Here is a 57,229-nt window from a genome sequence, read left to right as displayed (position 1 = left end):
TTTAACGAAGACTATCCGGGCGAGGTCTATTACAACTCGCCGACCGCCATCGGCGCCCTGCGCTTCTGGCAGGATCTGATCTACAAGGACAAGGTGATGCCGTCCGGGGTCTTGAACTCGAAGCAGATCAGCGCCGCGTTCTTCTCCGGCAAGCTCGGGATGGCGATGCTCAGCACCGGCGCGCTGGGCTTTATGCGCGAGAACAGCAAAGACTTTGAGCTTGGGGTAGCGATGCTGCCGGCCAAAGAGCAGCGTGCGGTGCCGATCGGCGGCGCCAGCCTGGTGAGCTTTAAAGGCATCAACGAGGCGCAGAAGAAAGCGGCGTATCAGTTCCTGACCTATCTGGTGAGCCCCGAGGTGAACGGCGCGTGGAGCCGCTTCACCGGCTACTTCTCGCCGCGCAAGGCGTCATACGATACGCCGGAGATGAAGGCCTATCTGCAGCAGGATCCGCGGGCGGCGATCGCCCTTGAGCAGCTGAAGTACGCCCATCCATGGTACTCCACCTGGGAGACCGTGGCGGTGCGTAAGGCGATGGAGAACCAGCTGGCGGCGGTGGTCAATGATGCCAAAGTGACGCCGGAAGCGGCGGTGCAGGCGGCGCAGAAGGAAGCCGACGCGCTGATGAAACCGTATGTGGACAAGACCGCGCTGGAGGAAGTGAAGTGACGCTTTACCCGTCATCGTCATCCTCACCCCGGCCCTCTCCCTGAGGGAGAGGGAACTGTCCGGCGCTGTGGTTAAGCCCTGGGTCCGGTTGAGAAAGGAAAAAAGCAGGCCATACCCGGTATGGCCTGAAAATGTCACAACGATTAGATCCCTGCCGTTTCGCGAATATATTTGCGCGCTTTGACGGCGTATTCGAAAGGATTGGCCAGAGCAGGATCCTGCTCGGCTTCCACTACCATCCAGCCTTTATAGCCAAAGTCGTCCAGCAGCTTGAACACCGGACGGAAATCGATCACCCCGTCGCCCGGGACGGTGAAGGTGCCTTTTTTCACGCCGTCGAGGAACGACAGGCCGTCGCGGCGCACCTGGTCGATCACCGGCGGGCGGACGTCTTTCAGGTGGACGTGGTTGATGCGCGGCAGATACTTTTTGAGGATCGCCAGCATCGGCGCTTCGCCGCCTTCGGAATACCAGGCGTGGCCGGTGTCGAACAGCAGGAAGACGCGCTCGTCCACCAGCGACATAAATTTGTCGATTTCCGCGGTGGTCTGAATGCCGGTGCCCATGTGGTGATGCAGACAGACCTGCATTCCCTTCTCCGCCGCCAGGCGGCCGAGGGTGTTGTAGCCTTCCGCCACCCGCTGCCACTCTTCGTCGCTGAAGCACGGCTTCGCATCGCCGAGGATCGGTTTATCCAGCCCCTGGATGCTGCCGCTCTGCTCGGAGCAGCCAATCACTTTCGCGCCCATCGCATGAAGGAAGTTCATGTGATTGACGAATTCATCAATGGTTTTTTCCCGCTGGCCGTTGGCGAAAAAGGTGCTGAACCAGGCGTTGCAGATCTGAATGCCGCGGATATCCAGCATCGGCTTGAGAACCGCCGGGTCGCGCGGATATTTGCTGCCGACTTCGCTGCCGGTAAAGCCGGCCAGCGCCATTTCGCTGACGATCTGCTGGAAGGTGTTTTCGCTGCCGAGCTCCGGCATATCATCGTTAGTCCAGCCGATTGGGGCGATAGCCAGTTTGACGTTATCTTTGTTCATAGTAGGGCTCCTGCCGCTGCGCCTTAGCGGCGCAGCAATTCACGTTCAATAAGTTCACGGGTTTCCACTGCCTGGTATTTCATTTTTTCCGGGTAGCCAAACAGCGAGGTGGCGACAATCGGCTCCCCGCCGACCTTGAAGGTCTGCTCGGCGAATTTCATTTCGCGCAGGGTGCGGAACAGCGCGTCGAAATCCACATCCCCTTCCCCGACGCCTACGTGCTGGTGCACCACGGCATCCACGCCCGGCGGGTTAACGATATAGCGGCAATGTTTCGTATGGTTGCGGGTATCCGCAATCAGGACATGGGAGAGATCGCTCCCGGCATAGCGCAGCATGCTCGCCACGTCGCCGACGCCTTTGTCGTAGAAAAAGGTGTGCGGCACGCTGTAGACGTACTTCACGTTATCGCTGCGGAACGACTTCACGATATCGACGGTTTCATTGTTCTCTTCGCAGAAATCCCAGGGATGCGCCTGGATCTCCACGCGGATGCCTTCCCGCTCAAAAATCGGCAACAGCTCTTCCATTGAGCGATAGAACATTTCATCGCAGATCTCAGGCTGATTCGGATCGCCGGAGAACTCGGTGTTGATCACCTGAACGCCCATCTCTACCGCAATTTCCACCAGCCGTTTCCAGTTTTTCACCGCCGCCTGACGGCGCAGTTCGTCCGGACCGGACCAGCGGTAGACGCAGATAAACGACGACAGCTCAAGGCCGGTATCGCGCAGCGCCTGCTTGTACTCCGCCATGATCTCCCGGCTGGCGCGCGGGTGCTTGTAGAACGGGTTAATCTGCGGGTGCGGCGACTGTTCAATGTACTTGTAGCCCCACTCCGCTACCTGATGGACCATGCGGGTGATCCCGAGGTCCTTAATGACATCCACATCAAAGGCAATTTTCATCGTCGTTACCTGTGCAAAGAAGTTCCGTCAGCAAAACGCGCTTAACGTTTGTAGAATGCCGGGCACTCAGGCAGCGTCACCTCAACCGGCTCGCTGGTTCCCTGCGCTTTAATGCAGGCGTCCGCCGCCACCGACGCCGCGTAGCCGTCCCAGGCCGACGGGCCGTGCAGCTGGCCGGCTTTGACGTCGTTGATAAAGGCCTGCAGCTCGACGTCGTAGGCTTTGATAAAGCGGTCTTTCCAGTCGGTGAGAATGGCGGTCGACAGGCTGGCGGACTTGCGCATCTGGACGGCAGACGGCTCCGGCAGACGGGCAATCCCGGTTTCGCCGACCACTTCGCACTGGATGTCATACCCGTACTGGCAGTTCACGAACACTTCGACGTCGATCAGAGTGCCTTTTTTGGTTTCAAAGGAGACGATCTGCGGATCTTTCAGGCGCGCATGGGTGTGCGAGGTGGAGCGCGGGAAGCGCACCTGCACGGAACGGTAGTCATCGTTCAGCAGCCAGCGCAGCACGTCCAGCTCGTGGATCAGGGTGTTGGTGATCGCCATATCGGTGGTGTAGTTCTCGCCGACCGACTGGTTGCGGTGGGCGCAGCGCAGCATCAGCGGTGCGCCGATATCGCCATCGTCGATCACTTTTTTCAGCGCCAGATAGCCTTCGTCGTACGGGCGCATAAAGCCAACCTGCACCAGACGACGGCCGGCCTTCATTTCGGCATCGACGATGCGGCGGCAGCCTTCCGCAGACATCGCCAGCGGTTTTTCGCAGAATACCGGCTTACCGGCGGCGATGGCGGCCAGGGTGTACTCTTCGTGGGTCGGGTCCCAGGAGGTGACCAGGATGGCATCGACATCGCTGGCGTTAATCACGTCGTGACCGTCGGCGTAGACTTCCGCCTGCACGCCCGGCAGCGCGACCGCCGCGCGGGCGTTGTCGGCATTGATATCAGACACCGCCACAACGGTGGCGCCCTGCAGAACCTGGGTGCAGCGACGGATGTGTTCTTTACCGATAGCGCCAGCGCCGATGACACCTAATTTGAGCGACATAATGGTTTTCTCCGTAAGTCTGTAGGATTCAGAGTGGATGTTCGTTTTAGTAATCACGCGCCTGGGCGCGCTTTTCATTAATCATTTGCGCCACCTTGCGGATCCGTTCAGAGAGCGCCGTCTGGGCGACCCCAACGTTCCACCAGCTGCCGTATTTGTGCACCATGGTCTTCGGCAGCACTTTAATATCAATCAGAGTGCTGACCGTTTCGCGACGGGCGGCGTCCAGCGCGTGGCGCAGTTCGTCCAGGGTTGTGACGCGCCAGGTTTTGCAGCCGTAGCCGGCGGCGATGGTGGCGAAGTCCACCGGCACCAGGCCGCCCTGCAGCTGGCCGGTTTCCGGCTGACGGTAGCGGAACTCGGTGCCGAAGCTGTCCATCCCGTGCTCCATCTGCAGGTTGTTGATGCAGCCGTTGGCCATGTTGTCGAACAGCACGACGTTGATCTTCGCCCGCTCCTGCAGGGAGGTGACCAGCTCAGAGTGCAGCATCATGAACGAGCCATCGCCGACCAGGGAGTAGACTTCGCTCTGCGGCTGCGCCAGCTTCACGCCCAGCGCGGCGTTGACTTCATATCCCATGCAGGAGTAGCCGTACTCCACGTGGTAGGTGTTTTCCGCGCGGTTGCGCCAGACGCGCTGCAGATCGCCTGGCAGGCTGCCCGCCGCCGCGACGATCACCGCCTCGGCCGGCAGCGTTTCATTCAGTACCCCAAGGACGCTGCTCTGGGTCAGGGTGGAGTCGGTGATCTGGCGGAACTCGCGATACACCGATTCACGATCGAGATGATCGTCGATCTCCGGCACAAAGGATTTCTCCTGCCACACCGCCTGGTAGACGCGCTGGGTCTCTTTTAACTGACGGCTCTGCACGCTCTCGATCTGCGCGCCCCAGCCGGCCTGCCAGCCGCTGTCCGCCAGCGCCGCGTCGAGAGCGGTCATCGCTTCCCGGGCGTCCGCCAGCATGGCAATGCCGTCCAGCTTCCAGGCGTCGAAGTTGCTGACGTTAATATTCAGGAAACGCACCTCCGGGTGCTGGAAAATCCATTTCGAGGCGGTGGTAAAATCGCTGAAGCGGGTGCCGACGCCGATCACCAGGTCGGCCTCTTTCGCCAGCAGGTTCGCCGCCAGGCAGCCCGTCTCGCCGACGCCGCCGACGTTCAGGGGGTGAGACGAGACCACCGTCCCCTTCCCGGCCTGGGTTTCGGCGAAGGGCACCCCGTAGCGCTCGGCGAAACGGGACAGCGCTTCGCCCGCGCCGGAGTATTTCACCCCGCCGCCGCAGACGATCAGCGGTTTACGGCTGGCTTTGATGGCCGCCACGGCGTCCGCCAGCTGCGCGGCGCTGGCCGGGCGCCGGTCGAGACGGTGCACGCGGCGCGCAAAGAAGGATTCCGGGTAATCCCAGGCTTCGCCCTGCACATCCTGCGGCAGGCACAGCGTCACCGCGCCGGTTTCCGCCGGGTCGGTCAGGACGCGCATGGCGTTGATGCAGGCGCTCATCAGCTGTTCCGGGCGGGTAATGCGGTCCCAGTATTTGCTGACTGCGCGGAAGGCGTCATTGGTGCTGATGCTGAGATCGTAGCTCTGTTCAATCTGCTGGAGCACCGGATCCGGCTGGCGGGTGGCGAAGACATCGCCCGGCAGCAGCAGCAGCGGAATGCGGTTGGCGCTGGCGGTGCCGGCGGCGGTGATCATGTTGGCCGCCCCTGGACCGATGGAGGAGGTGCAGGCGATAATCTGCCGGCGCAGGGCCTGGCGGGCAAAACCGGTGGCCGCGTGGGCCATCCCCTGCTCGTTGCGCCCCTGATAGACGCGCATATCGCCGCTGTCCTGCTCCAGCGCCTGCCCCAGCCCCAGGACGTTGCCATGGCCGAAAATCGCGAAAATGCCTTTCACGAACTTCAGCTCTACGCCATCCACTTCCAGGTACTGGTTATCGAGGAACTTCACCAGCGCCTGCGCCGTTGTCAGTCTCAGTTTGCCCATGATGCACAATCCTTATTGTTCAGTATTTGTGTGTGGCGTCGCGCCGATGCCGCCGGGGCCGTCGTTCACGTCACTGGAATACCTGTGGATTATAGGCAAACATTTTTTTCATTAAATACAAATACAGAAGAAATATTTCATTTTGCGAGAAGGATCAAACTCTCTACCCATTTCATACGTTTCACTTACATTCCAGACACGTTTTCGGGCCCTTTTTTGCCGCACCAGACGGCAATATCCCCTTAAAAATCATAGGTAAATGGATGCCATTTGGCGTTTCATTTTCCCCCGGGTCGACAGAGGGGGCGATCCGCGCTCGCGCGAGGCTCAGTGCGGCAGAGTGGTAGATCCCTCACACTTTTGGTTTTTTAATTTCGAACGAGTTTGCAAATGAAATATTTATTTCTCAAACTAAGGGTAACCAATAACCCTCAGGCTGTTCACGGAGTCGACGTCGGGATCCCGACCCTTCCAGGCAGCAGACACCAAAAAGGAAATCCTAGCTATGAATGCAGCAGTAAAGCGGCTCGACGTCATCTGTATAGGTCGGGTGGCCGTCGACCTCTATGCCCAGCAGATTGGTTCGCGGCTAGAAGACGTTGCCAGTTTCGCGAAATATCTGGGCGGCTCCTCCGGCAACGTGGCCTTTGGCACCGCGATTCAGGGGCTGAAATCGGCCATGCTGGCGCGCGTTGGCGATGAACACAACGGCCGTTTCCTGCGCGAAACGCTCAACCGCGCCGGGGTGGATACCGAGTATCTGATTACCGACAAATCTCGCCTGACCGCGCTGGTGATGCTGGGGATTAAGGATCAGGAGACCTTCCCCCTGATTTTCTACCGCGATAACTGCGCCGATATGGCCTTAACGCCTGACGACATTAGCGAGGAGTATATTGCCTCCTCCCGGGCGCTGGCGGTGACTGGCACCCACCTGTCGCACGCCAACACCCGCGCCGCGGTGCTGAAGGCGCTGGAGTACGCCCGCCGTCACGGCCTGCGTACCGCTCTGGATATCGATTACCGTCCGGTGCTGTGGGGGCTCACCTCGCTCGGCGATGGCGAAACCCGTTTCATTGAGTCCGGACCGGTCACCAGCCAGCTGCAGGAAGTGCTGCATCTGTTCGATTTGGTGGTGGGAACCGAAGAAGAGTTTCATATTGCCGGGGGCAGCACCGATACCCTGACCGCGCTGAAAAATGTGCGCAATGCCACCAAAGCCACTCTCGTCTGCAAGCGCGGGCCGATGGGCTGCGTGGTGCTGGAAGGCGACATCCCGGACAGCTGGGACCAGGTGCCGCTACAGCAGGGCGTGCGCGTGGAGGTTCTCAACGTGCTGGGCGCCGGGGATGCCTTTATGTCGGGTCTGCTGCGCGGCTGGCTCAACGACGAAGGCTGGGAGCAGGCTTGCCGTTACGCCAACGCCTGCGGGGCGCTGGTGGTCTCCCGCCACGGCTGCGCGCCGGCGATGCCGACCAAAGTCGAACTTGATGACTACCTGCAGCGCGCCGAATCGGTGCCGCGCCCGGACGTCGACGAGCGCCTCAACCACCTGCACCGGGTCACCAGCCGCCGTCAACAGTGGCCGGAGCTGTGCATTTTCGCCTTCGACCATCGCAAACAGCTGGCCGACCTGGCGCGGGAGACCGGGCGCGACGAAGCCTGCATTCCGCAGCTCAAACTGCTGTTGTTGGCCGCGGCCGAAGCGGCGGCGCAGGAGGCAGGTCTCGATCAGCGCAGCGGCATTCTGGCCGACGGCACCTACGGCCAGCGTGCGCTCAACGCCATTACCGGCAAGGGCTGGTGGATCGGGCGCCCTATCGAACTGCCCAGCTCGCGACCGCTGCGTCTGGAGCATGGCAACATCGGCTCGCAGCTGATCGACTGGCCGCTGGAGCATGTCGTCAAATGCCTGGTCTTCTATCACCCGGACGACCCGGCGGCGCTGCGTGCAGAGCAGGACGCCCTGCTGCTCGAGGTCTGGCAGGCCTGTAACAAGTCAGGCCATGAACTGCTGCTGGAGGTGATCCTGCCGGAAAATGGCCCGGACAAAGACGAGCGCCATTACCACACTATGCTGGAACACTTTTATCAGCTGGGGATCAAACCGGACTGGTGGAAGCTGCCGCCGCTCTCCAGCGCCAGCTGGCAGCAGATCACCGCCCTTATCGAGCGCGAAGATCCGTGGAGCCGCGGGATCCTGATCCTCGGGCTTGACGCCCCTTCCGACAAACTGCGCGCCGGTTTCGCCGAGGCGGCCGCACACCCGATGATCAAAGGTTTCGCCGTCGGGCGCACCATCTTTGGCCAGCCGTCGCGGCGCTGGATGCAGGGTGAGCTCAGCGATGAGGCCCTGATAGAGGAAGTGAAACGCAACTACCTGACGCTCATTGGCTACTGGCGCGAAGCCCGCCGCTGATCCCCCGACGCCCGTCTCCGTCACCTTGCGGAGCGGGCGTTTTTCTGTTTCTTCGTGAAATGAATCGCGTATTTCGTCGCAATAAATGAAAAATTCGCTTCATTTGGTACACTGGAAGCCATATTCCTTCCATTTTCTCAGAGCGCACTCTATGGCCAATAACCCAACACAGCTGACCATCCTGCAGGATGAAATCAGGCGTCGCTACGATACGTTAAGCAAACGCCTGAAACAGGTCGCCCGCTATATCCTTGATAACAGCAATAGCGTGGCTTTCGATACCGTGGCCTCCATTGCGCAACAGGCGGATGTTCCCCCTTCCACGTTGATTCGTTTTGCCAACGCCTTCGGCTTCAGCGGCTTTAACGAAATGAAACAGATGTTCAAGCAACATTTGATGGAAGAGACCGCCAACTATACCGAGCGCGCCCGTCTGTTCCGCCAGACCACCAGCGATGAGTCCAGCCCGCCGGAAACGCCGACGGAAATCCTCAATATGTTCACGATGGTGAACAACCAGGCGTTGCAGCAGCTGGCGATGCAGACCTCCAGCGATGATCTGGAGCGCGCGGTGGCCCTGCTGGGCGAGGCGGAAAATATTTACGTCATTGGTCTGCGCCGGTCGTTTAGCGTCGCCTCCTATCTGACCTATGCGCTGCGTCACCTCGATCGCAAAGCCTTTCTGATCGACGGCCTCGGCGGCATGTTCACCGAGCAGCTGAGCCTGGTCGGTCCGAAAGACGTGGTAGTGGCGGTGAGCTTCTCGCCGTACGCGCGGGAAGTGGTCGAGCTGGTGGAGCTGGGCGCGCAGCGCAAAGCGCGGCAGATCGCCATTACCGACAGCCAGGTCAGCCCGCTGGCGGCCTTCAGCGATGTCTGCTTTGTGGTGCGTGAAGCGCAGGTGGATGGCTTCCGTTCGCAGGTTGCTTCCCTGTGTCTGGCCCAGACGCTGGCGGTCTCGCTGGCGCTGAACAGCAGCCAGGAGTCCGAGGCCAAGCAGAAGGCGTGAGATAGGCTGCCTGGCGTTTGTTACTCGGCGGCGCAGTATAGGCTTACGGAAGGATGCCGTAGGCCGGATAAGGCGAAGCCGCCATCCGGCACAAAGGCAGGTATGGCGCCGGAGGTGTCCTGCCCGGCGGCGCTGCGCTTGCCGGGCCTGGTGTATAGGGACTTACGGGAGGATCCCGTAGGCCGGATAAGGCGAAGCCGCCATCCGGCACAAAGGCGAGTATGGCACCGGTGGTGCCCTCCCCGGCGGCGCTGCGCTTGCCGGGCCTGGGGTATATGTGCCTGCGGGGTGCCGGAGATAATGTTATTGGTATGCAACTCTATTAATCCGGGTAAAGCGTTTGTCGCATGTGATTTCAGCGCACATTGCGCTCCCGGTTAATCGTCTGCGTTATGCCTGGCATGGCGCAGGGAGCGCACAGGGGGCGGCCAGTCGCCGCCGCCCCCTGTACCCCCGGGCTCCGGCCAGCAAAATCGCCGCTACGCGGTCCCTTCGACTTATCCCTGCAGGCTTCGGGTCGGGCCGAGGCAGCGTCCGTGCAAAACACGGCCCTCAGCCCGCATCCATGCGGGCTGCCCCGGCCTTCCGGGAACGTCTCAGCGATTTTGAGGCCGTCAGCACCGGCAGTTTCAGCAACAATGGTGAATAAATTAACGGCAGGTCGCATGAACCGTATGCCGGGCAAGGCATGAGCCGCCGCCCGGCATAAAAGCAGCACCGTGCCTGCGGTCATCGCCCGGCGGCGCTGCGCTTGCCGGGCCTACGGTATAGGAGCTTACGGGAGGATGCCGTAGGCCGGATAAGCGTAGCGCCATCCGGCACAAAAACGGGTACGGTGTCTGCGGTGTCCTGCCCGGCGGCGCTGCGCTTGCCGGGCCTGGGGTATAGGAGCTTATGGGAGGCTCCCGTAGGCCGGATAAGCGTAGCGCCATCCGGCACAAAGGCGGGTATGGCGCCGGAGGTTCCTTCCCGGCGGCGCTGCGCTTGCCGGGTCGGGAGTGGGATTCCGCGGAGCGTTTCGCGAAAAAACATCTGCCGCCCTCAAACAGGAAGGCCGGTTAGCATCGCTAACCGGCCTTCTTTATCCGCTTCTGCACCGCACGTCAGTCGTGGCGCGGGTACTCCGGCGTGTTGATCCAGGCGTGGTCATCTTCCCAGGTGAACAGCCATTTCCGGTCCGGCCCGGCCATCACGTTCAGATAGTAGCTATCGTAACCGGCAATCGCTGCCACCGGATGGTAACCGCGCGGCACCATCACCACATCGTGGTTGTAGGGCGCCATACAGGCGTCCAGGCTGCGGTCGTCGGTGTAGACCCGCTGGAAGGCAAAGCCCTGCGGCGGATCGAAGCGGTGATAGTAGGTTTCTTCCAGCTGCGTCTCTTTGCCCGGCTGGGCGGTATCATGTTTATGCGACGGCCACGAACTGGTGGCCCCCTCGTCGGTGTAGACTTCCACCACCAGCAGGCAGTCCGCCTCGGCGCTGTCCGGCAGAATATTATGCACCCGACGCTGGTTGCGCCCTTTCCCACGGTGCTCTACCCCGACGTCTTCCGGCCGAATGAGGCGTGCCGGGAAGCTGCCTTTGCCCGGCGCGCTGCATACCGCCAGCTCCAGATCGGAATCGGCAGTCACCTCGACTTTATCCTGCGGCGGGATGTAGACCGACCACGGCGGGGTGCGTTCAAACGGCGACATCCGTTTACCGAGATTCGGGAAATCGGCATGTTGCGTTTTCACCGACGCCAGCCCGGCGACCAGCACCAGGCACAGCTCGCGATCGCCGCTCTCCAGCGTCACGGTCTGCCCTTTTTTCAACATCCAGACATCAAAGCCGATATAGCGCCAACCGGCGCTTTGCGGCGTAATATGCTGGATCTGTCCCTCTTTTCGCGATTTAGCCAGTAACGACATGGCGCTCTCCTTCGCCGATTAACCTAACGTCGGCATGCTGAATTCAGATACGGTCTGCTGCCCTGCCGGCCAGCGTACGGTGGCGGTCTTCATACGCGTGTAGAAGCGCACGCCGTCCGGCCCATGGACGTTCAACGCGCCAAACACCGAGCGCTTCCAGCCGCCGAAGCTGTGGAACGCCATCGGCACCGGGACCGGCACGTTCACCCCGACCATCCCCGCCTGCACGTCGTGGACGAATTCACGCGCGGTGTGGCCGTTGCTGGTGAAAACGGCGCTGCCGTTGCCAAACTCGTGGCTGTTGACCAGCTCAAGGGCGCTGTCATAGTCCGCCGCGCGCACAATCCCCAGCACCGGGCCAAAGATCTCTTCGCGCCAGATGGTCATCTCCGGGGTGACGTGATCGAAAAGGGTGCCGCCGACATAGTAGCCCGCGTCGTAACCCGGCACGCGCAGTTTGCGGCCATCGACCACCAGTTTTGCCCCTTCGCTTTCGCCTTTATCAATATAGCCGAGCACTTTTTTCTGGTGGGTATCAGACACCACCGGTCCCATCTCGTTCTCTTCCTGGCCGCGCATGCAGCCCGGGCCTACTTTCAGCGCTTCCACCAGCGGCTTCAGGCGGGCGATCAGTTTGTCGGCGGTTTCATCTCCCACCGCCACCACCACCGGCAGCGCCATGCAGCGCTCGCCTGCGGAGCCAAAAGCGCCGCCCATAATGGCGTTAACGGTAGCGTCGAGATCGGCATCCGGCATCACAATCGCGTGGTTTTTGGCGGCGCCGAAGGCCTGCACTCGCTTGCCGTGGGCGCTGGCGGTCTTATAGATATACTCCGCCACGCCGGAGGAGCCGACGAAGCTCACCGCCGCAATACGCGGATCAGTGTACAGCTGCTCAGCATCTTCATTGCTGCAGTGCACGACGTTAAACACGCCGTCCGGCAGACCAGCCTCTTTCAACAGCTCTGCCAGACGCACAGCGGCCGTCGGCGCCAGCGCGGGCGGCTTGAGGACGAAACTGTTGCCGCAGGCCAGCGCCAGCGGGAACATCCACATCGGCACCATCGCCGGGAAGTTGAACGGGGTGATCCCTGCCACCACGCCCAGGGGCTGCATCAACGAGTAGCTGTCGACGCCGGTGCCGACGTCAGAGGAGTATTCGCCTTTAATCAGGTGCGGGATCCCGCAGGCGAATTCGACCACTTCCATACCGCGGGTCAGCTCGCCCAGCGCATCCGACCACACCTTACCGTGCTCGCTGACGATGATCCCCGCCAGCTCTTCCACGTGCTGCTCCAGCAACATTTTGAAGTTGAACAGCACGCGGGCGCGGCGCAGCGGCGTGGTACGGGACCAGCTGTCAAACGCATCGCGAGCAACCTGAATCGCCTCGGAGACTTCCTGCGCGGTTGACACCGTGACTTCGCGCACCGCTTTGCCCGTCGCCGGGTCATACACCGGCATCGTTTCGTTGCTGCTGCTGATAACGGTTTTCCCGCCAATAAAGTTTCCTGTGATCGTCATGTTCTCGCCTCATAGTGAAGGGGGCCAGCGCACACCGGCCCGTCGCTGATTCTGCTGTGCTATAACCGTAGTAAAATGAAATTTATATTTCAACATTGTTGTGAAATGAAATTTCATTTTGGTGATAACAGTCGCATTTTGCGCTAACCGGTCGCCTGTGCGCTTCCCGCATCGCGCCTCGTTGCCCTCGACGCCAGGCTTCCCGCCGCTGTCGCGCCGGTAGTCGGTGCCGGTGATATTTTGCGAGACAGCTCAAACATTCATCATTTCCATTCTTGCTAATTTTGGAATAAACGTTTTGACTGTTAGCCAATTGAACGAACCTACCCCTCTTCCGTCAGGAGTGTCCTATGGCCATCGCAATGCAACGTTTTTGTATTAACCGCAAAATCGCGCCAGCGCTCAGCATTGAAGCGTTTTTCCGTCTGGTGAACCGTCTGGGCCTGAATAAGGTCGAGCTGCGCAACGATTTACCCAGTGGAAAAGTGACCGACGATCTGAGCCATCAGCAGGTGCGCGAGCTGGCGGCGCGCTACCACATCGAGATCCTGACGATTAACGCGGTCTACCCCTTTAACCGTCGTAGCGAAGAGGTGCGGCAGTTGACCGAATCGCTGCTGAAAGAGGCCCAGGCCATCGGCGCCAAATCGCTGGTGCTCTGTCCGCTCAACGACGGCAGCGAGGTGCCGGCCAGCGAAACCCTGGGCGCCCTGCGCGACCTGGCGCCGCTGTTCGCCTTCTATGGCATCCACGGCCTGGTGGAGCCGCTGGGCTTCCCGCAAAGCTCGCTGCGTTCTGCACATCAGGCGCAGACGCTGATCCACGACGCCCGCGTGCCGTTTAAGCTGCTGCTCGACACCTTCCATCACCATCTTTACCCGCAGGCGGCGGACGAGTTCAGCCAGGTGGAGGTGGCGGATATCGGGCTGGTGCACCTTTCAGGAGTGGACGATAGCCGTCCGCGCGAGCAGCTCACCGATGCCGAGCGCATCATGCTAACCCCGAAGGATCGTCTCGGCACCTGCGAGCAGGTTAAAGCGCTGGAAGCCCGCGGCTATCAGGGGGTGTACGCTTTTGAGCCCTTCGCCCCCGAGCTGGCGCAATGGAGCGAAGCGGATATCGAGCGCGAAATTGAGCAGAGCATCGCGCTCATCCAGCGCCACTGCGCCTGAGACCCTCACGGTACAGCGTGCGCGGCGCGTGACGATTTTCCCAACGCCGGACGACGAGGTTGCCTATAATCGTCGCAGGATAAATGGAGGAATCGACCATGAGCTCACCCCTGTTGATTGCGCGCACGCTGGATAACGCGCTCTATTTACTGCCCGCGATGGCCAACCGCCATGGGCTTATCACCGGTGCGACCGGCACCGGTAAAACCGTCACCCTGCAGAAGCTGGCTGAGTCGTTCTCGGAGATTGGCGTGCCGGTATTTATGGCCGACGTCAAGGGCGACCTGACCGGCATTGCCGCCGCGGGGCAGAGCTCAGAGAAACTGCAGGCGCGGCTGGAGAAGATCGGCGTCAGCGACTGGGAGCCGCATGCCAACCCGGTGGTGCTCTGGGATATCTTTGGCGAGAAGGGCCACCCGGTGCGGGCGACGGTTTCCGATCTCGGCCCCCTGCTGCTGGCGCGCCTGCTCAATCTCAACGAGGTGCAGAGCGGCGTACTGAACATTATTTTCCGCATCGCGGACGACCGCGGCCTGCTGCTGCTCGACTTCAAAGACCTCCGCGCCATCACCCAGTTTATCGGCGATAACGCCAAGTCTTTCCAGAACCAGTACGGCAATATTAACAGCGCCTCGATCGGCGCCATCCAGCGCGGGCTGTTGACCCTGGAGCAACAGGGCGCCGAGCACTTCTTCGGCGAGCCGATGCTGGATATTGCCGACTGGATGCGCGTCGATGCCAGCGGTAAAGGGGTGATCAATATCCTTAGCGCCGAAAAGCTCTACCAGATGCCGAAGCTGTACGCCGCCAGCCTGCTGTGGATGCTCTCCGAGCTCTACGAGCGCCTGCCGGAAGCCGGCGACCTCGATAAACCGAAGCTGGTGTTCTTCTTCGATGAGGCGCATCTGCTGTTCAACGACGCGCCGCAGGTGCTGCTGGATAAAATTGAACAGGTGATCCGCCTTATCCGCTCCAAGGGCGTCGGCGTCTACTTTGTCTCGCAGAACCCGGCGGATATTCCCGACGCCGTGCTCGGCCAGCTGGGCAACCGCGTGCAGCATGCCCTGCGCGCCTTTACGCCGAAGGACCAGAAGGCGGTGAAAACCGCCGCCCAGACCATGCGCGCCAACCCGGCCTTCAGTACCGAGCAGGCGATCCAGGAGCTGGGCACCGGCGAGGCGCTGATCTCCTTCCTCGATGAGAAAGGCAGCCCGTCGGTGGTCGAGCGGGCGATGGTTATCGCCCCCTGTTCGCGAATGGGGCCGGTCAGCGATGACGAGCGCAATGGTCTGCTGAACCACTCTCCGCTGTACGGTAAGTATGAGGAGGAGGTGGACCGCGAGTCGGCTTTCGAAATGCTGCAGCAAGGGGTGCAGGTCGCCACCGGGCAGCAGTCGGCTCCGCCGGCGAAGGGCCAGCAGAACGGCGATGACGACGGGCTGCTTGGCGGCCTGAAAGATATCCTGTTCGGCAGCACCGGCCCGCGGGGCGGTAAACGCGACGGTATCGTGCAGACCGCAGCGAAAAGCGCGGTTCGCCAGGTCACCAATCAGATCGTCCGCGGCATGCTGGGCAGCCTGCTGGGCGGACGCAAGCGCTAAAAAAAAGCCCCCTCATCGCTGAGGGGGCTTACGTTTCAGGCTTACCCGCTAGGCCTTGCGCATCATCAGCCAGAGGCTTATCAGGAAGAAGCTGGCGCTCGGCAACAGCGCGCCGATGATCGGCGGTATGCCGTAGACCAGGGTCAGCGGGCCGAAAATCTGGTCGAGGACATAGAAGATAAAGCCGAAGCTAATCCCCGTCACCACCCGCACGCCCATCGGCACGCTACGCAGCGGGCCAAAGATAAACGACAGCGCCATCAGCATCATCACCGCCACCGACAGCGGCTGGAAGATTTTGCTCCACATATTGAGCTGGTAGCGTCCCGGATCCTGGCCGCTGGACTTGAGGTATTTCACATAGTTGTGCAGCCCGCTGATCGACAGCGCATCCGGATCCAGGGCAACCACGCCCAGTTTGTCCGGCGTCAGGTTGGTTTTCCAGGTGCCGCTCACCATCTGCGACCCGGTCACCTGCTTTGGATCGGTCAGGTCGGATTCATCCACCTGCGACAGACGCCACACTTTATTTTCGCTATCGAATTTTGCCGAAGCGGCATAGCGCACCGACTGTAAACGACGCTCCGGGTTGAAGGCATAGATGCTGACGCCCCCCAGCTCATCGTTGCCTTTTACGCGTTCGATATAGACAAAGTTGTGGCCATCTTTCGCCCACAGCCCCTGCTGGGTTGAGAGCAGCGAGCCGCCGTACATCTGCTGGGCACGGTAGTTGCGCGCCATCTGTTCGCCCTGCGGCGCCACCCACTCGCCGATGGCCATGGTCAGCAGCACCAGCGGGATCGCGGTTTTCATTACCGCCAGCGCTACCTGCAGCCGGGTGAAACCGGATGCCTGCATCACCACCAGTTCGCTGCGCTGGGCCAGCATCCCCAGCCCCAGCAGCGCGCCAAGCAGCGCCGCCATTGGGAAGAAGATCTGGATGTCCTTCGGCACGCTGAGGATGGTGTAGAGACCAGCGCCCAGCGCATCGTAGCTGCCCTGCCCGGACTTTTTCAGCTGATCGACAAACTTGATAATGCCGGAGAGCGACACCAGCATGAACAGGGTCATCATGATGGTGTTGAAAATCGTCTTACCGATATAACGGTCAAGTACGCCAAACGCCTGCATCAGGCCGCTCCTTTATTAAAACGGGCGCGGAAGCGGCGCATCGGCACCGTGTCCCACAGGTTTAACAGCACCGCCAGCGCAAAATAGAGCAGGTTAATCGCCCACATCCAGATAGCCGGGTCCATTTTGCCTTTGCCGCCGTTCGACTTAATCGACGTTTGCAGCAGGAAGAACACCAGGTAAAGCAGCATCGCCGGCAGCATCGACAGCACGCGGCCCTGACGCGGGTTCACCACGCTGAGCGGCACCACCATCAGCGCCATAATGAAGACGGTCGCCACCAGCGTGAAGCGCCAGTGCAGTTCGGCGCGCGCGCGGTCGGTGTGGGTTTTCCACAAGGTGCGCATATCCATCTGTTCGGTGTCGTCCGGATCGGCGCTCACCGCCTGGTGGCCGATAATAGCCTGATAGTTATTGAAGTCGGTAATGCGGAAGTCGCGCAGCATCGCGGTGCCTTCAAAGCGGGTGCCCTTGTTGAGGGTCACCACCTGCGAGCCGTCTTTCTGCTGCGACAGCTCGCCGGAATCCGCCACTACCACCGAGGGGCGCGCATTGCCTTTCGGACGCAGCTGGGCAAGGAAGACGTCATGGAAGCGGTTGCCGTTGACGCTTTCGATAAACATCACCGCGTTACCATCGCTGGCCTGCTGGAACTGGCCCTGGGCCAGCGCCGCCATACCGGGGTTAGCTTTAGCTTCGGCCAGCACCTCGTCCTGATGGCGCGACGACCACGGCCCCGCCCACATAACGTTGACCGCCGCCACCGCGCCAGTGAACAGCGCAAGGATCATCGCCGCCTTGATCAGCACGGCTTTGCTCAGGCCGCAGGCGTGCATCACCGTAATTTCACTTTCGGTGTACAGCTTGCCGAGGGTCATCAGCAGGCCAAGGAACAGACTTAACGGCAGGATAAGCTGCGCCATCTCCGGGATGCCGAGCCCCAACAGCGAGAGCACCAGATTGGTTGGGATATCGCCATCCACCGCGGCGCCGAGGATCCTGACTAATTTCTGACAAAAGAAAATCAGTAACAGGATGAATAGGATCGCCAACTGGCTTTTCAGCGTCTCACGAACCAGATATCTTATGATTATCACTATAAATACGCCCGTAAAAACCCGTTTTAGTGCAGGAAAATTGCTTGTTTCATGGCTTAAACGTCATTTATTCTCTTTGGTCGTCGAAAACGTCGCTAAGATTAAATGACTCATCGGTTCTGCATGTCAGGATCTTTTCTGACGAACCCAGGCCTTAATAACGTTAAGATTAACACGAAGTCACCGCAACAGCGGATATGAGTTACGAAAGCTTGCAATTATATACTCAATGGATTTCGAGTTGTAAGAAGGCAGCAGGGCTGTGGCCCCTGGCGCGCACAATGTGCCACGTCAGGGTAAGCAGGCGCAGCCGGCGCATCTGCAACTTGAAAGGCGACGAGTATAGCCGTAGCCACCACTGTTGTCTTTAAGATTCAGGAGCATAGTGCATGGAGTTCAGTGTAAAAAGCGGTAGCCCGGAGAAGCAGCGGAGCGCCTGTATCGTGGTCGGCGTCTTTGAACCACGTCGCCTCTCCCCCATCGCCGAACAACTCGATAAAATCAGCGACGGCTACATCAGCGCCCTGCTGCGTCGCGGCGAGCTGGAAGGCAAACCTGGCCAGACGTTATTGCTGCACCATGTGCCAAACATTCTGTCTGAGCGCATTCTGCTGATTGGCTGCGGCAAAGAGCGCGAGCTGGATGAGCGTCAGTATAAGCAGGTCATCCAGAAAACCATCAATACCCTGAATGATACCGGCTCAATGGAAGCCGTCTGCTTCCTGACCGAGCTGCACGTCAAAGGCCGTAACAACTACTGGAAAGTTCGCCAGGCGGTTGAAACCGCCAAAGAGACGCTGTACAGCTTCGACCAGCTGAAGACCAACAAAAGCGAGCCGCGTCGCCCGCTGCGTAAAATGGTCTTTAACGTGCCGACCCGTCGCGAGCTGACCAGCGGCGAACGCGCCATTCAGCATGGCCTGGCGATTGCCGCCGGCATCAAAGCGGCAAAAGATCTTGGCAATATGCCGCCGAACATCTGTAACGCCGCCTATCTGGCCTCTCAGGCGCGTCAGCTGGCCGATACCTACAGCAAAAACGTCATCACCCGGGTGATCGGCGAACAGCAGATGCGCGAGCTGGGGATGAACGCCTACCTCGCCGTCGGCAATGGGTCGCAGAACGAGTCGCTGATGTCGGTCATCGAATATAAAGGTAACCCGGCTGAGGACGCGCGCCCTATCGTGCTGGTCGGTAAAGGCCTGACCTTCGACTCTGGCGGTATCTCCATCAAGCCTGCCGAAGGCATGGACGAGATGAAGTACGACATGTGCGGCGCGGCGGCGGTGTACGGCGTGATGCGGATGGTTGCCGAACTGCAGCTGCCGCTGAATGTCATCGGCGTGCTGGCGGGCTGTGAGAACATGCCTGGCGGCCGCGCCTATCGTCCGGGTGACGTCCTGACCACTATGTCCGGCCAGACGGTGGAAGTGCTGAACACCGACGCCGAAGGCCGCCTGGTGCTGTGCGACGTCCTGACCTACGTTGAGCGCTTCGAGCCGGAAGCGGTTATCGACGTGGCGACGCTGACCGGGGCCTGCGTGATTGCCCTCGGCCATCACATCACCGGCCTGATGTCGAACCATAACCCGCTGGCCCATGAGCTAATCGGCGCCTCCGAACTGGCGGGCGACCGCGCATGGCGTTTGCCGCTGGCCGACGAGTTCCAGGATCAGCTGGAGTCCAATTTTGCCGATATGGCGAACATTGGCGGCCGTCCTGGCGGCGCGATCACCGCCGGCTGTTTCCTGTCGCGCTTCACCCGCAAGTACAACTGGGCGCACCTCGACATCGCCGGTACCGCCTGGCGTTCCGGTAAGGCCAAAGGCGCGACCGGTCGTCCGGTGGCGCTGCTGTCGCAGTTCCTGCTCAATCGTGCGGGTTTTAACGGCGAAGAGTGATGTGATATGCCGGGTGGCGGCGATGCCTTACCCGGCCTACAAACGGCAGCACACTGTAGGCCGGGTAAGCGTAGCGCCGCCCGGCTTTGCATTTAAATCCACAACAAGAAGCCCCATATATGAAAAACGCAACGTTCTATCTTCTGGACAATGACGCCACCGTCGACGGCCTGAGCGCCGTCGAGCAGCTGGTGTGTGACATTGCCGCAGAACGTTGGCGCAACGGCAAGCGCGTCCTAATCGCCTGCGAAGATGAACAGCAGGCGATTCGCCTCGACGAGGCGCTGTGGTCGCGGCCGCCGGAGAGCTTTGTGCCGCATAATCTGGCGGGCGAAGGCCCGAGAGGCGGCGCGCCGGTAGAGATTGCCTGGCCGCAAAAGCGCAACAGCAGCCCGCGGGATATTCTTATCAGCCTGCGGCTAAACTTTGCAGATTTTGCCACCGCTTTCACAGAAGTGATAGACTTTGTCCCTTACGAAGACAATCTGAAACAACTGGCGCGCGAACGCTATAAGGCGTACCGCATGGCTGGTTTCAACCTGAACACGGCAACCTGGAAATAATGGAAAAGACATACAACCCACAAGATATCGAACAGCCGCTTTACGAGCACTGGGAAAAGCAGGGCTATTTCAAACCGAATGGTGATGAAAGCCAGGAGAGCTTCTGCATCATGATCCCGCCGCCGAACGTCACCGGCAGTTTGCATATGGGTCATGCCTTCCAGCAAACCATCATGGATACCATGATTCGCTACCAGCGCATGCAGGGCAAAAACACCCTGTGGCAGGCCGGTACCGACCACGCAGGTATCGCTACCCAGATGGTGGTTGAGCGTAAGATTGCCGCTGAAGAAGGGAAAACCCGCCACGACTACGGCCGCGACGCCTTTATCGACAAAATCTGGCAGTGGAAAGCGGAATCCGGCGGCACCATTACCCGTCAGATGCGCCGTCTCGGCAACTCCGTGGACTGGGAGCGCGAGCGCTTCACCATGGACGAGGGGCTTTCCAATGCCGTGAAAGAAGTCTTTGTTCGCCTGTACAAAGAAGACCTGATCTACCGCGGCAAACGCCTGGTTAACTGGGACCCGAAACTGCGCACCGCCATTTCCGACCTCGAAGTGGAAAACCGCGAATCGAAAGGTTCCATGTGGCACATCCGCTACCCGCTGGCCGATGGCGCGAAAACCGCTGACGGTAAAGATTACCTGGTGGTCGCCACCACCCGTCCGGAAACCCTGCTGGGCGATACCGGCGTGGCCGTTAACCCGGAAGATCCGCGCTACAAAGATCTGATTGGCAAATTCGTGGTGCTGCCGCTGGTTAACCGCCGCATCCCGATCGTGGGCGACGAGCACGCCGACATGGAAAAAGGCACCGGCTGCGTGAAGATCACCCCGGCGCACGACTTTAACGACTACGAAGTGGGTCGTCGTCACCAGCTGCCGATGATCAACATCCTTACCTTTGACGGCGACATTCGCGAAAGCGCGGAAGTCTACGACACCAAAGGCAATGAATCCGACGTCTACTCCAGCGAGATCCCGGCGGAGTTCCAGAAACTGGAACGCTTCGCGGCGCGTAAAGCCGTTGTTGCGGCAGTTGACGCCCTCGGCCTGCTGGAAGAGATCAAACCGCACGACCTGACCGTCCCTTACGGCGATCGCGGCGGCGTGGTGATCGAGCCGATGCTGACCGACCAGTGGTACGTGCGCGCGGACGTGCTGGCCAAGCCAGCAGTCGAAGCCGTTGAAAACGGTGATATTCAGTTCGTGCCGAAGCAGTACGAAAATATGTACTTCTCCTGGATGCGCGATATTCAGGACTGGTGTATCTCCCGTCAGCTGTGGTGGGGTCACCGCATCCCGGCATGGTATGACAACGACGGCAACGTCTACGTAGGCCGTAGCGAAGACGAAGTGCGTCAGGAAAACAACCTGAGCGCCGACGTTGCCCTGCGTCAGGATGAAGACGTTCTCGATACCTGGTTCTCCTCCGCGCTGTGGACCTTCTCCACCCTCGGCTGGCCGGAAAACACCGACGCCCTGCGTCAGTTCCACCCGACCAGCGTGATGGTGTCCGGCTTCGACATCATCTTCTTCTGGATCGCCCGCATGATCATGATGACCATGCACTTCATCAAAGATGAAAATGGCAAGCCGCAGGTACCGTTTAAGACCGTCTACATGACCGGTCTGATCCGCGATGACGAAGGCCAGAAGATGTCCAAGTCCAAGGGTAACGTCATTGACCCGCTGGATATGGTTGACGGTATCACCCTGCCGGAGCTGCTGGAAAAACGTACCGGCAACATGATGCAGCCGCAGCTGGCGGATAAAATCCGCAAGCGTACCGAGAAACAGTTCCCGAACGGCATCGAGCCGCACGGCACCGACGCCCTGCGCTTCACCCTGGCGGCGCTGGCCTCTACCGGCCGCGACATCAACTGGGATATGAAGCGTCTGGAAGGTTACCGTAACTTCTGTAACAAGCTGTGGAACGCCAGCCGCTTCGTGCTGATGAACACCGAAGATCAGGATTGCGGCTTCAACGGCGGCGAAATGGTGCTCTCCCTGGCCGACCGCTGGATCATCGCGGAATTCAACCACACCGTGAAAGCGTATCGCGAAGCGCTGGATAACTTCCGCTTCGATATTGCCGCCGGCATCCTGTACGAGTTCACCTGGAACCAGTTCTGCGACTGGTACCTGGAGCTGACCAAGCCGGTTATGAACGGTGGCAACGAAGCGGAGCTGCGCGGGACTCGCCATACTCTGGTCACCGTGCTGGAAGGTCTGCTGCGCCTGGCGCATCCGATCATTCCATTCATTACCGAGACCATCTGGCAGCGCGTGAAAGCGATCTGCGGGATCACCGCCGACACCATCATGCTGCAGCCGTTCCCGCAGTACGATGCTTCTCAGGTGGATGACGCGGCGCTGGCCGACACCGAATGGCTGAAGCAGGCGATCGTCGCCGTGCGTAACATCCGTGCGGAAATGAACATCGCTCCGGGCAAACCGCTGGAACTGCTACTGCGCGGCTGCAGCAAAGATGCCGAGCGTCGTGTGAACGACAACCGCAGCTTCCTGCTGAACCTGGCGCGTCTGGAAAGCATTACCGTGCTGCCTGCCGATGATAAAGGTCCGGTCTCGGTGACCAAGATTGTCGACGGCGCCGAGCTGCTGATCCCGATGGCGGGCCTCATCAATAAAGAAGATGAGCTGGCGCGTCTGGCGAAAGAAGTGGCCAAAATCGAAGGTGAAATTGGCCGCATCGAGAGCAAGCTGGCCAACGAAGGCTTTGTCGCCCGCGCGCCGGAAGCAGTGATCGCTAAAGAGCGCGAGAAGCTGGAAGGCTACGCGGAAGCGAAAGCGAAGCTGATTGAGCAGCAGGCGGTGATCGCCGCGCTGTGATCCTCCCGCCCCTTGCCACCCGGCAAGGGGCGTTTTTTATGAAACATCCTCGCTTGCGCTTTCCCCTGTCGCGATGTTATTAACATCATCATTCGTCTTTTTTGGGTAATGAGTCATTGTATGAATACGAGCGTCCCCGCGGCGACGTTGCTGCGTCGCATTACGGCGGCAGACAATGCCGCCATCGCCAGGGTCATCCGCCAGGTCTCGGCTGAATATGGCCTGACCGCCGATAAAGGCTATACGGTCGCCGACCCGAATCTCGATGAGCTGTATGAGCTGTACAGCCAGCCGGGCTCCGCCTACTGGGTGGTGGAGCAAGAGGGGGAAGTGGTTGGCGGCGGCGGCGTCGCGCCGCTCGCCTGCAGCGAGCCGGATATCTGCGAGCTGCAGAAAATGTATTTTATGACCAGCGCCCGCGGCCAGGGGCTGGCGAAGAAGCTGGCGCTGCTGGCGCTGGACTACGCCCGCGAACAAGGGTTTAAGCGCTGCTATCTGGAAACCACCGCCTTCCTGACGGAGGCGATCGGCTTATATGAACATCTCGGCTTCGAGCACATTGACGGACCGCTGGGCTGCACCGGCCACGTTGACTGTGAAGTGCGGATGCTGAAAACGCTGTAGCGCCTCGATATCGCAGGCGTCCCCGGTAGCGCTACGCTTACCGGGGCTACACGGCTAAGCGTAGCGCGAGCCGGGGTATGTCCCGGATGGCACCGCTGGCACCTTACCCGTGCTCGCGGTGCCGTTTTTTTGTCGGGTGGCGGCTAACGCCTTACCCGACCTACGGCCCGTACCATTGCGAGCTGAAGCTCTCAACGCTATCTCTCCCCATGGCTACTGAAACTGCCGGTGTTAGTGACTACAGGGCCCGAATATCGTGGGTTACGCCGCTACCGGCACACCGCTGTGAAAGCGGAACTCGGCCTCCGGACGGAGGATCAGCGCCGCTTCCGCCTCGCCGAGCTGGCGCACCCGCTCGCTGATATCTTCTCCGGCAATCTTCTGCGCCAGATCCAGATAGTCCTGATAGTGACGCGCCTCGGAGCGCAGCAGCGACAGGTAGAACTTTTGCAGATCGTCGTCCAGCCACGGCGCCAGGGCGGCAAAGCGTTCGCAAGAGCGGGCCTCGATATAGGCGCCGCAGATCAGCTTATCGATCAGCATCACCGGCTCATGCGAGCGCACTTCGCGCCGCAGGCCGCGGGCATAGTTGCTGGCGGTGATTTTGACGTAGGGGATATCGCGCGCCAGCATCATCTCCCGCACCTGCCAGAAATGATGCAGTTCCTCTTTAATCAACAAAATCATGCTGTCCAGCAGCTGGCGGCCCCACGGGTCGTCGGTCTGCGGCATGGCGCTTTTGTTGATCCGTTTATGCAGGGTGACAAAATCCGGCTCCGGCCCCCGGCGGTAGGTGAAGTCTTCGTACGGCTTCAGGCAGGCCAACAGTTCGTCGGCGTCAGCTTTATCCGCGACGTAGCGACGCACCAGCAGCATGGCGTTCTGCGCCGCTTTCAGCTCGCACACCATATGGTCGGTTAGCAGCAGCGGCAGGTTTTCCGGCTTGCGGGCTTCGTCAATCCACGCCTGCGGCGTCGGGCAGTGCAGGAAGCTGATAATCGGGGAAAGAATCTGCGGGTAATCCATGAAAGTTCCTTGCTATACGGCGGCAGGCGCCGCCGTATCCATCTACGACATTTGCGACTTAGTGGCGAACACCATCGTCGTCTTCATCGACATACTCTTCGTCATCGTCGTCGCCGTCTTCACCGTTCGGGTCCTCATAATAGGTGCCCCAACCGTCATACTCGACGTCATATTTTTCTGCCAGCGTCATCAGCTGTTCCACCTGGGCATCGATCAGGTCTGCGTTCAGCGCGCATTCGCTCAGAATATCGCAGCAGATGACCATGTCACCCTCTTCCACTTCCAGCTCTTCGGGCTCGGTCACTTCGTAGCCCAGCTTGAACGCTTCAACCGCCACTTTCTCCAGGGTTTCGAAATCGTCTGCAGAGAGGTGATGCTCAATCGTGTACAGTGCGTCCGGATCGCTGCCATCTTCCAGCAGCTCTTCGATAATCAGACGCGTCTCTTCACGCTGTTCTTCCAGGTGTTCCGGGTTTGCCATGGCTCGTTCCTCATAATGTGCGGCAGTTATCCCTATTGTCACATACCGCCGTCATTGCCTCCACTTCTCAGTGAAAGATTTCGATCACAGACTTGCAAATGAATATTCATACATATAAATTGAATTTTAATTCAATTAGTGGCCTATACCAGGTGAGGGAACCATGTCTGCGTTTTACCAGAAGCATTTTTTAAAGTTACTCGATTTTACGCCTGCAGAAATCACCGCCCTGCTCGAGCTGGCGGCAAAGCTGAAAGCCGATAAGAAAAACGGTATCGAAGTCCAGAAACTGGCAGGAAAAAACATCGCGCTCATCTTCGAAAAAGACTCAACCCGTACACGATGCTCTTTCGAAGTTGCCGCATACGATCAAGGCGCCCGCGTGACCTATCTGGGGCCCAGCGGTAGCCAGATTGGCCATAAAGAGTCGATCAAGGACACCGCCCGCGTGCTCGGACGGATGTACGACGGCATTCAGTACCGCGGCCACGGCCAGGAAGTGGTAGAGACCCTGGCGCAATACGCCGGCGTGCCGGTGTGGAACGGCCTCACCAACGAGTTCCACCCCACCCAGCTGCTGGCGGACCTGCTGACCATGAAAGAGCATCTGCCGGGCAAAGCCTTTAACCAGATGACGCTGGTCTACGCCGGCGACGCGCGCAACAACATGGGCAATTCGATGCTGGAAGCCGCCGCCTTGACCGGTCTGGATCTGCGCCTGGTGGCGCCATCGGCCTGCTGGCCGGAGGCCGCGCTGGTGGAGACCTGCACCGCGCTGGCCAAACAGCAGGGCGGCAACATCACCCTGACGGAAGATATCGCCGCGGGGGTGAAAGGCGCCGATTTTATCTATACCGACGTCTGGGTCTCAATGGGCGAGGCGAAGGAAAAATGGGCCGAACGTATCGCCCTGCTGCGCGACTATCAGGTTAACAGCGCGATGCTGGCGCTCACCGGCAACCCGCAGGTCAAGTTCCTCCACTGCCTGCCGGCGTTCCACGACGATCAGACCACGCTGGGCAAACAGATGGCTGCCGATTACGGCCTGCACGGCGGCATGGAGGTGACTGACGAGGTGTTTGAGTCGGCGGCGAGCGTGGTCTTCGACCAGGCGGAAAACCGGATGCACACCATCAAAGCGGTGATGGTGGCGACGCTTTCACGCTGAAATCAGAAACTAAACGTGTAACGCTCGGCGACGATATACTGTTCTCCATAATGAATAGGCTGATGCTGGCTATCCAGAATTAGCGTTTTCATCAGGAATAACGGTTCGCCGGGCGGTTGCTTCAGCAGCGGTGCGCTGTCAGAATCCGCACGCACCATTTCTACTGTCGTTTCACCCGCATAGGTAGGCACGATCGCATATTTTTCACGCAATAGCTGATACAGCGACCCGCTAAGATCCTCCTGCTGTAAAAAACCTAATCGTTTCAGAGAGTAGTAATTATTCTCTAACATTAACGGCGCATCGCCAGCGATCCTAAGGCGTTGGATATAAAGCACGGAATCATCGCTCTCAAGCTCAAGAAGCTGACGCGCATTACGATAGTCCCGCAGAATCTCACGACGAGTCACTACGCTATGGGTTGGTAGATGATTAGCATCGCATGCGGCAGTAAAGCTAAGTAAGTGAACAACTTTACGCTCAATTTTAGGCAGACAGACAAAAGTCCCCTTCCCCTGCTTTTTTACCAAATAGCCTTCGGCTACCAGCTCTTTCACTGCGTTGCGCACTGTAATACGGCTGATATTGTAGAGTTCGCTGAGCTCAATCTCGGTGGGGATTTTCTCTCCTTCAGCGAGTTTCCCGGAAGAAATATCGCTGAGGATTTTATCTTTTAGCTGCCTGTATAACGGTACGGAAGTATTCTGTTGCAGTCCAAAATTCGACATAAAAGAGGTACCAGCACGGCCATTAATGCGAAGCAGGATTATAATCGAAGCGCGCACATCAAACTACGACGGCGCGCATATCCTTCAGACCCAGGCCGAAATCGCAGCAAAAGCAGCGCTAACTATCCACAGCACCGGAAACAGCGGCGCAATGGCCTTTAACCACTGACCAAACCCAATGCGCGCAATAGACAACCCAGCCAGCAATACACCGCCGGTAGGAGAGACCAGGTTCGTCAGGCCATTGCCAAATTGATAAGCCATCACCATCGCCTCTTTATTGATACCAACCAAATCGCCTAACGGCGCCAGCACGGGCATAGTGAGCGCGGCCTCGCCCGAAGATGAGGGCACAAAAAAAGTGATGACGTTATGCCCTAATAGCATCAGAGTGGTAAACGCATACTGCGGCAACCCTTCCAGCATTTCAGACAAACCAAATAGCAACGTATCGATAATTCGTCCGTTCTCCGCCACCACCAGAATACCGCGCGCAAGACCTATGACTACGGCGGCGTAGACAAACTCTTTGCACCCTTCGACAAAGCTGTCGGCCATCCCGCTAATACCCATGCGCCCGACGATCCCGGAAAACAGCCCCAGAGCCAGGAACACAGAGCCGATCTCAACCATGTACCAGCCACGCGTGATTAGCCCCCATGAGATGACGGCCAGCGCCAGCACAAAGGCGATGATAATTACCCGATCGGCGATGGAAAAATGGACCGACGTATCCTGTATCGACAAAAACTGCTCGCGGTTGCGACAATCATTTTCATATACCGGCGACTTTTGCGGAGTGCGTTTAACACGGTGCGCGTACCACATGGTGTAAGCAATCGCCAGTAGCGTGAAGACCAGCCATGCAATAGCACGTAGCCAAAGCTGCGGATTTCCCTGAATACCCGCTACGCCCTGGGCAATGAGTACAGAGAACGGATTGGTCATTGCGCCAACGTAGCCAATCTGGGTTCCCAGAAAAAGAATCAGGATCGCAGTCATTGAGTCATAACCCAGCGCGAACATCAGGGAGATAAAGATCGCATACAGGGGAATCACCTCCTCGCTCATACCAAAAGTCGCGCCTCCCAGGCTAAACAAGGTCATTGCGATAGGGATAACCAAAATTCCTTTACCTGCCAGGCGTTCAGCCAGCGCCACCAGACCCCGCTCAATTGCGCCAGTACGTAAAATAATGCCAAAAGCGCCACCAACAATGAGCACAAACGCCACTACGTCGGCGGCCTTGATAATCCCCTCCATCGGCGCGGCCAGTACGGCGGCAATACCCTGACGTAAATCGCCCTCGCTGCTGACTTTGTCCAGCAGATGATAAGACCCTGGGATCACTAATGTTTTCGTTTCACCGCCGGGTAAGGTCACTGAGTGATAATCAAAACTGCCGCTGGGAATACACCATGTCAGCAGCGCTACTAATATAATAATGAAGAAAATCAGAGCGTAGCAGTGTGGCATCGCCCACTTTATTTTTGCAATACGCATAATCCGCCTCGATAAGATGTTTATATTATGTTTGCCGTCTTTCGGCATTTTTAGAGTTACAGAAGGTCATGGGTAATACGGCCATCCACCAGGGTCAGTACAACGGTAGAAGTCCGTAACTCATCATTCGGGCAGCTCAACAAATTACGGTCAAAAACCGCGATATCCGCGCGTTTTCCCGGCTCAAGGCTACCGGTCATCTCTTCCATGCCGTGGTGTCGAGCACTATTCAGCGTCCATGCCGTTAAGAGCTGTTGTCGGGTCATTCCGCGTTCGCGGTACCAGCCATTCACGGGTGAACCATCAGGGAACTGACGACTGCAGGCGGCATACATCGAGTCAGGAACAGAAGGAATAAACAGAGGCAGATCGGTGCCAATAGTCACCGTCACGCCAGCCCCAAATAGTGCGGCATAATCGTAGAATTGCGCTTCGCGCTCTTCCCCATAGCGTTCGCGCATATAGGCCCCTGCTTCGCAGGGGTTAAGGAGCAGAATTTGTGCATAAACTTCGGCAAAAAGGCCGAGCTCAGCCATTCTGGGAATATCGTTTGGATGCGGACATTCCAGATCGCTCAGAGAATGTCTAACCACGCTCTGCGGGTGACGCTTACGGCATTCGGCAAAAATATCAATACAGCGGCGAATTGCGGCATCGCCCTCCGCATTCATACAGCAGTTGAATCCACGAGCATCAGCCAACAAAACCTGCTGGCGCAGGGCATTATAATCAACGGGTCGTTCATTGTTCGTGCCGGGACGATCGGCATAGGGGTAAATCATATCGCCGGTATGATCGGCAATAACGCCATCGACCATAAATTTAAAGCCATGAAACCGCAGCCATGGCGAATGAAAGCGGCGTCGGGCCTGTTCACCGAAAGCAAGATCGACAGGCGCAGATACGGGCTGAGAAACAATGCTTACTCTCAGCAATAGCGCATCCTCTTTTTCCAGTTCATCCCAGGCATTCATCAACTGCGGCGCATCGTTGAAACAAACGTCTTTTATTGCCGTGATTCCCTGCCCGGCAAGTCGGGCCATAAATGCCCGCATTTCTTTTTTTAACTGTGCGGTATCAGACAGCATCTCATCCAATAATGCGATTCTCGCCTCCGCGCTGCACTCTTCAGCGGTAAAGCCATAAAGCTCCACGGCGGCACGGTTCATCCAGCAATAGCTTTTGTCATCGTTAATGGCGACAACCGGTCTCTGCGGGAAAGCGTCATCCAATAGTCTGGCATCAGGCACCGCTCCCCAACGGGCAGCAGACCAGCCCCAGCCATAGAGGCTTTTCTCCTCAGGGAGAAGTTTTTCTGCATCCTGTAATAGTTCAAGGGCATGATTACTATCGCGGGCGGCATGGAGATCGACGCCACGCTGCATGCTCATATAGCCGGTAAAAAACGTGTGATTATCGCAAAATCCGGGACAAATCAGGCGATCGCCAAGTTCGATAAAGCGAGTTCTTTCACCTCTCCAGGTTTGAATATCTTCCCCATTCGCTATCATCGCCGCGATAGCGCCGTTTTTAATGACTACATATCCGCTAAATAGCTCATTTCTGGCAGCAGTAAAAATAGCATCAGAACGTAAAATCAAATCAGCAGCATCACTATGCATAATTCTTTCCTCACGGAAAAAGCGCAGGAATCCCCCTTTCCGCCCGGCTAGCGGACGGAAATCAGTACGGAAAAATGAGAGATGGCGTTATAGGTTAGTAGTGAGTCCCGTAGCCAAATGCCCCTTCTTTCAGGCAAATTTGTGCCGAGAAAGCTGCTGCTTTTTGCAGGCTATTGGTAATCGCTTCGCGCTTGTTACCCGTAGGTTGGGCCAGAAAATGGCAAATGAAAGCGGTAATAAAAGCATCACCTGCCCCCATTGTATCGACGGGAGTGACGTAATCGGGTGCCTGCTGATACCAATCCTGCCCGTCAAATAAAATCGCGCCTTCATCTCCACGCGTCGCGCAGACAATGCGACTTCCGCTGGCCTGCGCTTGTTGCACAATTTCACGTGTTTGCGCCAGGCTGTAGTCGGCGCATGAGAAGAAGGCGAAGTCGACGTAACGGCACAGCGGCAGCGCCTGCTCCAGTACAAAGTCATCTGAAAAATCGAAAGAGACAGGAATGTTGAGCTCGCGTAACTGAGGTAAGTGCGTCTCCATATAGCTATAACAGCCGCTATGGATCAGATCAAACTCACGCAGGTATTGCTCATGCTGAAAAATAAAATCCATCGAAGTTGTCTTGCGAATACCCCCGGCGTTCGAACCAAGAAATATCCGTTCTCCCTCTTCGATTTTCAGCTGTGCGCAGCCATTCTCTCCTGCCACCTGCAGACAGTGTGGCCACTTGACGCCAACTTTATCCAGCACCTGCATAACGTGTTCCGCAGCGGCATCATTACCAAAAATCCCCAGATAGGCCGCATTGTGCCCCAGCATGGCCGCATAAGCGGCAAAGTTCAGCGCATTTCCACCGGGATACATAGTCTGAGTATGAACATATTTATCGACGACGTTATCGCCAATTCCAATCACATTCATCATAATTCCCCTTAGTATTCCACCAGCCCCATATAGCGGCGGGTATCCAATGGATGCTGGCGAATGTCGGCAAGCGCAGAACGATATTCACACATGATGCTGTAAAACAGTACCGGGTTGAAAAACTCCACGACTGACGGAGGAAGAACCCCGATGCCCAGTTCTTTAGCATCAACGACTTCCACTTTTTCTGCATACTTGGTGAGGAAGGCCAAAGCTCGCTCATCCATCGCCCGCGTACGGCCTTCGTTCATCAATAAAATAAACGGCGTCTCTTTATTCGTAACTTCAAAAGGTCCGTGGAAGTACTCACCGGAGTGAATAGGTGCGGCATGTAGCCATTGCATTTCCATTAGTGAGCAGATAGCAAAACCATAAGCATGGCCATAAGAAGCTCCGCTGGAGAGGATATAGAAGAGCTTTTCATCTTGATATTTTTGGGCAAAACGCTGGCAGCGATCCGCAACCTGCTGACGGCCATGAGCAATGACGCCATTAATTTGGGTCATTCCCTGTTGGAAATCAGCGTAATTATTGAAACCTTCCACCTGCTGCAACGTATCAACGCACAGGTTGAGGATAATCGCCATCGGATTATCGACCACATTGGTATCGTTACCCCAGGCATAGAGAATGTTGTGACTGGCGTATTCGATCAACTGTGCCTGAGCGTTGTGAGTCAGCGTAATAGTATGCGCTTGATGCTGTTGAGCAAGCTTAGCCGCAGCGACGGATTCCGGCGTGTTGCCCCCGTGCGAACAGACGATAACCAGCGAATTCTCCCCTAACGTTTTCGGCGTCGCGTAGACAAACTCATTGGCGGTATACATGCCGACATGAAGCTTCGTCGCCTCGCTATCCAGGAAGTACTTAGCCGGATACATATCCACTAATGACCCGCCGCAGGCAACAAGGAACACTTGGCGGATTCCGCCTTTGTCTTCTATCTCTTTAGCAACGGCATTAATTATTTCTTTAGTATTCATACAGTAAGAACTCCAGATCTCATTATTGATTGTTCAAATTAGCGGAAACAACATTAATACGTTATATAACGTATTAATGAGATCGCCATCAAAATTTGCACAATGCGCTCGGTATGAGCGTTTGGCTGAAGCAGCAAATGAGAGGGAATAAGAAGTAAAAAAGCGGGAATAGCCAGGAAAAACAAAGAATAGCAATTGTCACAATATGACAATTGCTAGCTCTGGGTAAAAAAGCTCGTCAACTAAACCATCAGCATCTTCACCACCGCTTTGCGCACCTTCGCCGGGGCGCCAACGGCGCACAGCGGTTTATGCACTTCGCCGGGATAAAACACCACAAAGTCCCCTTCGTTGAGGATCACCGTTTTCTCCTGCTGGCCTTCGGCAAGAAAAGCGATGTCTTTCTCCGCCAGCCAGTCGGTCTGCGGCTCTCCTGGCGGCAAGGTGCTGAAGGTCATCCCCTCGCTGCCGCGGAGCACAATCTGGATATCGAGATAGCGAGCATGGTATTCCGCGCGGCGCGCGGCCTGCGGCTCGGTGGTGTCTTCAGAAATCAGATAAAACAGGTTGTCGCCGTCGATAGCGTGTTTACCCAGCGGCGTCGCCTCGCTGACCTGAGCGATAACGTGTTCGATAGCCTCGCGCAGCGCGGCAGGCAGCCATGGCTGCAGATGGTGGATATTGCCAATAATCATTGCTTACCTCAAATATAAAACAGCATTTCATTTTATCGTGTTATACCCCCATCGCGGCTGCCATACCAGTACAGTTTCACGCTTCTTTGCGCTGGCGCACTTTTCGACAGGCAAACGATTACCTGTTTGTGAATGAATCGCTTGATCGTCATAACGGTCTGCGTATAATGCCAGTCGTTTTGCCGGGAGGAAGCATGGCCAATTGCGTACGACATTCTGTCTTAGCGCGTCTCAATGCAGACGCTGGCCTGCCGTTTTTCTTTCCGTTGCTCATTGGATTCCCGAAGCCCCTTATTTAAGGGGCTTTTTTTTTGCCCAGGCGTCAGGAGATAAGCATGGCTAACCCGCTATATCAAAAACATATCATTTCCATAAACGATCTCAGCCGCGAAGACCTCGAACTGGTGCTGGCGACGGCGGCAAAGCTGAAAGCCAATCCACAACCCGAGCTGCTGAAGCATAAGGTTATCGCCAGCTGTTTCTTTGAAGCCTCGACCCGCACCCGCCTCTCTTTTGAAACCTCGATGCACCGCCTGGGCGCCAGCGTGGTCGGCTTTTCCGACAGCGCCAACACCTCACTGGGCAAAAAAGGGGAAACGCTGGCGGATACCATCTCCGTCATCAGCACCTACGTCGACGCCATCGTGATGCGTCATCCGCAGGAGGGCGCCGCGCGCCTGGCGACCGAATTCTCCGGCGGCGTGCCGGTACTGAACGCCGGCGACGGCGCTAACCAGCACCCGACCCAAACCCTGCTCGACCTGTTCACCATTCAGGAGACCCAGGGCCGCCTCGAAAACCTCAACGTGGCGATGGTCGGCGATCTGAAGTATGGCCGTACCGTCCACTCCCTGACCCAGGCGCTGGCCAAATTCAACGGCAACCGCTTCTACTTCATCGCCCCGGACGCGCTGGCCATGCCGCAGTACATCCTCGATATGCTCGATGAAAAAGGCATCGCCTGGAGCCTGCATAGCGCCATCGACGACGTGATGGCGGAAGTGGATATTCTGTACATGACCCGCGTGCAGAAAGAGCGTCTGGATCCGTCGGAATACGCCAACGTCAAAGCGCAGTTCGTCCTGCGCGCCGCCGACCTCGAAGGGGCGCGCGCCAACATGAAAGTGCTGCACCCGCTGCCGCGCATTGATGAAATCACCACCGATGTCGATAAAACACCGCACGCCTGGTACTTCCAGCAGGCCGGTAACGGCATCTTCGCCCGCCAGGCGTTACTGGCACTGGTACTGAATAGCGAGCTGGCACTGTAAGGGGGAATGAGAGATGACACACGACAATAAACTGCAGGTAGAAGCGATCAAACGCGGCACCGTGATTGACCATATCCCGGCGCAGGTCGGCTTTAAGCTGCTCACCCTGTTCAAACTGACCGAAACCGACCAGCGCATCACCATCGGCCTGAACCTGCCCTCCGGCGAAATGGGCCGCAAGGATTTGATTAAAATCGAGAACACCTTCCTGACCGACGAGCAGGTTAACCAGCTGTCGCTGTACGCCCCGCAGGCGACGGTAAACCGCATTGATGATTACGAAGTGGTGGGCAAATCCCGCCCGAGCCTGCCGGATCGTATCGACAGCGTGCTGGTCTGTCCGAACAGCAACTGTATCAGCCACGCCGAACCGGTTTCTTCCAGTTTTGCAGTGAAAAAACGCGCTGATGACATCGCACTCAAATGCAAATACTGCGAAAAAGAGTTTTCTCATTATGTGGTGCTGGCCAACTAAATGCGGTTGGTATTGGTGGTAGGCCTCCCTATAATGGCTACCACCCTACGCTTCGTCCTTCAGGCGGCGTCTGCGCCGGCGATACAGCGCTTACCGCCTGGCGGCAACCTGAATGATTTTGCGTAACATTACTCAGTTCATCTGGAGATAACATGAGCAAAACTATTGCGACGGAAAATGCACCAGCGGCGATTGGCCCCTACGTTCAGGGCGTTGACCTCGGCAGCATGATCATCACCTCTGGCCAGATCCCGGTCGACCCGAAAACCGGCAGCGTCCCGGAAGACGTGTCCGCGCAGGCGCGCCAGTCGCTGAACAACGTGAAAGCGATCGTTGAAGCCGCTGGCCTCACCGTCGGCGATATCGTCAAGACCACCGTATTCGTCAAAGATCTCAACGATTTCGCTACCGTTAACGCCACCTACGAAGCGTTCTTCACCGAGCATAACGCCACCTTCCCGGCGCGCTCCTGCGTTGAAGTCGCACGTCTGCCGAAAGACGTGAAGATCGAGATCGAAGCCATCGCCGTGCGTCGCTGATCGCTCTCGTCGGCATGAAAAAAGGCAGCCAGTGGCTGCCTTTTTTACGTGGGTCATCCGAAAACGCGTCCCTCACTGCCAGCCGTAGCGGCGGCTGTAGAAGCCCTTCACGGCCTGGGTCAGCACCATATAGCCCGCCAGGATCGCCACCAGCCATGGGAAGTAGCTCAGCGGCAGGGCCTGCAGCTGCAGGTAGCTAGCCAGCGGCGAGAACGGCAGCGCGATACCCACCGCCATCACCACCAGGGTCATGGCGAACAGCGGCCAGGCGGCCCGGCTCTGAACGAACGGAATGCGCCGGGTGCGGATCATGTGCACAATCAGCGTTTGCGACAGCAGCCCTTCGATAAACCAGCCGGACTGGAACAGGGTCTGCATCTCCACGGTATTGGCGTGGAACACCCACCACATCAGGCCGAAGGTGAGGATATCGAAAATCGAGCTGATCGGTCCAAAGAAGACCATAAAGCGCCCGAGATCGGCCGGGTTCCAGCGCTGCGGCTTGCGGATCTGCTCATCATCGACGTTATCAAACGGGATCGCCACCTGGGAGACATCGTACAGCAGGTTCTGAATCAACAGGTGCAGCGGCAGCATCGGCAGAAACGGCAGGAAGGCGCTGGCCACCAGCACGCTGAAAACGTTGCCGAAGTTGGAGCTGGCGGTCATTTTGATGTACTTGAGCATGTTGGCGAAGGTGCGGCGGCCTTCGATTACCCCCTCCTCCAGTACCATCAGGCTCTTCTCCAGCAGAATGATATCCGCCGCCTCGCGGGCGATATCCACCGCGCCGTCGACCGAGATGCCGATATCCGCCGCGCGCAGCGCCGGGGCGTCGTTGATGCCGTCGCCCATAAAGCCCACCACGTGACCTTCACGCTTGAGCAGCGTCACGATACGCTCTTTATGCAGCGGCGCCAGGCGGGCGAACAGCGTGGTGCGTTTGGCCAGCGCCGCCAGTTCGTCGTCGCTCATGGCTTCGATCTGGCTGCCAATCACCACTTCGCCAGCATCCAGTCCCACTTCATGGCACACCTTCGCCGCCACCAGCTCGCTGTCGCCGGTGAGGATCTTCACCGTGATGCCGCTGGCCTTCAGCGCCTTCAGCGCCGGGGCGGTGGTCTCTTTCGGCGGATCGAGGAAGGCGATGTAACCTTCAAGGATCAGGTCCGACTCATCGGCGCGCTGGTAGTCGCCTTCGCGGGCCGGCAGGTATTTAGTCGCCACCGCCACCACCCGCAGCCCCTGCCGGTTGAGGGTATCGGTCACCCGGCGAATGCGGCGCAGCATGGTGTCGTCCAGCGGTACGATATCGCCGTTGTAGCGCACCTGGGTCGAGACGTTGAGGATCTCCTGCAGCGCCCCTTTGCAGATCAGCTGATGCGCGGCGTCATCCTCCTTCACCACCACCGACATGCGGCGGCGTTCGAAGTCGAAGGGTATCTCATCCACCTTCTGCCAGCGTTCCGCCAGCCCGCGGGCGGCATCCAGCTCAACGCCCTCCAGCACCGCGGTGTCGAGCAGGTTTTTCAGGCCGGTCTGGTAGTGGCTGTTAAGCCAGGCGGCATGCAGTACCCGCTCGCAGACCTTGCCGGAGACGTCGGTATGGTTCTCCAGCACAATCTTATCCTGGGTCAGGGTGCCGGTTTTATCAGTGCAGAGGATGTCCATCGCGCCGAAATTCTGAATGGCGTCGAGGTGCTTCACGATGACCTTTTGCTTCGACAGCTTCACCGCCCCGCGCGCCAGCGTCGAAGTGACGATCATCGGCAGCATCTCCGGCGTCAAGCCGACCGCCACCGACAGCGCGAATAGCGCCGCCTCCCACCAGTCGCCTTTGGTGTAGCCATTGATCAGCAGCACCACCGGGGCCATCACCAGCATAAAGCGGATCAGCAGCATGCTGACCCGGCTGATGCCTTTCTGAAAGGCGTTCGGCTCGCTCTCCTGTTCACTGACGCGGCCGGCCAGCTGGCCAAACCAGGTGCGGCCGCCGGTGGCGAAGACGATGGCCTGCGCCGAGCCGCTCACCACGTTGGTGCCCATAAAGCACAGGGTGTCGCACTCCAGCGGGTTTTGCTGCAGCGGATCGCGGCTGCGGGCCACTTTCTCCACCGGCAGCGATTCGCCGGTCAGCGAGGCCTGGGCGACGAATAAATCCCGTGCCTGCAGGATACGCAGGTCCGCCGGGATCATATCCCCCGCCGACAACCGGATAATGTCGCCCGGCACCAGCTGGTCGATAGGCAGCTCCAGCCAGCGGCTCTCCCCCTGCTCGTTCACCACCCGCAGCACGGTGGCGGTGTTGCTCACCATCGCCTTCAGCGCATCCGCCGCTTTGGTCGAGCGCGCCTCCTGGATGAAATTGAGCAATGTCGAGATCCCCACCATCAGGGCGATAACCCCGGCGGCGAACAGATCCTCGGTGGAATAGGAGACGATGCCGAGCACGGTCAGCAGCAGGTTGAACGGGTTGCGATAGCAGGTCCACAGATGCACCCACCACGGGGAGGGCTTCTGCGCCGGGATCTGGTTGTCACCATGTTTGAGGATTTTCGCCGCCACTTCGCCTTCATTGAGCCCTTCAGGGTGGCTGTCAAAGGCGCGCCAGATCTCCTGGTCGTCCATCGCCGCCACGTTCAGGCAATGCTGACCAAGCGATTCAGGAATGGGGCCACTCGCCAGATGGCGGGCGTCCGGCAGCGGATCGCGCTGGACTAAACGACGTGGCAGATGGCGGCTAAGCTGCGCGAACAGCTGCCGGGTATAATTTTTCAGCATAAACAGTCCCTCCGCGCTCGCCAAAGCGAACGCAGCGTTGCCGACGGGCGTAGCAAAACCTACCTGTCAGGCATGTTATTTTTATGGCAGGGACATCAAGGACGTCACTGCTTTACGCTTTCCGGTAAAGCAGTGTTAAACAGGCTTACCGGAAAGAAAGGTTGCTCCATCGAGGATGAGGAGTGGGATCGGGGTCCATAACTATCTCCGGTAAGTGAATATAAACGGCGCGAATTATAGCGCCCTCGCTGAGGATTGTGTGGCAATAATGGCGATGATAAACCCGCGCAACTAAACCGAACGTAAACCAGACTTTGCTCATTGCGGTTTGGTTGAGTAGCATTAGGCTCACTTCTACCATCCCTGACGAGAATTCCGCATGCAGAACCGGCTGACCATCAAAGATATCGCGCGCTTAAGCGGCGTAGGGAAATCGACGGTATCCCGCGTCCTTAACAACGAGAGCGGGGTCAGCGAACGGACCCGCGAGCGCGTCGAAGCGGTGATGCAGCAGCACGGTTTCTCGCCCTCCCGTTCCGCCCGCGCCATGCGCGGCCAGAGCGATAAAGTGGTGGCGATTATCGTCACCCGTCTCGATTCGCTGTCGGAAAACCTTGCCGTGCAGACCATGCTGCCCGCCTTTTATGAGCAGGGTTACGATCCGATTATGATGGAGAGCCAGTTCTCCCCGGCGTTGGTGGAGGAGCATCTCGGCATGCTCGCCCGGCGCAATATTGACGGCGTGGTGCTGTTCGGTTTTACCGGCATCGACGAAGCGATGCTCGCCCCCTGGCGCGACACCCTGGTGCTGATGGCCCGCGACGCTCCCGGCTTCGCCTCGGTGTGCTATGACGACGAGGGGGCCATCACGCTGCTGATGCAGCGGCTCTACGATCGCGGACACCGCCACATCAGTTTTCTTGGCGTACCGCACAGCGACGTCACCACCGGCGAACGCCGCCATCTGGCCTACCTCGCCTTCTGTAAAAAGCATCGTCTGACGCCCACCGCCGCCCTGCCGGGGCTGGGCATGAAGCAGGGATATGACACCGTCGCCAGCGTGCTGATGGCTGAAACCAGCGCCCTGGTCTGCGCGACGGATACCCTCGCCCTCGGCGCCAGCAAGTACCTCCAGCAGCAGGGTCGCGATGCGCTGCAGCTCGCCAGCGTCGGCAGCACGCCGCTGATGAAGTTTCTCCACCCGGAAATCTTGACCGTCGATCCGGGCTATGCCGAGTCCGGACGCCGGGCCGCCCGGCAGTTGATCGAGCAGATCGCCGGCAGCGTCGATCCCCGCCAGATCGTGATTCCCGCCGCCCTCAATTAATCTCGCTCGGGCGATTTATGTGATCGTCGCCGGGTTTCGGGAACGTTCCCATTTTGCAAATTAAGCGGAACGGTTAGGATGCCCTCAAGGTAAAAACGGCATCTCTCCCCTCTGTTTTTGAGGCTTCATCATGAGCAAAGTAAACCAGCAGGACATCGATAAACTGATCGAACTGGTGGGCGGGCGCGGTAACATCGCCACCGTCAGCCACTGTATTACCCGTTTGCGCTTTGTGCTGAACGACCCGGCCATCGCCAGACCAAAAGAAATTGAGCAGCTGCGCATGGTGAAGGGATGCTTCACTAACGCCGGCCAGTTCCAGGTGGTCATCGGCACCGAGGTGGGCGATTACTACAAGGCCCTGCTGGCGACCACCGGCCAGACCTCCGCCGACAAAGAGCAGGTCAAGCAGGCCGCGCGGCAAAATATGAAGTGGCATGAACAGTTAATCTCGCACTTCGCCGAGATCTTCTTTCCCCTGCTGCCGGCCCTGATCAGCGGCGGTCTGATCCTCGGTTTCCGCAACGTTATCGGCGACCTGCCCATGAGCAATGGCCAGACGCTGGCCCAGATGCACCCGTCGCTGAAAACCATCTATGACTTCCTGTGGCTGATTGGCGAGGCGATCTTCTTCTATCTGCCGGTGGGGATCTGCTGGTCAGCGGTGAAGAAGATGGGCGGCACGCCGATCCTCGGGATCGTCCTTGGCGTCACCCTCGTCTCCCCGCAGCTGATGAACGCCTATCTCCTCGGCCAGCAGGTGCCGGAGGTGTGGAACTTCGGCCTGTTTACCATTGCCAAAGTCGGCTACCAGGCGCAGGTGATCCCGGCCCTGCTGGCTGGCCTGGCCTTAGGCTTTATCGAGACGCGCCTCAAGCGCATCGTGCCTGACTACCTCTACCTGGTGATTGTCCCGGTCTGCTCGCTGATCCTCGCGGTGTTCCTTGCCCATGCGGTTATCGGTCCGTTCGGCCGCCTGATCGGCGACGGCGTGGCCTTCGCGGTACGCCATCTGTTAACCGGCAGCTTCGCGCCGATCGGCGCCGCGCTGTTCGGCTTCCTCTACGCGCCGCTGGTGATTACCGGTGTCCACCAGACCACCCTCGCTATCGATATGCAGATGATCCAGAGCATGGGCGGTACCCCGGTGTGGCCGCTGATTGCGCTGTCGAATATTGCCCAGGCGTCGGCGGTGGTCGGCATCATCATCGCCAGCCGCAAGCAGAATGAACGTGAAATCTCGGTACCGGCGGCGATCTCCGCCTATCTCGGGGTCACCGAGCCAGCGATGTACGGTATCAACCTGAAATACCGCTTCCCGATGCTGTGCGCAATGATTGGCTCTGGCCTCGCCGGCCTGCTGTGCGGCCTGAACGGCGTGCTGGCGAACGGCATCGGCGTCGGCGGCCTGCCGGGGATCCTCTCCATCCAGCCTACCTACTGGCAGGTGTACGCCATGGCGATGGCTATCGCGGTGGTGGTGCCGATTATCCTCACCAGCGTGGTGTATCAGCGCAAGTACCGTCAGGGCACCTTGCAGATTGTCTAACTTCTTCTTTCGGGGCGCCTTTGGCGCCCCTCGTTGCAGCAGGAAAGTACTATGAATCATCTCCCCCACTGGTGGCAAAACGGCGTTATTTATCAAATCTATCCGAAGAGTTTTCAGGATACCACCGGCAGCGGTACCGGCGACCTGCGCGGCGTCACCGCCCGCCTCGACTATCTGCAAAAGCTTGGGGTCGACGCCATCTGGCTGACGCCGTTCTACGTCTCACCGCAGGTGGATAACGGCTACGACGTGGCGAACTACACCGCCATCGATCCCTCCTACGGCACAATGGCCGACTTTGACGCCCTGGTGGCGGAGGCGAAGGCTCGCGGCATCCGTATCGTGCTGGATATGGTGCTGAACCACACGTCGACCGAACATGAATGGTTCCGTCAGTCGCTGAATAAGGAGAGTCCCTACCGCCAGTTCTATATCTGGCGCGATGGCGAACCGGACGCCCTGCCGAACAACTGGCGCTCCAAATTTGGCGGTAACGCCTGGCAGTGGCACGCCGACAGCGGGCAGTATTATCTGCACCTGTTCGCCATTGAGCAGGCGGATCTCAACTGGGAGAATCCGGCGGTGCGCGCCGAGCTGAAAAAGGTCTGCGAATTCTGGGCTGACCGCGGCGTCGACGGTCTGCGCCTCGACGTGGTCAACCTGATCTCAAAAGACCAGACCTTTCCCTGCGATCTGGACGGGGATGGCCGCCGCTTCTATACCGACGGCCCGCGGGTGCATGAGTTCCTGCAGGAGATGAGCCGCGATGTCTTCACCCCGCGTAACCTGATGACCGTCGGCGAGATGTCCTCCACCTCGCTGGAGCACTGCCAGCAGTACGCCGCGCTGGACGGCCGCGAGCTGTCGATGACCTTTAACTTCCACCACTTAAAGGTCGATTATCCCGGCGGAGAGAAATGGACCCTCGCCCGCCCGGACTATGTGGCGCTGAAGGCGCTGTTCCGCCACTGGCAGCGGGGAATGCACAATCGGGCGTGGAACGCGCTGTTCTGGTGTAACCACGATCAGCCGCGCATCGTGTCGCGCTTTGGCGACGAAGGCGAGTACCGGGTGACGGCGGCGAAGATGCTGGCGATGGTGCTGCACGGCATGCAGGGCACGCCCTATATCTACCAGGGCGAAGAGATCGGCATGACCAATCCGCACTTCAGCAGCATCAGCGATTACCGTGACGTCGAAAGCCACAATATGTTTATCGAACGTGCGGCGCAGGGGCAAAGCCCGGACGAACTGCTGGCGATCCTCGCCAGCAAGTCGCGCGACAACAGCCGCACGCCGATGCCGTGGCACGCCGGCGAGAACGGTGGCTTCAGCGACGGTGAGCCGTGGATCGGCCTTGGCGATAATTACCAGGAGATCAACGTCGAGGCGGCGCTGGCGGACCCCGATTCGGTGTTTTATACCTATCAGCAGCTGATTACGCTGCGTAAAACCCTGCCGCTACTGACCTGGGGTGATTACGAGGATCTGCTGCCGGAGCATCCGTCGCTGTGGTGCTATCGTCGTCAGTGGCAGGGGCAAACGCTGGTAGTCGCCGCTAACCTGAGCCGCGAGCTGCAGGCCTGGCAGCCCGCTGAGGCCCCGGGCGAGTGGAAGATGATCATCAGCAACTATGCCGAGACCACCCCGCGCCCGACCGGGCTGACGCTGCGGCCGTTCGAAGCGATATGGTGGCTGCAGGGATAACGCTTTTCCCCGGTGGCGCAACGCTCACCGGGGCTACGATTCGTCAGGCTGGAAGTTATGCGCGGTCGGCATCAGCAATCGCAGCGCTCGCTTGTGGTTGCGCCGAGGCGTGCTCTTCTTTTGCCTTTAGCCGATCCCAGGCGCGGAAGAACGGATAGTAGACCACCAGCGAAATCGCTAAATTCACCACCTGCAGCACCGTGCCGGAGATATGCCCTCCGGTCGCCAGATAGCCGCTGATGAAGATCGGCGTGGTGAACGGCAGCGCGATTCCGGCGGGCGGCGCCACCAGCCCGGTCGCCATCGCGGTATAGGACACGATCACCAGCAGCACCGGCGTTAAAATAAACGGCAGGAAAAAGTACGGGTTCATCACCAGCGGGATGCCAAACACCATCGGCTCGCTGATGTTAAACAATGCCCCGGGCGCGGCAATTTTCCCCAGCTGCTTCATCTGCTGGCTACGGCTACGCAGCAACATAAAAATCACCAGCCCCAGCAGCGCGCCGGTACCCCCGGGGGCAATCCACAGATCGTAAAACTGCTGAGTAATGATATGCGGGATCGGCTGACCGTTCTGGAAGGCCGTCAGGTTCTCGGACATATTCGACAGCCATACCGGCTGGATAAACACCAGTACGATCGCGTCGCCGTGCAGGCCCAGGGTCCACAAAATACCAATCAAAATGACTGAAATAATCATGCCCGGCAGCGTACCGCCGACGTGGTGCATCGGAATACCAATCAGGGTGGCGATCATACTGTTGATATCGCCGAACGGCGAGGCCTCGACCGCCAGGCGCAGCGCCAGCACCACCGCCAGCACGCAGAAGCCGGGGATCAGGGCAAGGAATGATTTCGCCACTGCCGGCGGCACGCCGTCCGGCATGCGGATAACGAGATTGCGGCTGGCGACCAAACGATAAATCTCCGTCGACAGCAGCGAAATGACAATGGCGACAAACAGCCCCTGGCTGCCGACCATGCTCACCGGGATCACCCCTTTAATCACCTCCGCCGCGCCGTGTACCGGCGTAAACAGCGTGTTCTGCGGGATCGTCATCATGAAGGCCACCAGCGACATCGCCCCAGCGCTCAGCGGATCGAGAGTGCGATACTTCTCCGCCAGCCGGTAGGCGATGCCGAAGCTGGAAATCAGCGCCATAATGTCGTAGGTCGCTTTCACCGGGTACAGCATTTTATCGCGCCAGACCTCGCCAAACAGGCCGCTCATCATGTCGGCATAGCCGGGGATCGGCAGGTAGGCGAAAATCAGGAAGAATGAGCCAATCAACATAAACGGCATATTGAGAATGATGCCGTCGCGCACCGACAGGACGTGCTTTTGCCCGGCGATTCTCAGCGCCACCGGCATGACGTAACGTTCAATCCAGCTTGTATTCGACATGGTGTGCTCCCGAGGGGAAATAGCGGTCAGTTAAATTGCGTCAGCCATTGACGGTTGATGGTTAATACTTCATCCAGCAGCGCCTGGGCATCGGTGACGTTACCGACCAGCGGGTTGGCCACCAGCGCCAGCAGTGCGCTTTCGCGACAGCCGTGTACCGCGGCTTCAATCGTCAACCGCTCGAAGGCTTTCACCTGCTGGGTCAGGCCGTTCATCGCCGGCGGCAGCGGGCCGAACGCCAGCGGCCGCGCCCCTTGCGCATCAATAATGCTGTTGGTTTCCACCACCGCATCATCATCCAGGCCATGAATCGCGCCGTTGTTGCGGGTATTCACCACCATCTCCGCGCCCAGGTTGTTGTAGATCGCGTTGATAAGCTCGACGGCCACCTCCGAGTAGTAGGCGCCGCCGCGAAAGCTCAGTTGCTCCGGTTTTTCTTCCAGCTGCGGGTCGGCGTACAGCGCAAACAGCTCCTGCTCGACTTTCATCACCTGTTCGGCGCGGGTGCCCTTGGTTTTCGCCGCGGCGATCTCTTCCGCCAGCATCGCCGGCGTCAGCCAAAAATAGCGATGATAGGGGCACGGAATCGCCTTCAGCGCGCGCAGGAATTCCGCCGGCCACGGCAGCTCTTTAATGTTGTTCATCGACAGCGCCTTACCGTCGCACAGCATGTCGATCACCTTGCCGGTGACATCCTCGCGCCCCTGTAGCACCTTATGCACCCAAACCATATGGTTGAGCCCGGCAAAGCGCAGTTTTACTTCGGACTCCTGGGCGCCCAGCATCCCGACGATCATGTGCTGCATGTTGATCGGCACGTTGCACAGGCCGATGATCTTCGCCGTGCTGTAGCGGCTGACCGCCTCGGTGACGATCCCCGCCGGATTAGTAAAGTTGAGAATGAACGCTTCCGGCGCCAGCTGTTCCACTTTGCGCGCCACCTCAAGGATCACCGGGATCGTCCGCAGCGCCTTGGCAAAACCGCCGACGCCGGTGGTCTCCTGGCCCAGCAGGTGGTACTTGAGACCCAGCCGCTCATCGGCGGCGCGCGCCGCCAGCTGTCCGACCCGCAGTTGGGTCAGCACAAAGCTGGCGCCGCGGATGGCCTCATCGAGCGTAAAGTGGACGCTGACCGCCACCTGCTCCAGCCCTTTATGTTTCAGCATCCGCCGGGTCAGCGCGGCGATGATCTCCACCTTTTCCCGGCCGGATTCGACATCTACCAGCGCCAGCTCTGTGACCGGAAGCTGCTCGTAACGAACGATAATCCCTTCAATAAGCTCCGGCGTGTAGCTGCTGCCGCCGCCGATAACGGCAATTTTCAGTGCTTGCATAGTGTCCTCTTTTCGGATTTTCGGCATACAGAGCGCCGCGCGCGATCGCCAGGACCGCACGTGATGATGATGAAAAACGGGATGAGAAAATTAGTGTTCGAGCAGGGCTAGCGCTTTATCCAACACCGCAGCGCCGCGCATCATGCCGTAGTCAGCCATATCGATCACCGCCACCGCCTTGCCCTGCGGCGCGGCCAGCGCGGTTAGCCGTCCGGCTTCATATTTAACCTGCGGCCCGAGCAGGATGACGTCGGCGTGTGGCAATTCGCGTTCAAATTCCGCCACCGCCACCGCATAGATTTCCAGCGCCAGCGCACGCTGCTGGGCTTCTGCTTTCATTTTGTTCACCAGCATGCTGGTCGACATGCCTGCGGCACAACAGAGTACGATTCGTGGCATTGCGCTTCCCCTTTACGTGTTATCGCTTCAGCCCTCAGGGCCTGGACGACTATATTGTTAATATTGTGTGATAGTGAAGGCTATATGAAAATAATTTTCACCGATGTGATCGAGGCTCAATTTTTGCGCATTTTTATCGCCAGGGTGTCACCCTTTACTGCTCTGACCATAGGAAATATGCGGCGTGAGTGCTATAAAGAGAGACAGTCGATAATTGAAAAATATTTTCAAATGCGGGTTTTGCCAAAGGGAACATGAGGATGGATATCGTAGGTCAGCTGCAGGAAGGAATGCGCCGCTTTAGTGCCCAGGAGTCGCGCGTCGCCACCTTTATTCTACAAAATCTAAGCTTTACCGCCAGCGCCTCTATTGACGAGCTGGCAGCCAGCGCGGGGGTCAGCCCTGCCACCATTACCCGCTTCGCCCGCTCGGTGGGCTGCGATGATATTCGTGATCTGCGTAAACAGCTGGCGCAGGCCAGCGAACGGCGCGCCAGCTGGCTTACGCCGGACAGCGCCGCCCTGCCCGTCGCCTGGCGCGACAAACTTAGCAGCCTTGGCGTTACCCTAACTCGTCAGCTCGGCCATACCGCGGAAGCGGCGGTGGAAAAGTGTAAATCGCGCCTGCTGAGCGCCCGTGCGGTACACTGCTTCGCCCTTGGCGCCCAGGACGTGACGCTGGCCGCGCTGCTCCAGCATCAGCTACTGCCCTCCGGAATCGCGATTAATCTCTGTCAGGATGCGGCGCTGATGCGGCTGACCGCCAGCACCCTCAATGACGATCATCTGCTGCTGGTGCTGGCCACTGCCGAGGCCAACCCTGTGTTGCAAAGCGCCACCTTGCAGGCGCGCACGCAGGGAGTGACCATTATTGCTCTGACGCCGGAACAGCACGCCCTTGGCGATATGGCCAGCGCCATCCTGCCGCTGCCCGCTGACCCGCAGCAGGCTCGCTATGCCCTGCTACTGCTGGTCGATCTGCTTAACGATACGTTGATTGCCTGAATATTTGCCCGTTTCATGCCTGAACGGGCTCGATTTTTGCTTATATTTTAAGCGCCTAAATTTACATTTATCGCCAGCGCCCATCATCCGTACTCTCACCTTTTTACCTTGTTCTGGGTCAATAAAATCGCAAACATCTTTGATGCAAATCACTACATATAGAACTTAAAATGCGCCTCGGCCCAACATGTTGTATTAATCGTCTATTATGTCACCATATCTTGTCGATGTCTGGCGGTGATGAGATGTGGATAAAACGGGCCGGATCCGAAGGTAAACAGCACGAGCCGTAGCGTGCAGCGCCTTCGGGATAACCTCCGCCTCTGTGGATAACCTGTTCTATATATGGAGTGATCATGACACCGCATGTGATGAAACGTGATGGCTGTAAAGTGCCGTTCAACTCAGAGCGCATTCAGGAAGCAATTCTGCGTGCAGCTAAAGCAGCGGGAGTCGATGACGCAGACTATTGCGCCACCGTCGCAGAAGTCGTTAGCCAACAAATGCAGGGCCGCGCCCAGGTCGACATCAACGAGATCCAGACCGCGGTGGAAAACCAGCTGATGTCCGGCCCCTATAAGCAGCTGGCGCGCGCCTACATTGAGTATCGCCATGACCGCGATAGCCAGCGTGAGAAGCGCGGCCGTCTCAATCAGGAGATCCGCGGCCTCGTCGAGCAGACCAACTCCGCGCTGCTCAACGAAAACGCCAATAAAGACAGTAAAGTCATCCCGACCCAGCGCGACCTGCTGGCCGGGATCGTCGCCAAGCACTACGCCCGGCAGCACCTGCTGCCCCACGATGTGGTGATGGCCCACGAGCGCGGCATGATCCACTATCATGACCTCGATTACTCGCCCTTCTTCCCGATGTTCAACTGCATGCTGATCGACCTGAAAGGCATGCTGACCCAGGGCTTTAAGATGGGCAACGCGGAGATCGAGCCGCCGAAGTCTATCTCTACCGCCACCGCGGTGACGGCGCAGATCATCGCCCAGGTCGCCAGCCATATTTACGGCGGCACCACCATCAACCGCATCGATGAAGTGCTGGCGCCGTTCGTCAGCGAAAGCTTCAAAAAGCATCGCAAAATCGCCGAAGAGTGGCAGATCCCGGATGCCGAAGGCTATGCCCGCGCCCGTACCGAAAAAGAGTGCTACGACGCCTTCCAGTCGCTGGAGTATGAGGTTAACACACTGCATACCGCCAACGGCCAGACGCCGTTCGTCACCTTCGGGTTCGGCCTTGGCACCAGCTGGGAATCGCGGCTGATCCAGCAGTCGATTCTGCGCAACCGCATTGCCGGCCTCGGTAAAAATCGCAAAACCGCGGTGTTCCCGAAACTGGTGTTCGCGATCCGCGACGGCCTGAACCATAAGTTCGGCGACCCGAACTACGACATCAAACAGCTGGCGCTGGAGTGCGCCAGCAAGCGCATGTACCCGGATATCCTCAACTACGATCAGGTGGTGAAAGTCACCGGGTCGTTTAAAACGCCGATGGGCTGTCGCAGCTTCCTCGGGGTATGGGAAAACGAGAACGGCGAGCAGGTGCATGATGGACGCAATAACCTCGGCGTGATCAGTCTCAACCTGCCGCGCATCGCCCTGGAAGCGAAAGGCGATGAAGCCGCCTTCTGGGCGCTGCTGGACGAGCGCCTGCAGCTGGCGCGTAAAGCGCTGATGACCCGTATCGCCCGCCTGGAAGGAGTGAAGGCTCGCGTGGCGCCGATCCTGTATATGGAAGGCGCCTGCGGCGTGCGGCTGAAAGCCGACGACGACGTCTCCGAGATCTTCAAAAACGGCCGCGCGTCCATTTCTCTGGGCTATATCGGTATCCATGAAACCATCAATGCGCTGTACGGCAACCAGCATATGTACGACAGCAAGGCGCTGCGTGAGAAAGGCGTGGCCATCGTCCAGCGCCTGCGCGACGCCGTCGATTTGTGGAAGGAAGAAACCGGCTACGGCTTTAGCCTGTACAGCACGCCGAGCGAAAACCTGTGCGATCGCTTCTGCCGTCTCGACACCGCCGAGTTTGGCGTGGTGGAAGGGGTAACCGACAAAGGTTACTACACCAACAGCTTCCACCTCGACGTGGAGAAGAAGGTCAACCCGTACGATAAGATCGATTTCGAAGCGCCGTACCCGCCGCTGGCCAATGGGGGGTTCATTTGCTACGGCGAGTACCCGAATATCCAGCATAACCTCAAGGCGCTGGAAGACGTGTGGGATTACAGCTATCAGCACGTGCCGTACTACGGGACCAATACGCCGATCGATGAGTGCTACGAGTGCGGTTTTACCGGCGAGTTCGAGTGCACCAGCAAGGGCTTTACCTGCCCGAAATGCGGTAACCACGACGCCGCCCGCGTTTCCGTTACCCGCCGGGTGTGCGGTTATCTCGGCAGCCCGGACGCGCGGCCGTTCAACGCCGGCAAGCAGGAAGAAGTGAAGCGCCGCGTGAAGCACCTGGGTAATGGGCAGATTGGTTAAAGACCAATGCGCTTTTCCCGGATAGCGGCGCGCAGCGCCTTATCCGGGCTACCACTACCACTGTTGTAGCCCGGCCGAGCGCAGCGACGCCAGGAAATGGCCGCACTCCTTCGTTTTCGCAAAGCAATTAACGTCAGAGCAAGGCGGCAAACGAAGGGATCCCCAGGAGCGTACATTCAGTACGTGACTGGGGTGAGCGAGCGCAGCCAAAGCGGCTATGGCGTTAATTGAGAAGCGAAAATGAATTATCACCAGTACTACCCCGTCGACATCGTCAACGGCCCCGGCACCCGCTGCACCCTGTTTGTCTCCGGCTGCGTCCACGAGTGCCCCGGCTGCTACAACAAAAGTACCTGGCGGGTGAACTCCGGTATGCCGTTTACCGCTGAGATGGCCGACCGCATCATCGCCGACCTCAACGACACCCGCATCAAACGCCAGGGGCTTTCACTCTCCGGCGGCGATCCGCTGCATCCGCAGAACGTCGCGGATATTTTAAAGCTGGTTCAGCGCGTGCGCGCCGAATGCCCCGGCAAAGATATCTGGGTCTGGACGGGCTATAAGATTGACGAACTGAACGCCGAGCAGATGGAAGTCGTGAACCTGATTAACGTGCTGGTTGACGGTAAGTTTGTGCAGGATTTGAAAGATCCGGCGCTTATCTGGCGCGGCAGCAGCAACCAGGTCGTACATCATTTGCGATAGCGTTTAGAGCCGTTTATTCGCCTGATGATAAACGGCCGCTTTCTCTCTTTTGCCAATGGCAATAACGTAAACCACCACCACACTATCTCGTACTTGATACACCAACCGATAACCTGACGCCTTAAGCTTGATTTTGTAGCAATCCGGTAAATCGCTCAGCCTGGCCGACTCAATTCGCGGATTCTGCACAATCTGCTGGAGCTTATTTTTGAACTGTTTTTTGACCGTCTCGCCAGGCTTCTGCCATTCGCGCCAGGCTCGTGGATCAAACTCCAGTTCATAGGTCATCCAGACTCACCTTAACCCCCGGCCGTGGGTTTTCCAGCCGTTCGCGAACGGTGCGTAATAACGCCGCTTCGCCATCACTGATGGTCATACTTTTCACCGGCATGCGGCCATTTTCCGCAATGTATTGAAACAGCAGGCGTACCGCCTCCGTTGGTGTCATATCGAGTTTCTCCAGCACGGCATAAGCCTCTTTTTTGAGTTTATCGTCCAGTCGAACATTGAGCGTGGCCATTATGCCTCCGGAAAGGGGAATTTTGTAATGCAGCATAGCATTACAATTGAATTACACTCGAATCTGGAAAACGCCTCTCAAAACCGGCTGACGCACTCCATCGCCACCGTTTTAAACTCATCGAAGCTGCGGGTCGCGGCGAGGCGACTCATGGCGCGCTCGCGCAGGAAAGTCACGAAAATATCGTAGATCGCCATCGCCTCTTCATACTCGCGCTTGCTGATAGCGAGCAGGAAAATGAGATGGGCGGTTTCGTCGCCCCAGGCGATGCCCTGCGGGGCGATAACGGTATAAACCACCGTCTTTTTCGCCAGCAGCCCCAGGGAGTGCGGCAGCGCAATGCCATCCCCCAGCATGGTGCTGACGATCGCTTCACGTTCCACCACCGAAGCATGAAACTCCGCATCGACAAAGCCTTCCTCCAGCAGCTGCTGGCACAGCTCGGCGAACAGCGTTTGCTGATCCATCGGCTTATCGACCACCCGGAAGTGGGCGGCATCGAAGTATTTATTCAGCATCCACGGACGGGTACGGTCCACCAGCACCAGCTTGCCGATTTGATCCAGCTGATAGTCGGTGGGGAACGGCGCGATGGTCACTACCGGCTTGTCTTTTTCGCCGATCCGCACCGTTGAGATAACGAAATCCGCCTCGATCGCGTCCCGCTGTTCGTACTCGCGCTGGGAGATGGTAGCGGCGATCTCCAGCTGCGGATATTTACGCTGCAGGATCGCCTCGATCATCCGTACCATCGCATTGCTGGTATCGCACACCAGCAGCACCTGCGGCTGACGCTGGTAGCCGATGTTGTAGTGGCGCTCCAGCCCAACGCCGATATGCAGTACCAGAAAGCCGATTTCGTTTTCGCTGATGGTGTACGGAGTATATTTCCCCCAGCTGGAGACCGCGGCCAGGGTCATATCCCAGGCCATCGGGTAGTGCTGTTTGATGTTATCCAGCAGCGGATTGGGGATCATGATCTGGTAGCGCACCCGGGTGATCATGGTTTTAATGTGGGTCAGCAGATCGGCATGCAACTGGGCGTCGTCCAGCAGGTTATAATTATACTGGCTGTTGATGTAGCGCAGGATGTAATTGACCAGCGCTTCATCATCGTCGGCGCTGATAGTTTCCGGATCGACATCCTGCACCTGACGGGCCGCGATATGCACGCATAGCCACTCTTCTTCGGCGGGCGATAAAGGTTTCCCGGCCAGCCGCTGCAGCTCGCCCGTCAGCTCGCGCGCGGCGTCGCGGACGTTCTGCGCCACATCTTCAGCGCTGAAATCGGCCAGCGGGTAGCCTTCGCTGACGCGGCGCACCACCACCGCGCCATACAGGCAGACAAAGCGCTCGCCGGCGTCGGTGAGGCGAATATGATGCCGCGTGAGCGTCTCCTGCAGCACCGGCTCCAGCAGCGCTGGCACCTCCGCCGCAAAGGCCTCGGCGCCGATCGGCGGCGCGATATCGCCTTGCTGGGTCAGCTCCCACAGCAGGTCGGTCAGGCAGGCGCGAATTGACACCTCGCTGCCGAACAGCTTCATGCCGTGGCGCGGGCGGGTTTCAAGAGTCAGCTGATAGCGCTGGAAGCGCTCGCGCACCTCAACCATGTCATTTTGCAACGTGGCGCGGCTGACGAACCACTCATCCGCCAGATCTTCCAGCTTGATAGAGAACGCCGACGTCAGGAAACGCACCAGCAGAAACGTGATGCGATCCTGGGCGGTACGCGGCACGTGCTGCGCCTTCGGCGCGGTCTCCTCCAGCGCCTGGAAACTCGTCGGATTATCTATCTTCAGCTGATAACCGCTACCGCGGTTAAGGATAAACTGCGCGCCATATTGCGCCAGCAGCGTATTCAGGGCGGTAATATCAGCGCGCACGGTACGGGTGGAAACCGACAGGCGTTGCGCCAGCTCATCCTGCGGCAGCGTTTCATTTCGCAGCAGGGTGAAGAGTTGCGCTAAGCGTTGGTTGGGAAATCGCATGTCAGTTCCTTGTAATTACGGCTCAGGGTTGGGCGGATATCACCATCTGCGATGGGCTACCGACCGGCGTATAGTCGGAGGCAAAGGTTAATTTGCCATCCTTCGGCGCCACGCTGAAGCGGGTAATATTATCGCTACGCTGGTTCATGACGTACAGCCACTGCCCCTGATTATCCAGCGTCAGGGTGCGGGGATAATCGCCACGCGTCCAGATATCTTCCTGGTGACTCAGGCTGCCGTCGGCCAGCACCGTGAAGTGGGCAATGCTGTTATGCAGGCGGTTGGCGACATATAGCTGTTTGCCATCGTTGCTCAACACAAGTCCGGCGGCAAAGCTGGTGCCTTTATAACCTTCCGGCAGCGCGGAGACAGTTTTGCCTTCACGCAGCAGGCCGCTTTGCTTATCCAGATGATAGAAGGTCAGCGTCGACGCTTCCTCGTTAATCAGCCACAGGCCGTCGCCCTGTGGCGTAAAGACGAAGTGGCGCGGGCCGGCTCCCGGCGACGAGGCGGCGATAAACGGCGGATCGTTCGGCGTTAGCTTGCCGCTGGCGCTATCCAGCCGATACTGATAGATCCGATCCAGCCCCAGATCGGTAGAGTAAACGTATTTCCCGCTGGGATCGGCGGCGATCATATGGGCATGCGGGCCGTTGTGATCGCTGATGGCGAAGCTGCCCTCGACGGCCGCCGCCGGGCGTTCGGCGCCTGCCGGGCCTTCATCCTGATGCCTGTCCACCGCCTCAGCCAGGCTACCATCTTCTTGCACCGGTAGCACGGCGATACTGCCGCTGACATAGTTAGCCACCAGCAGATGCTTACCGTCCGGCGTCAGGGAGAGATACACCGGCCCGGCGCCGCCGGAGGCGACCTGGCTGAGCGCGGTCAGCTCGCCGTTCTTTTCAATGCGCCACGCCTGCACCACGCCTTTTTCGACCTCACTGGCGGCATACAGCGTTTTGCCATCGCGCGACACGGTTAATTGCGCGACGTTCGGCAACGAGCTCACCAGCGTCTTATCGCGCAGGGCGCCGGTTTTGGCATCGACGGTAAAGCGATACAGACCTTCGCCATTGGGGTTATAGGTGCCTACCCAGGCATAGTGGGTTTGCGCGGCGCCCGCGGCGGCGGCAAACAGGGACAGTGAAGCGACAAGCAGATGACGAGCGACAGGCATAGCAACTCCTTGATGGTTCAGTGGGATAAGCTGCTCCTCACCCTTTGAGGGTGAGGGACAAGGGCACTACTTAACTAACTGTTTGGTCATCTCCAGCAGCTGGCGAACATCGGCCGGGCGGGTGTTGCCGCTGGCTTTATCGATAATCGAGCTGTAAATATGCGGGATGATTTTGCTTACCCCGGCATCGAGGGCGATTTTCAGGATCTCGCTGTAGTTTTCCAGATCGATACCGCCGGTCGGCTCGAGCCAGAAATCGTGCGCGGCGCAGGCTTTGGCGACGGCTTCAAACTCGGCGCGGTGCTTCAGGCCGCCCATCGGGAAGTATTTGATGGAGCTGCCGCCCATGTCTTTCAGCAGCGCGATGGCGGTTTCCAGCGGCACAATGCCATCCGCCGCGCCGCTGCTCAGCGGGCCGGTGGAGATCTTAACCATTCCCGGCGTACCGGTGGGAGAGACCAGGCCGTTGACCACCGTCTCGTTCTGCCCGAGCAGCGCGCGGCTGGTAGCCACGCCGGTGAAGACCTGGTTGACGTGCTGCGGCTGCACCTGGCGAGAAATCTCGCTCACCATCGCCGACTGGTTTGGATCGCCTGCCCCCAGCCCGACGGAGAGCGCGTTATCAATCAGCTTCGCGTAGTCGCGCATATCGGCCACCGCGCTGGCGACGTCCGGATAGTTTTTGGAGAGCACGCCGACCAGGACGTGACCTTCCGCCGCGTCGTAAATTTCACGGGCGTTGTCTTTGCTGCCCGCCAGGACGTTCAGGCACACGCGGTCACGGTAAAAGTTTGGGGTCAGTTTCATGCTTGTTTCTCCTTATTCAGAACTTCTGCGATGCGGCGAGCGACCACCGCCAGCTGCTCCGCGTTTACGCTGCGGACATCGGCTTCGATAATGCCTTCATTCGCTTTATAGCCGCGGAAGTAGATGGCGTATTCACCCTGCTTCAGCGCGTTAACCAGATCGCCGGTCTTCACGCCGGTCGTGACTTCATCAAATTTAATTTCGGCGCGGGCGATATCGCGGCCCGCGCTGTCCCACACCACCCGCGCGGTCACGCCGTTGAGAGTATTGAGCTGTTCGATAAACGGCGTCATCTTGTCCACCATCTGCTGACCGCTCTCTTTGCTCGCCGTCAGGTAGTGTTCAATGGCGCAGGTCAGGCCGAGAATGCCCTCTTTACCCACTTTCATCGCCCGGCCAATCCCCATCGACTGGCGCTTAACCCACTCGACGTACTGCGTTTTGCCGATCACCAGCCCGCTGGTCGGCCCTTCAATCGCTTTCGCGCCGCTGTAGATAACCAGGTCGGCGCCCATGCGGTAGTAGCACTGCAGATCTTCTTCCGCCGCCGCATCGACGATCAGCGGCAAGTTATGCTGGCGCGCCACTTCCGCGGCCTGCGCCACGTTGAGTATGCTTTTCTGCACGCAGTGGTGGGATTTGATATACAGAATTGCCGCGGTGCGCGGAGTGATCGCCGCCGCCAGCTGTTGAGCAGAACATTCGTTGGCGTAGCCCGCTTCCACCAGCTTACCGCCGCCCAACGCCACCATGGTGCCAACCGGCGCGCCGAAGTTGACGTTGTGGCCCTTCGGCAACACGATTTCGTTATTCTCAATCGGCGTAACGTGCAGGTTCTCCAGCAGCCAGTCGCTGTCTTTCACCAGCACCGCCGCTACCGACTGGGCAATCCCCGCCGACGCGCAGGAGACAACGGTCGCCCCTTCCACATCCAACAGTTTGGCGATGTACTCGCCGGTTTTATTCACCAGGTCTTTCATTTCAAAGTACTGGTTCATACCTGCCATCGCGGCTTCCACCACTTCCGGGCGCGGCGTGGAAACGCCCAGCGCCGTCATGCGGCCAGAAGTATTAATCACCTGTTTTAAATGGTATTTCTCAAAAATCGAAGGCATGTTCCGCGCTCCCTTGTTCGGTCAGATAGCCTTTGCCCGCGCGGATCGCGGCCAGCGGCACCAGAATGTTGTCAGCCTGCAGGCTCTCTTTTTCAGCATCCACCAGCAGCGTGGGCCGGTGCTCCAGGCGAAATAGCGTTAAATCGGCGTCGAAGCCCACTTCCAGCCGCCCTTTACGCGACAGGCGCAGCCCTTCTGCGGCGCTGACGGTCACGCAGTCAATCACCTGCGGCAGCGTCATGCCGATGGCGAGGAATTTCGACATCACCAGCGCCAGCGAGCGCACCGGGCCGTCGATCCGGTTGCGGCAGTAAATATCGGAGCTAATGGTGTGCGGCAGAATGCCCAGCGCAATCGCCCGCCGCGCCACCTCAAAGCTGAAGCTGGCGGTGCCATGGCCGACATCGAGACGCACGCCGCGCTGCAGAGCGCGAGTAATAGAGCTGCGCAGCTCGCCGGCAGGATTCAGAATGCGGTTCGGCTTGCCGTTATAGCAGTGGGTAATGATGTCGCCGCTGCTCAGCAGATCGGCGATTTCATCGAGGTTCGGCGGGTTATTGCCGATGTGCACCATCAGCGGCAGATCGTCGTTTTCCTGCTGAATGGCCTTGGCGCGCGCCAGCGGCGTAATGCCGTTTTCGCCCACCACGCTGCTGCTCATCCGCGCCTTCAGGCCGACGATAAAGTCGGGATGACGCTGCACCGCCTGCTTCACCGCGGCGGCGTCGATATTGGCCATATTGGCCAGCTCATTCTGCGCAATCAGCCCGACGCGGGAGATGTTGAGCAGCGCATAAACTTCCGTCGCCGCTTTACGGGTCAGTTGATAGAAGTCATCGACGTCGTCGGCGCCGGTGCTGCCGGCATCGATCACGGTGGTGACGCCGGTGGCGATGCCGACGCTATCCGGCTCATCGTGATAAATCGGTGAGTTCGGGTAGCAGTGAACGTGAGAGTCAATCCAGCCAGCGCTGACGTAAACCTTGCCGTTCAGCTCAATGGTTTTACGGGAGGGCGCGCTAATCTCGCCCAGCGCCGCGATTTTCCCGTCCTGAATGGCGATATCAGTCAGGGTATCGTCGACGAGGCGCGCGCGGCGCAGGAGTAAATCAAACATAGCTATCTCCTGATGAAAAGAGTGTACGGATGGCGGCGTACCGCCTTATCCGGCCTACAAACCGCGCTGGCTTGTAGGCCCGATAAGCGCAGCGCCATCGGGCGCTTAGCTAATCGCCACCGGGAAGATGGAACCGAGGATCATCGCCCCGAGGATGGCGCCGCCGGTGATCGGTTTCTGCCAGATGTAGAACAGCAGTGCGCCAACCAGCGAGCCAATCCCGATAGGAATCGAGGCGGTCATTGCGCTGAGGATGATCAAGGGACCGAGGAAGCGGCCGGAGGCGTTACCGGCCCCCATCATCACGTCGGCGCCGTAGGTGGAATCGCTCTGGTTGATGGTGAACTTACGCGCCAGAATGATGATGTAGCCCACCGCCAGGCCGAGGACCAGGCCGGTGACCAGCGACGCGGCGAAGTTCGCCACCGGGAAGACAAAGCCCGCGCCGAGCAGCAGCGCCGGCACGCCAAGACCGATACCGGTCTGTATCGCGCCGCCGATATCGAGGATCCCTACCAGCGACCCTTCGATGATGCGGGCGAACAGGAAGCTAGCGCCAAACGCCGCCACCGCGCCGTAAACGCCGGTATCAATCCCCGACTTCAGCATCGCCACGAAGGCTACTTCGTTAAAGGCGCCGATGCCGTACAGGTAGTACATGTGGGTCCCGGCGAAGACGCCGGAGGAGAGCAGGCCAACAAAGATCGGGAACGACCAGTCGGCATACCAAAAACCTTTATTCTGTTCCATTATCCGGCTCCCGTTACTTGCCGCTGAGTGAGTTGTGGATCATGTCCAGCCAGTTCGGCACGGTCAGATGGAAGGATTCGATCATCTTCATGTCGAAGCCACGGAAGAAGCCGCTGAGGACAAACAGCGCGACGATGGCCACCATCATCACTTTAG

General features: G+C 58.7%; 52 protein-coding genes (2 of these 52 running past the window's edge). 21 read left to right on the top strand and 31 right to left on the bottom strand.

Translation table 11 applies throughout. From position 1 onward, the window contains the following. Positions 1 to 669 carry the 3' portion of an ABC transporter substrate-binding protein gene (locus KPHS_05320; protein ID YP_005224832.1) on the top strand. 642 nt of this gene lie to the left of the window's left edge, so only the last 669 of its 1,311 coding nucleotides appear in the window; its start codon lies beyond the left edge, outside the window; it ends in the stop codon at positions 667 to 669. Positions 670 to 812: 143 nt separating this feature from the next. Here the strand turns inward: KPHS_05320 and KPHS_05310 are convergent, their stop codons facing one another. From KPHS_05310 to KPHS_05280, 4 genes are read right to left on the bottom strand one after another with little or no spacing between them, the layout of a single operon-like run. Beyond that, on the bottom strand, positions 813 to 1,712 hold the full coding sequence (locus KPHS_05310; RefSeq protein YP_005224831.1) for a putative sugar phosphate isomerase/epimerase: 900 nt from the start codon (positions 1,710 to 1,712) through the stop codon (positions 813 to 815). Between the two features lie 23 nt (positions 1,713 to 1,735). Continuing rightward, positions 1,736 to 2,620, bottom strand: coding sequence for a protein IolH (locus KPHS_05300; protein YP_005224830.1), 885 nt, complete (start codon positions 2,618 to 2,620; stop codon positions 1,736 to 1,738). 41 nt (positions 2,621 to 2,661) lie between these two features. Further along, on the bottom strand, positions 2,662 to 3,675 hold the full coding sequence (locus tag KPHS_05290) for a putative NADH-dependent dehydrogenase (protein ID YP_005224829.1): 1,014 nt from the start codon (positions 3,673 to 3,675) through the stop codon (positions 2,662 to 2,664). Between the two features lie 46 nt (positions 3,676 to 3,721). Further along, positions 3,722 to 5,662: a putative acetolactate synthase large subunit gene (locus KPHS_05280; RefSeq protein ID YP_005224828.1), complete on the bottom strand. Its 1,941-nt coding sequence runs from the start codon at positions 5,660 to 5,662 to the stop codon at positions 3,722 to 3,724. Between the two features lie 84 nt (positions 5,663 to 5,746). On the opposite strand from KPHS_05280, the gene KPHS_05270 reads away from it, so the two are divergent. The 3 genes from KPHS_05270 (at position 5,747) to KPHS_05250 (ending at position 9,090) form a co-directional block, all read left to right on the top strand. After that, positions 5,747 to 5,908 (top strand): hypothetical protein, encoded by a 162-nt coding sequence (locus KPHS_05270; RefSeq protein ID YP_005224827.1) that lies wholly within the window; start codon positions 5,747 to 5,749, stop codon positions 5,906 to 5,908. A 259-nt stretch (positions 5,909 to 6,167) separates the two neighbouring features. Further along, positions 6,168 to 8,081, top strand: coding sequence for a 5-dehydro-2-deoxygluconokinase (locus KPHS_05260; RefSeq protein YP_005224826.1), 1,914 nt, complete (start codon positions 6,168 to 6,170; stop codon positions 8,079 to 8,081). A 151-nt stretch (positions 8,082 to 8,232) separates the two neighbouring features. Next, positions 8,233 to 9,090 (top strand): putative helix-turn-helix protein, encoded by an 858-nt coding sequence (locus KPHS_05250; protein YP_005224825.1) that lies wholly within the window; start codon positions 8,233 to 8,235, stop codon positions 9,088 to 9,090. Positions 9,091 to 10,193: 1,103 nt separating this feature from the next. Here the strand turns inward: KPHS_05250 and KPHS_05240 are convergent. Then, positions 10,194 to 11,003, bottom strand: a complete 810-nt coding sequence (locus KPHS_05240; protein YP_005224824.1) for a 5-deoxy-glucuronate isomerase — start codon at positions 11,001 to 11,003, stop codon at positions 10,194 to 10,196. Positions 11,004 to 11,021: 18 nt separating this feature from the next. Then, positions 11,022 to 12,527, bottom strand: a complete 1,506-nt coding sequence (locus KPHS_05230) for a putative aldehyde dehydrogenase (RefSeq protein ID YP_005224823.1) — start codon at positions 12,525 to 12,527, stop codon at positions 11,022 to 11,024. A gap of 350 nt (positions 12,528 to 12,877) precedes the next feature. On the opposite strand from KPHS_05230, the gene KPHS_05220 reads away from it, so the two are divergent. Beyond that, positions 12,878 to 13,699, top strand: coding sequence for a TIM barrel protein (locus tag KPHS_05220; protein YP_005224822.1), 822 nt, complete (start codon positions 12,878 to 12,880; stop codon positions 13,697 to 13,699). A gap of 98 nt (positions 13,700 to 13,797) precedes the next feature. Next, on the top strand, positions 13,798 to 15,300 hold the full coding sequence (locus tag KPHS_05210) for an ATPase (RefSeq protein ID YP_005224821.1): 1,503 nt from the start codon (positions 13,798 to 13,800) through the stop codon (positions 15,298 to 15,300). A 48-nt stretch (positions 15,301 to 15,348) separates the two neighbouring features. Here the strand turns inward: KPHS_05210 and KPHS_05200 are convergent, their stop codons facing one another. Both KPHS_05200 and KPHS_05190 read right to left on the bottom strand, forming a co-directional pair. Further along, on the bottom strand, positions 15,349 to 16,431 hold the full coding sequence (locus tag KPHS_05200; protein YP_005224820.1) for a putative transmembrane protein, transport: 1,083 nt from the start codon (positions 16,429 to 16,431) through the stop codon (positions 15,349 to 15,351). Further along, positions 16,431 to 17,528 (bottom strand): putative transmembrane protein, transport, encoded by a 1,098-nt coding sequence (locus KPHS_05190; protein ID YP_005224819.1) that lies wholly within the window; start codon positions 17,526 to 17,528, stop codon positions 16,431 to 16,433. Before KPHS_05190 ends, KPHS_05200 begins: the two co-directional genes overlap by 1 nt. Before the next feature lie 389 nt (positions 17,529 to 17,917). On the opposite strand from KPHS_05190, the gene KPHS_05180 reads away from it, so the two are divergent. The 4 genes from KPHS_05180 (at position 17,918) to KPHS_05150 (ending at position 23,471) form a co-directional block, all read left to right on the top strand. Then, complete coding sequence (locus KPHS_05180; RefSeq protein ID YP_005224818.1) at positions 17,918 to 19,429, top strand: leucyl aminopeptidase; 1,512 nt, start codon at positions 17,918 to 17,920, stop codon at positions 19,427 to 19,429. A gap of 119 nt (positions 19,430 to 19,548) precedes the next feature. Further along, the gene (locus tag KPHS_05170) at positions 19,549 to 19,992 is read left to right on the top strand and encodes a DNA polymerase III subunit chi (RefSeq protein ID YP_005224817.1); all 444 of its coding nucleotides are present in this window, start codon (positions 19,549 to 19,551) and stop codon (positions 19,990 to 19,992) included. Next, the gene (locus KPHS_05160) at positions 19,992 to 22,847 is read left to right on the top strand and encodes a valyl-tRNA synthetase (RefSeq protein ID YP_005224816.1); all 2,856 of its coding nucleotides are present in this window, start codon (positions 19,992 to 19,994) and stop codon (positions 22,845 to 22,847) included. Before KPHS_05170 ends, KPHS_05160 begins: the two co-directional genes overlap by 1 nt. A 120-nt stretch (positions 22,848 to 22,967) precedes the next feature. Then, complete coding sequence (locus KPHS_05150) at positions 22,968 to 23,471, top strand: GNAT family acetyltransferase (protein YP_005224815.1); 504 nt, start codon at positions 22,968 to 22,970, stop codon at positions 23,469 to 23,471. Positions 23,472 to 23,732: 261 nt separating this feature from the next. Here the strand turns inward: KPHS_05150 and KPHS_05140 are convergent, their stop codons facing one another. Then, on the bottom strand, positions 23,733 to 24,497 hold the full coding sequence (locus tag KPHS_05140) for a hydroxylase for synthesis of 2-methylthio-cis-ribozeatin in tRNA (protein ID YP_005224814.1): 765 nt from the start codon (positions 24,495 to 24,497) through the stop codon (positions 23,733 to 23,735). A gap of 58 nt (positions 24,498 to 24,555) precedes the next feature. Beyond that, on the bottom strand, positions 24,556 to 24,978 hold the full coding sequence (locus KPHS_05130; RefSeq protein YP_005224813.1) for a ribonuclease E inhibitor RraB: 423 nt from the start codon (positions 24,976 to 24,978) through the stop codon (positions 24,556 to 24,558). A gap of 163 nt (positions 24,979 to 25,141) precedes the next feature. Between KPHS_05130 and KPHS_05120 the strand changes: the two genes are divergently transcribed. Further along, positions 25,142 to 26,146: an ornithine carbamoyltransferase gene (locus KPHS_05120; protein ID YP_005224812.1), complete on the top strand. Its 1,005-nt coding sequence runs from the start codon at positions 25,142 to 25,144 to the stop codon at positions 26,144 to 26,146. 2 nt (positions 26,147 to 26,148) lie between these two features. On the opposite strand, the gene KPHS_05110 is transcribed toward KPHS_05120, so the two are convergent. From KPHS_05110 to KPHS_05050, 7 genes are all read right to left on the bottom strand, one after another. Beyond that, positions 26,149 to 26,874: a GntR family transcriptional regulator gene (locus tag KPHS_05110; RefSeq protein YP_005224811.1), complete on the bottom strand. Its 726-nt coding sequence runs from the start codon at positions 26,872 to 26,874 to the stop codon at positions 26,149 to 26,151. Positions 26,875 to 26,958: 84 nt separating this feature from the next. Further along, a complete protein-coding gene (locus KPHS_05100) occupies positions 26,959 to 28,377 on the bottom strand; it encodes a C4-dicarboxylate anaerobic carrier (protein ID YP_005224810.1) in 1,419 nt (472 codons plus the stop codon). A gap of 56 nt (positions 28,378 to 28,433) precedes the next feature. Next, complete coding sequence (locus KPHS_05090; RefSeq protein ID YP_005224809.1) at positions 28,434 to 29,999, bottom strand: amidohydrolase family protein; 1,566 nt, start codon at positions 29,997 to 29,999, stop codon at positions 28,434 to 28,436. A 94-nt stretch (positions 30,000 to 30,093) separates the two neighbouring features. Then, the gene (locus KPHS_05080) at positions 30,094 to 30,924 is read right to left on the bottom strand and encodes a ribokinase-like domain-containing protein (protein ID YP_005224808.1); all 831 of its coding nucleotides are present in this window, start codon (positions 30,922 to 30,924) and stop codon (positions 30,094 to 30,096) included. An 11-nt stretch (positions 30,925 to 30,935) separates the two neighbouring features. Beyond that, positions 30,936 to 31,910: a sugar isomerase (SIS) gene (locus tag KPHS_05070; RefSeq protein ID YP_005224807.1), complete on the bottom strand. Its 975-nt coding sequence runs from the start codon at positions 31,908 to 31,910 to the stop codon at positions 30,936 to 30,938. Between the two features lie 53 nt (positions 31,911 to 31,963). Then, positions 31,964 to 32,095, bottom strand: a complete 132-nt coding sequence (locus tag KPHS_05060) for a hypothetical protein (RefSeq protein YP_005224806.1) — start codon at positions 32,093 to 32,095, stop codon at positions 31,964 to 31,966. Between the two features lie 57 nt (positions 32,096 to 32,152). Then, positions 32,153 to 32,605 (bottom strand): putative cytoplasmic protein, encoded by a 453-nt coding sequence (locus KPHS_05050; protein ID YP_005224805.1) that lies wholly within the window; start codon positions 32,603 to 32,605, stop codon positions 32,153 to 32,155. 335 nt (positions 32,606 to 32,940) lie between these two features. On the opposite strand from KPHS_05050, the gene KPHS_05040 reads away from it, so the two are divergent. The 3 genes from KPHS_05040 (at position 32,941) to KPHS_05020 (ending at position 34,890) form a co-directional block, all read left to right on the top strand. Beyond that, positions 32,941 to 33,876 (top strand): aspartate carbamoyltransferase catalytic subunit, encoded by a 936-nt coding sequence (locus KPHS_05040; protein YP_005224804.1) that lies wholly within the window; start codon positions 32,941 to 32,943, stop codon positions 33,874 to 33,876. A 13-nt stretch (positions 33,877 to 33,889) separates the two neighbouring features. Continuing rightward, positions 33,890 to 34,351 carry an aspartate carbamoyltransferase regulatory subunit gene (locus KPHS_05030; protein YP_005224803.1) on the top strand — a complete coding sequence of 154 codons (462 nt, stop codon included), beginning with the start codon at positions 33,890 to 33,892 and terminating at the stop codon, positions 34,349 to 34,351. Between the two features lie 152 nt (positions 34,352 to 34,503). Next, a complete protein-coding gene (locus KPHS_05020; RefSeq protein ID YP_005224802.1) occupies positions 34,504 to 34,890 on the top strand; it encodes a 2-iminobutanoate/2-iminopropanoate deaminase in 387 nt (128 codons plus the stop codon). 72 nt (positions 34,891 to 34,962) lie between these two features. On the opposite strand, the gene KPHS_05010 is transcribed toward KPHS_05020, so the two are convergent. After that, positions 34,963 to 37,671 carry a magnesium-transporting ATPase MgtA gene (locus KPHS_05010; RefSeq protein ID YP_005224801.1) on the bottom strand — a complete coding sequence of 903 codons (2,709 nt, stop codon included), beginning with the start codon at positions 37,669 to 37,671 and terminating at the stop codon, positions 34,963 to 34,965. A gap of 379 nt (positions 37,672 to 38,050) precedes the next feature. On the opposite strand from KPHS_05010, the gene KPHS_05000 reads away from it, so the two are divergent. The 3 genes from KPHS_05000 to KPHS_04980 all read left to right on the top strand — a co-directional run bounded on the left by KPHS_05000 (position 38,051) and on the right by KPHS_04980 (position 42,254). Next, positions 38,051 to 38,998 (top strand): trehalose repressor, encoded by a 948-nt coding sequence (locus KPHS_05000; RefSeq protein ID YP_005224800.1) that lies wholly within the window; start codon positions 38,051 to 38,053, stop codon positions 38,996 to 38,998. A 130-nt stretch (positions 38,999 to 39,128) separates the two neighbouring features. Next, positions 39,129 to 40,547 carry a trehalose(maltose)-specific PTS system components IIBC gene (locus KPHS_04990; RefSeq protein ID YP_005224799.1) on the top strand — a complete coding sequence of 473 codons (1,419 nt, stop codon included), beginning with the start codon at positions 39,129 to 39,131 and terminating at the stop codon, positions 40,545 to 40,547. 51 nt (positions 40,548 to 40,598) lie between these two features. Beyond that, complete coding sequence (locus KPHS_04980; RefSeq protein ID YP_005224798.1) at positions 40,599 to 42,254, top strand: trehalase 6-P hydrolase; 1,656 nt, start codon at positions 40,599 to 40,601, stop codon at positions 42,252 to 42,254. A 55-nt stretch (positions 42,255 to 42,309) separates the two neighbouring features. On the opposite strand, the gene KPHS_04970 is transcribed toward KPHS_04980, so the two are convergent. From KPHS_04970 to KPHS_04950, 3 genes are all read right to left on the bottom strand, one after another. After that, a complete protein-coding gene (locus KPHS_04970) occupies positions 42,310 to 43,662 on the bottom strand; it encodes a putative phosphotransferase protein (RefSeq protein ID YP_005224797.1) in 1,353 nt (450 codons plus the stop codon). A gap of 26 nt (positions 43,663 to 43,688) precedes the next feature. Continuing rightward, positions 43,689 to 44,996, bottom strand: coding sequence for a 6-phospho-beta-glucosidase (locus KPHS_04960; RefSeq protein ID YP_005224796.1), 1,308 nt, complete (start codon positions 44,994 to 44,996; stop codon positions 43,689 to 43,691). Between the two features lie 90 nt (positions 44,997 to 45,086). Further along, positions 45,087 to 45,350: a putative phosphotransferase protein gene (locus KPHS_04950; protein YP_005224795.1), complete on the bottom strand. Its 264-nt coding sequence runs from the start codon at positions 45,348 to 45,350 to the stop codon at positions 45,087 to 45,089. A 129-nt stretch (positions 45,351 to 45,479) separates the two neighbouring features. Here KPHS_04950 and KPHS_04940 point away from each other — a divergent pair, with 129 nt between their 5' ends. Then, positions 45,480 to 45,653, top strand: a complete 174-nt coding sequence (locus tag KPHS_04940) for a hypothetical protein (RefSeq protein YP_005224794.1) — start codon at positions 45,480 to 45,482, stop codon at positions 45,651 to 45,653. Between the two features lie 2 nt (positions 45,654 to 45,655). Next, the gene (locus tag KPHS_04930) at positions 45,656 to 46,399 is read left to right on the top strand and encodes a MurR/RpiR family transcriptional regulator (protein YP_005224793.1); all 744 of its coding nucleotides are present in this window, start codon (positions 45,656 to 45,658) and stop codon (positions 46,397 to 46,399) included. Here KPHS_04930 and KPHS_04920 read toward each other — a convergent pair. Further along, positions 46,358 to 46,486, bottom strand: a complete 129-nt coding sequence (locus KPHS_04920) for a hypothetical protein (RefSeq protein YP_005224792.1) — start codon at positions 46,484 to 46,486, stop codon at positions 46,358 to 46,360. The genes KPHS_04930 and KPHS_04920 overlap by 42 nt on opposite strands. Before the next feature lie 269 nt (positions 46,487 to 46,755). On the opposite strand from KPHS_04920, the gene KPHS_04910 reads away from it, so the two are divergent. Together KPHS_04910 and KPHS_04900 are read left to right on the top strand one after the other, a co-directional pair. Further along, complete coding sequence (locus tag KPHS_04910; protein YP_005224791.1) at positions 46,756 to 48,894, top strand: anaerobic ribonucleoside triphosphate reductase; 2,139 nt, start codon at positions 46,756 to 46,758, stop codon at positions 48,892 to 48,894. Between the two features lie 240 nt (positions 48,895 to 49,134). Further along, positions 49,135 to 49,599 (top strand): anaerobic ribonucleotide reductase-activating protein, encoded by a 465-nt coding sequence (locus KPHS_04900; protein YP_005224790.1) that lies wholly within the window; start codon positions 49,135 to 49,137, stop codon positions 49,597 to 49,599. A gap of 3 nt (positions 49,600 to 49,602) precedes the next feature. Here KPHS_04900 and KPHS_04890 read toward each other — a convergent pair whose 3' ends face one another. From KPHS_04890 to KPHS_04810, 9 genes are all read right to left on the bottom strand, one after another. Continuing rightward, positions 49,603 to 49,887, bottom strand: a complete 285-nt coding sequence (locus tag KPHS_04890; protein YP_005224789.1) for a putative inner membrane protein — start codon at positions 49,885 to 49,887, stop codon at positions 49,603 to 49,605. After that, positions 49,877 to 50,119 (bottom strand): bifunctional antitoxin/transcriptional repressor RelB, encoded by a 243-nt coding sequence (locus KPHS_04880; protein YP_005224788.1) that lies wholly within the window; start codon positions 50,117 to 50,119, stop codon positions 49,877 to 49,879. The genes KPHS_04890 and KPHS_04880 overlap by 11 nt, the downstream gene beginning before the upstream one ends. Before the next feature lie 77 nt (positions 50,120 to 50,196). After that, a complete protein-coding gene (locus KPHS_04870; protein YP_005224787.1) occupies positions 50,197 to 52,107 on the bottom strand; it encodes a putative mannitol/fructose-specific PTS family enzyme IIA component in 1,911 nt (636 codons plus the stop codon). 22 nt (positions 52,108 to 52,129) lie between these two features. Continuing rightward, the gene (locus KPHS_04860) at positions 52,130 to 53,284 is read right to left on the bottom strand and encodes a putative isomerase (protein YP_005224786.1); all 1,155 of its coding nucleotides are present in this window, start codon (positions 53,282 to 53,284) and stop codon (positions 52,130 to 52,132) included. Between the two features lie 66 nt (positions 53,285 to 53,350). After that, complete coding sequence (locus KPHS_04850) at positions 53,351 to 54,091, bottom strand: KDGP aldolase family protein (protein ID YP_005224785.1); 741 nt, start codon at positions 54,089 to 54,091, stop codon at positions 53,351 to 53,353. Then, entirely contained in the window at positions 54,088 to 55,206 is a 1,119-nt protein-coding gene (locus tag KPHS_04840) for a DgaE family pyridoxal phosphate-dependent ammonia lyase (protein YP_005224784.1), read from the bottom strand. Before KPHS_04840 ends, KPHS_04850 begins: the two co-directional genes overlap by 4 nt. Further along, a complete protein-coding gene (locus tag KPHS_04830) occupies positions 55,190 to 56,323 on the bottom strand; it encodes an adenine deaminase dihydroorotase (RefSeq protein ID YP_005224783.1) in 1,134 nt (377 codons plus the stop codon). Before KPHS_04830 ends, KPHS_04840 begins: the two co-directional genes overlap by 17 nt. 105 nt (positions 56,324 to 56,428) lie before the next feature. Then, complete coding sequence (locus KPHS_04820; RefSeq protein ID YP_005224782.1) at positions 56,429 to 57,073, bottom strand: putative inner membrane protein; 645 nt, start codon at positions 57,071 to 57,073, stop codon at positions 56,429 to 56,431. Between the two features lie 13 nt (positions 57,074 to 57,086). Continuing rightward, positions 57,087 to 57,229: the 3' portion of a putative inner membrane protein gene (locus KPHS_04810; RefSeq protein YP_005224781.1), read on the bottom strand. It continues 634 nt past the right edge of the window; 143 of the gene's 777 nt are visible here — the last part of the coding sequence; its start codon lies off the right edge, out of view; its stop codon occupies positions 57,087 to 57,089.

This window comes from Klebsiella pneumoniae subsp. pneumoniae HS11286 (assembly GCF_000240185.1).
GTDB lineage: Bacteria > Pseudomonadota > Gammaproteobacteria > Enterobacterales > Enterobacteriaceae > Klebsiella > Klebsiella pneumoniae.
This window is presented reverse-complemented; position numbering and strand designations above follow the sequence as displayed.

What these genes read in the sequence shown, in the direction of transcription:
- KPHS_05180 (YP_005224818.1), top strand. Translation starts at nt 17,918, where the DNA reads ATGGAGTTCAGTGTAAAAAGCGGTAGCCCGGAGAAGCAGCGGAGCGCC.
- KPHS_04860 (YP_005224786.1), bottom strand. Translation starts at nt 53,284, where the DNA reads ATGCCTGTCGCTCGTCATCTGCTTGTCGCTTCACTGTCCCTGTTTGCC.
- KPHS_05120 (YP_005224812.1), top strand. Translation starts at nt 25,142, where the DNA reads ATGTCTGCGTTTTACCAGAAGCATTTTTTAAAGTTACTCGATTTTACG.
- KPHS_05110 (YP_005224811.1), bottom strand. Translation starts at nt 26,874, where the DNA reads ATGTCGAATTTTGGACTGCAACAGAATACTTCCGTACCGTTATACAGG.
- KPHS_05220 (YP_005224822.1), top strand. Translation starts at nt 12,878, where the DNA reads ATGGCCATCGCAATGCAACGTTTTTGTATTAACCGCAAAATCGCGCCA.
- KPHS_05240 (YP_005224824.1), bottom strand. Translation starts at nt 11,003, where the DNA reads ATGTCGTTACTGGCTAAATCGCGAAAAGAGGGACAGATCCAGCATATT.
- KPHS_05130 (YP_005224813.1), bottom strand. Translation starts at nt 24,978, where the DNA reads ATGGCAAACCCGGAACACCTGGAAGAACAGCGTGAAGAGACGCGTCTG.
- KPHS_05280 (YP_005224828.1), bottom strand. Translation starts at nt 5,662, where the DNA reads ATGGGCAAACTGAGACTGACAACGGCGCAGGCGCTGGTGAAGTTCCTC.
- KPHS_04910 (YP_005224791.1), top strand. Translation starts at nt 46,756, where the DNA reads ATGACACCGCATGTGATGAAACGTGATGGCTGTAAAGTGCCGTTCAAC.
- KPHS_04890 (YP_005224789.1), bottom strand. Translation starts at nt 49,887, where the DNA reads ATGACCTATGAACTGGAGTTTGATCCACGAGCCTGGCGCGAATGGCAG.
- KPHS_04950 (YP_005224795.1), bottom strand. Translation starts at nt 45,350, where the DNA reads ATGCTGGTGAACAAAATGAAAGCAGAAGCCCAGCAGCGTGCGCTGGCG.
- KPHS_05210 (YP_005224821.1), top strand. Translation starts at nt 13,798, where the DNA reads ATGAGCTCACCCCTGTTGATTGCGCGCACGCTGGATAACGCGCTCTAT.
- KPHS_05050 (YP_005224805.1), bottom strand. Translation starts at nt 32,605, where the DNA reads ATGATTATTGGCAATATCCACCATCTGCAGCCATGGCTGCCTGCCGCG.
- KPHS_04930 (YP_005224793.1), top strand. Translation starts at nt 45,656, where the DNA reads ATGGATATCGTAGGTCAGCTGCAGGAAGGAATGCGCCGCTTTAGTGCC.
- KPHS_05230 (YP_005224823.1), bottom strand. Translation starts at nt 12,527, where the DNA reads ATGACGATCACAGGAAACTTTATTGGCGGGAAAACCGTTATCAGCAGC.
- KPHS_04840 (YP_005224784.1), bottom strand. Translation starts at nt 55,206, where the DNA reads ATGCCTTCGATTTTTGAGAAATACCATTTAAAACAGGTGATTAATACT.
- KPHS_05150 (YP_005224815.1), top strand. Translation starts at nt 22,968, where the DNA reads ATGAATACGAGCGTCCCCGCGGCGACGTTGCTGCGTCGCATTACGGCG.
- KPHS_04990 (YP_005224799.1), top strand. Translation starts at nt 39,129, where the DNA reads ATGAGCAAAGTAAACCAGCAGGACATCGATAAACTGATCGAACTGGTG.
- KPHS_05160 (YP_005224816.1), top strand. Translation starts at nt 19,992, where the DNA reads ATGGAAAAGACATACAACCCACAAGATATCGAACAGCCGCTTTACGAG.
- KPHS_05250 (YP_005224825.1), top strand. Translation starts at nt 8,233, where the DNA reads ATGGCCAATAACCCAACACAGCTGACCATCCTGCAGGATGAAATCAGG.
- KPHS_04940 (YP_005224794.1), top strand. Translation starts at nt 45,480, where the DNA reads ATGAAAATAATTTTCACCGATGTGATCGAGGCTCAATTTTTGCGCATT.
- KPHS_04980 (YP_005224798.1), top strand. Translation starts at nt 40,599, where the DNA reads ATGAATCATCTCCCCCACTGGTGGCAAAACGGCGTTATTTATCAAATC.
- KPHS_05140 (YP_005224814.1), bottom strand. Translation starts at nt 24,497, where the DNA reads ATGGATTACCCGCAGATTCTTTCCCCGATTATCAGCTTCCTGCACTGC.
- KPHS_05090 (YP_005224809.1), bottom strand. Translation starts at nt 29,999, where the DNA reads ATGCATAGTGATGCTGCTGATTTGATTTTACGTTCTGATGCTATTTTT.
- KPHS_04960 (YP_005224796.1), bottom strand. Translation starts at nt 44,996, where the DNA reads ATGCAAGCACTGAAAATTGCCGTTATCGGCGGCGGCAGCAGCTACACG.
- KPHS_05080 (YP_005224808.1), bottom strand. Translation starts at nt 30,924, where the DNA reads ATGAATGTGATTGGAATTGGCGATAACGTCGTCGATAAATATGTTCAT.
- KPHS_05000 (YP_005224800.1), top strand. Translation starts at nt 38,051, where the DNA reads ATGCAGAACCGGCTGACCATCAAAGATATCGCGCGCTTAAGCGGCGTA.
- KPHS_05310 (YP_005224831.1), bottom strand. Translation starts at nt 1,712, where the DNA reads ATGAACAAAGATAACGTCAAACTGGCTATCGCCCCAATCGGCTGGACT.
- KPHS_04900 (YP_005224790.1), top strand. Translation starts at nt 49,135, where the DNA reads ATGAATTATCACCAGTACTACCCCGTCGACATCGTCAACGGCCCCGGC.
- KPHS_05260 (YP_005224826.1), top strand. Translation starts at nt 6,168, where the DNA reads ATGAATGCAGCAGTAAAGCGGCTCGACGTCATCTGTATAGGTCGGGTG.
- KPHS_05020 (YP_005224802.1), top strand. Translation starts at nt 34,504, where the DNA reads ATGAGCAAAACTATTGCGACGGAAAATGCACCAGCGGCGATTGGCCCC.
- KPHS_04820 (YP_005224782.1), bottom strand. Translation starts at nt 57,073, where the DNA reads ATGGAACAGAATAAAGGTTTTTGGTATGCCGACTGGTCGTTCCCGATC.
- KPHS_05170 (YP_005224817.1), top strand. Translation starts at nt 19,549, where the DNA reads ATGAAAAACGCAACGTTCTATCTTCTGGACAATGACGCCACCGTCGAC.
- KPHS_04970 (YP_005224797.1), bottom strand. Translation starts at nt 43,662, where the DNA reads ATGTCGAATACAAGCTGGATTGAACGTTACGTCATGCCGGTGGCGCTG.
- KPHS_04870 (YP_005224787.1), bottom strand. Translation starts at nt 52,107, where the DNA reads ATGCGATTTCCCAACCAACGCTTAGCGCAACTCTTCACCCTGCTGCGA.
- KPHS_04830 (YP_005224783.1), bottom strand. Translation starts at nt 56,323, where the DNA reads ATGTTTGATTTACTCCTGCGCCGCGCGCGCCTCGTCGACGATACCCTG.
- KPHS_04850 (YP_005224785.1), bottom strand. Translation starts at nt 54,091, where the DNA reads ATGAAACTGACCCCAAACTTTTACCGTGACCGCGTGTGCCTGAACGTC.
- KPHS_05030 (YP_005224803.1), top strand. Translation starts at nt 33,890, where the DNA reads ATGACACACGACAATAAACTGCAGGTAGAAGCGATCAAACGCGGCACC.
- KPHS_05200 (YP_005224820.1), bottom strand. Translation starts at nt 16,431, where the DNA reads ATGCAGGCGTTTGGCGTACTTGACCGTTATATCGGTAAGACGATTTTC.
- KPHS_05040 (YP_005224804.1), top strand. Translation starts at nt 32,941, where the DNA reads ATGGCTAACCCGCTATATCAAAAACATATCATTTCCATAAACGATCTC.
- KPHS_05290 (YP_005224829.1), bottom strand. Translation starts at nt 3,675, where the DNA reads ATGTCGCTCAAATTAGGTGTCATCGGCGCTGGCGCTATCGGTAAAGAA.
- KPHS_04880 (YP_005224788.1), bottom strand. Translation starts at nt 50,119, where the DNA reads ATGGCCACGCTCAATGTTCGACTGGACGATAAACTCAAAAAAGAGGCT.
- KPHS_05010 (YP_005224801.1), bottom strand. Translation starts at nt 37,671, where the DNA reads ATGCTGAAAAATTATACCCGGCAGCTGTTCGCGCAGCTTAGCCGCCAT.
- KPHS_05100 (YP_005224810.1), bottom strand. Translation starts at nt 28,377, where the DNA reads ATGCGTATTGCAAAAATAAAGTGGGCGATGCCACACTGCTACGCTCTG.
- KPHS_05300 (YP_005224830.1), bottom strand. Translation starts at nt 2,620, where the DNA reads ATGAAAATTGCCTTTGATGTGGATGTCATTAAGGACCTCGGGATCACC.
- KPHS_05070 (YP_005224807.1), bottom strand. Translation starts at nt 31,910, where the DNA reads ATGAATACTAAAGAAATAATTAATGCCGTTGCTAAAGAGATAGAAGAC.
- KPHS_04920 (YP_005224792.1), bottom strand. Translation starts at nt 46,486, where the DNA reads ATGATGGGCGCTGGCGATAAATGTAAATTTAGGCGCTTAAAATATAAG.